Genomic DNA, 41,104 nt, shown 5'->3' with positions numbered 1-41,104 from the left:
GAGCCATACTCAACACAGGCATTGGAACCGTCTTTCATTTCTCTTTAACCACCCGAATAATGATTAGTTTTTCTAATTCAAATCATAGATTTTTATCTTGCTCAACTTCACATTTTTAGATTGATAAAAGCGCCTAGCCTCACTAATATCTCGCGCCGAAAGAGCGATACTTTTAACGCTGGCCATTAGTTTCATTATTCATATTAATTATATTTCGTAGTTGCACTATTGTGCAGGAGATAGACCATGTCCGCATCGTTTCCGTTAGTGAAACTCACATTTTTAATTGCGATTTTGACCGCTGTCGGCCAAATGACACAAACGATGTACGTCCCGTCCATTGGCCATATGGCGGGAGAATTTTTAGTTTCTCCTGCATCACTGCAGGCGGTCATGGCATGTTATTTAATCCCTTATGGACTATCACAATTTGTCTATGGTCCATTGTCAGACCGTCTAGGACGCAAACCGATTATTATCGCTGGGTTGCTGATTTATATTGCAGGATCACTACTCGCATTATTTGCTCACCAATACGATTGGTTTTTGGTCGGTAGTTTTATTCAAGGGCTTGGCATTGGGTGTGGTGGCGCAATGTCTCGAACCCTTACTCGAGACTGTTTCTCAGGAGCAGAATTGCATAAGGCCAATAGCCTTATCAGCATGTGCGTTATTTTTTCGCCACTCATTGCTCCTGTTCTTGGTGGCTACTTAACAGAAAGTTTTGGCTGGCGCTCTAGTTACTTATTTTTATCCCTATTCGCGATTGCCGTGGTGATCACTATGATGACGAGTATGGTAGAAACATTGCCTAAAGCGGCTCGCAGACACGAATCGGTTGCAAACAGCTATCGCTATGTGCTGAGTGACAAACGTTTCCAAGGGTATTTAATTTGTCTCGTGGCGACGTTCTCTGGCGTCGCGGTGTTTGAAGCCGCTGCAGGTGTATTACTTGGTGGCGTTTTGCAACTGCCTGCCACCACCGTCAGCTTATTGTTTGTCTTACCGATCCCTGGTTATTTAGTTGGTGCGGCGCTATCGAGTGTTATTGCGTTGAACTTCAACGAAAAAAGCGCCTTGTATGTGGGCTTGGTAGCGATAGCATTAGGTTCATTGGTGGTGTTTGTTCCTGGAGTGTTGGGGCAAACCAGCGCATTGACCCTAATTGGTGGTGCCACTGTCTATTTTCTCGGTGCAGGCATTCTCTTTCCCGCAGCGACCACTGGAGCGTTAACACCACTGCCTTACCATGCAGGAACAGGAGGTGCTGTGTTAGGCGGTATGCAAAACCTTGGGGCTGGTTTAGCCACCCTTTTAGCGTCGGCTATTCCAGCTCATGACCAGATGCCGCTTGGCGCATTGATGCTGTTGATGTCTGTGTTTGCTGTGGTTGGTTTGATTCGAGTTTACAGTAAACATGATCCATCAAATGAAATGCCATTGGCTGTTTAATAAACTGTAATGAAGAAAAAGCAGACAGGTACCCGCCTCTCTGCTTTTTTATTTGCTTTTTTTATTTTAGACGTAATGCTGAATTCGACAATTCAATACAGTCTCATCAAAGTCAGTCAATCTTCATCCATCCTTCCGGTACGCTTAACCCCCAGCGTGACATTTCGCCCTGATGATAAATAGCACGCCCTTTCTGGCCGATTTGGATAGGAATGCGGCTTGCGTCTTCATTATTATTTAAAATGCGTAACACTGTCTTGCCCGCCATTTCGCCTTGGTCACGACCGGCTAACACTACACCCCCAGCCGCTTTGCCCGCACCGATCGAAAAATCCCAAAAACCAAATAAAGGAACCTCTGTATGTTGGTTTGTCCACGTTAATACAGTATCCGCTGGCACATTATTTTCGCTCTCATCGACCAAGGTTTGGTAAAGCCCCACGACTATGGCGCCAAATCCTTGCTCTTTAGCTGTGCTTATTCTTGTCTGCCATTCTTTCTCTGTCGCCACTGAAGCTATCTCTGTCGCAATGCCTAAATTCTTTTCAATCATACTCGCTTGGGTTTGCATAAATTCCAACGCAATACTCGCCGTACTACCCGAATCAAATAACACCAATACTTTACGCTTATCTTTATCGAGCATCCGGCCAATTTCTCCCATGGTTTTCACATAGAGGGGGCGCTCTAAAATACCGGTCACTTTGGCTTGCCCTTGGTATTGAGCCATGAATTTTCGTGGGTTTGAATTAATCCCCAGAAACACGATTGAGATTGGCTCGTTGTAGAGTTTCGGCAGCATATAAACCAACGCATTGTCGTCACCTAAAACCACCACCTGTGGTTTCAGGTTCTGATATTGGCTAAAGGCTTGTGCGGCGATTTGTGAATAACGGCTCGCTGGTACACGTTTGGTGTCCATCTCAAAGGTATGCAGTTCATGCGCAGGCGTTAACGACTGCTTAAGGGCGGATACATAGCTAGCGTCCCATTCATAACCTTGCTCGTAGCTCTCTATTAAAAGTACTTTTCCCGCCATCACGGGCGCACTTATCACACACAATATCCATATCCAACGCATGAACTCCCTCCAATGTTTTGACTATTTTTTATAGTGTAGTCAATAAGATGTTATCCACACTTCTCATGTGACATCTATACTCAAATTATCACTCAAAAAAATGAGAAGCAGGATGAACAAAAGCCGAACATTTAATGAAAGCATTGATAACCCACTATCGAGTCGTATTGGTCGCAGGATCATTTTTTTCCTTGTCATTTTAAGTGGTGCTGTCACCCTGATGACAACGTTAGCACAAACATATTTCGACTATGACAGAGAGTTCGATGATGTGGCTCAGCGTCATCACGAAATAGAATTTGTTCATGCCGAACTGCTTGCCGCTTCTTTATGGAATTATGATCTCGTGACGCTTCAACAGCGCTTAGATGGCTTAGTGAACTTACCTAAAATTGATTATTTGGAAATCACGTCTGGCGGTTATCAATTCAGTGCCGGAGAAAAAGTGATGGAGCAATTAGTCGCACACCGTTATCCCATGCTTTATATCAACCCAAAAACGGAAGCCAAAGAGCAGATTGGTGAGATCTACGTTGAGTCTAATGCTCAAGAAATCTACAACTACTTAATCAAGCAGTTTCTACTGATATTGGTCGTGAACGCGATTAAGACTGCCTTTATTTGTTACGCTATTTTGATGATTTTTCATGAGAGCGTAAATCGACGTGTCTTCGCTATTGCTCAATACTTACGCAAATACAACCCTCGCCATCCCCCAAAACCACTAAAACTTCCTCATAAGAAATGGATTATGGGGCATAACGATGAACTCACTTGGCTGGCCGATGAGACCAATAAAATTACCGGAAATGTAACTACGTTGTACAGTAATATAAAACTTGAACAAGAACGATTAGCCGATTTTACGGACGTCTCATCCGACTGGTTATGGGAGACGGATAGTACTGACAGGTTGATTTACACTTCCGAACCCATGCGTCAAGCTTTAGAGATCAGTGAAAATAGCAAGCCACTACTTTCAGAGATTGACTCACTGCGAGATATGAAAAAATTACTCCAATCCATTACTAAACACTGCTCGTTTTCAATGTGTGAAGAGACAATTATCATCAATGATTGTAAGCACTATTTGATGTTTCAAGCAGTAGCACGATATGAGAAGGATATGTTTCTCGGGTTACGGGGCACAGCCATTAATATTACCGAGCTAAAACTGGCGCAGCTTGAACTACAAAAACTCAACCAAAACTTAGAGCGTCAAGTCGCCAAGCGAACCTGCGATCTGGAAAACAGTATTGAGCAACTAAAAGCCACGCAAACACAGTTGATTGAATCTGAGAAATTAGCGGCTTTAGGTGGTTTAGTTGCAGGGGTGGCGCATGAAGTCAACACGCCATTAGGTATCGCGGTGACCGCAAGTTCGGTAATCATTGAGGTAACACAAGAGCTAAATAGCGCCTTCGCCAACCAAACGCTCACAAGTCAGCAGTTTTCTGAATTGATGCAGAGAATGAATGAAACCAATACGATGCTTGAAAGCAACTTAAATCGTGCTGCCAAACTGATCCGAGACTTTAAACAAACAGCGGTCGATCAGGTATCTGAGAGTCGTAGTCAATTCTCAATCCACCAAGTATTAAGCGCGCTTATCGCCAGTCTTCATCCCGAGACTAGGAAAATCCCTGTTATACCCGTACTAGAGGGCGATGAAGGACTAACCATGAACAGCTTACCTGGAGTATTGACTCAAATAGTCTCTAATCTAGTGATGAATAGCGTCAACCACGCTTTTAGTGATGAGCAAAACCCCATCATAACCATTGCGTTCAAACAGGAAGGAGAAAATATCCTCTTAGAATATAAAGATAATGGCTGTGGCGTCGAACCAAAACTGCACCATAAAATCTTTGAACCCTTTTTTACCAGCAAAAGAGGCCGTGGCGGATCAGGGCTTGGCTTGAATCTTGTCTTTAATCTAGCGACTCAAAAATTACAAGGAAAACTAGATTTTAGTTCTAATGTTGGCCAAGGTGTTCATTACGTTTTTACTCTCCCTAAGGCCCTTGAACTTGTTAATGATGATGCTGCAATAAATGATGCAGTAATAATAAACAGAAAGTAATAATAGATAGAAAGTAAGAGGGTCAAGGTTGCCAATCATCGTAAGGACGGTGAATAGCATCATAGAGTATTTTCAACTCTCCACTTTCCTCTAGTTGAGAGAGTATTCGCGTTAAGTATTGATCAACCTCATCGCCTTTAGAGCCGTGAGCAATGACAAATACATCCTTGAAATCGGCAAAGTGTTGGCGTGAAACATTCTCTAAACCTAAACTTTTCAGCGCAATATCCGCTTCTTCTTGTGCCCAGACAAATCCATCAATACGTCCAGCGGCTACTTTAAGTAGTGAAGCATTGATGCTATTTGAGCGCGCAACTTCAAAAGGTATATAGCTAGGAACGGCCTCAACGTAGTATTTATCAGGCTGGCTCCAAAGCTGTTCTGACGTGATTCGATTGGCTTTATTTGTATAAAGAACATGTGCCACTAAACCGAACGACTTCGTACTAAAACGAAATGGTAACTTTCCTTCAGGATCATCAACATAAATCGCGGGTAAGGCAAAGTCAGCTTGCTTATTAACGACCCCATGTACAGCTCGATGCAAAGGGAAAACTTCAATATGGATCTCTGTATCAGGGTCGACCTTATCCATGTACCTCACTAATTCGACAAATGGCCCCGAACCATCCGCATTAATCAGTCCAGGGAGTTCACCAAGGTGTGCGACCATTTGTTTAGGTTCATTAAGTTTGGGATTTGAAGGATCAATTTGTGCTTGTACAAAAGGAATCTGAACGATGGCTAAGCTAGACGTACACAAGCCAACAATCGTCTTTAATTGGTTGCTTTTCACTCTATCCTACTCCCTGAAAACGGATTTATTTTTCGGTTCCAAAAAAGATTCTAGTCTGGAAACTGTTCACGAATAGTGATGAAATCATCCCAATGCGCCAGCATCAGATCGACCAACATCGGATCAAAATGTTTTCCTTTTTGCGCGACAATTTCTTGTTTGATTGTCTCTTCCGGCCAAGCATCTTTATAACTGCGTTTAGAACCAAGAGCATCAAACACATCAGCTAATGCTGTGATTCTGCCACTGATAGGAATGCCTTCACCGGCTAATTGGTTTGGGTAACCGCTTCCATCCCATTTTTCATGGTGAGAACCGGCAATCTCTTTCGCTTTGATAATTAAACTGCGTTTTGAACGACTTAAGATATCAACACCGTATTCCACGTGTTTTTGCATGATCGCCCATTCTTGAGCGTCCAATTTCCCTGGTTTATGAAGAATACTGTCAGGGATCGCCACTTTACCTACATCGTGCAGGGGTGACGCATTTTTAATCATATAAATATCCTGCTCAGGTAGGGTCATTAATGTGGCTAATTTTTCACAGATCAGAGAAACCCGCTGTACGTGAGCTCCTGTTTCTTTGCTTCTGGCTTCGACGGCATTGGCTAAGTTATAAACAAGCTCCCTCGATGTTTCGCGTAAATCAAGCTGTAAATTTAAGTTTTCAAAAGTTAACCCTATGTTATACATATAGATTTCAAGCAAACGTTCGTCATTTTCAGATAAGCGCTCAAGTAAATTGATATAGAGTAGATTCTCTACGCCACGGCTGTCTGTCATATAAAGTACAGAGGCATCATCGTAGCTATGAGACATTTTGCTTTGCAGTGCAAGCTGGCAGCGCTTAGCCACTTCCGAAGGTAAGCGCGAGAAATCACAGTCAGAATAAAAATCGACAAATCCTCCAATAGCCGCCAACGTTAAAGCACACGAACCTTCGCCTTCAGATTTAGGCTGAACGATACAATAAAATGCCGATGCATGGAGTTTAAGTAAAGAAGTGAGCTGGCTCAGTACCGATTCAGCATAGGTTTGTAAGGTTGTGGTATTTTGTACCTTCGCTGAGGCTTCAATCACGCGTTTAAGCCCCTCTTTTTGCTCTTCTATCAAACAAAGATCCCGATAAGATCGCAACATCGAATAGAGCAGGGTTCTGAGTTTTTGTGTGGTAAGTTCTGTTTTCTCTTTATAGTCATCAATTTCATACTCTTGGATGACCGTATCTTCGGGGGCTTGCCCTGCTTGCCCGGTACGTAATACCAAACGAATGATTCTATTCTTACACTCTTCACGGATATGCCTAACTAAATCTAACCCCGCGTGTTCCGTCTCCATAACTACATCAACGAGCGCTAAAGCTATATCGGGCTGAGTATTCAGCACTTCTCTGGCTTCAAGACCAGACATAGCAGACAGTAGCTCTAGTGGCCGTCCTTGAAATGAAAACCCTCTTAGCGCTAAACGAGTGATCTGGTGCATCTGCTCATCATCATCGACTAGCAGTACTCGCCATGGTTTATTTTCAACACTAAGTTCATGACTCTCCTGGCTCTTTAGTTGAGCCTCTTGTCGAAAATCCGCAAACAGATCCATCGCTTATCTCTCTATATTGACAATATTCCTACTCTTATAGGTTTAGCACATAACCGTTTTGTTGGTGGTTAGAATCTAATTAATGTGATGAATAAATTGATTTTTACAAGCCATATACTCAATGATATTGATATTTCAATCACCTTCATAAGCCGTGCTCGAGGTGCAATAATTTCATCGCGTTTAGTAGATAAAAAAGTTTATGAATGAAGAGTGCCATTTACCAATGCCGTGGAATTAATCATTTCGTTTTTTACGAAATTCTCGTGGTGTGCAATGGCTCCATACCTTAAAACGAGTACTAAAGTTTGCTGGGTTAGGATAGCCGACAATGTCACCGACATGTTGGATTGACCAGTCGGTAGAAACAAGCAAACGAGCGGCGTACTCCATACGCATTCGCGTTAAGTGGGCTTTAGGACTGTGGCCAAAGTGCTGCTGACATAAACGATGTAAATGAGCTTGCGAGCAAGGAAATAATGCGGCGAGATTTTCTATTGTCCAATCTTTATGCAGCTGGCTCTGGACACGCTGAAAGACGCGATTTAAACGCAACAAAGTACGCGAGAGCGGCAGTTCAATCGGTGCTCGGAGCATGATTTCTATCTGTTCAACAATGCGTTGCCCGACCTGCTCACCAAGCTCAGCAGGCAATGTTAAGGTTCGCAGTAGCGCTTGAATACTCGCATACATGACCGCAGCGATAGGCGTTAATGTGTAATGTATTTCTTCTTTTACTGTGTTTTTCCAATGACGCTGTGGTGCAAGAAAGATCCACACCACTTGCCACTCTTCTTCTTCAATTCCAAAACCATTTTCGACACCCGCAGGTACCACAATTAATGAGCTCGGTTCCAGTAAGTAACGGTCGCTCCCACTCGCAAGCCAACCTTTTCCCTTCACCGTGTATAACAGCATATGCATGCTCTGATTTTTCCGATAAACAGAAAACATTTCGCGGCAGGTTGCAATTCCGCATTGCACAATGCCGCTTTGCTCCAATGCTAAGACGCGACTTTGGTCAATAAATTCTTGATGTGTTTTATCTGAGATGGAATACCGTTCTTGCTTGTCTGACATATGAGAGTTTGGCAAAAGTTATAGAGGTATTGAGAGAATACAAAAATTACGATTCGATTTACACTTGCCGCATATCAAAATGAGGTAATGCAGCATGTTTATGACTCCCTTTCATCAGCTAGACCGTCAATTTTGGCGCAAATTGATCGATATTGGCGTACCGGTATCCCTCCAGTCAATGCTGTTTTCACTGTTAGGTGTAGTGGATATTTTTATGGTCAGCCAATTAGGTGAATCCGCTACGGCGGCCGTTGGTGTTGGCAACCGAATATTTTTCTTTAATCTCATCGTTATTGTTGGCGCTAGCGGTGCAGTAAGCGTGTTAGCTTCGCAATATTTTGGTGCAGGTAACATCGAGGGCATAAAACGGACATTGGCTCAATCTTGGATAGTGGCTCTGCTGTTTACACTCCCCTTTATGCTGCTCTATTTGTGGATACCTCAGTCTGTTGTTTCTTTAGTGGCCAATGATGCTCAATACGTCACACTAGCCACGGATTATTTATGGATCACAGCACTTAGCTTATTTTGTACCGCATTAGTAGTGCCACTAGAGAGCGCACTACGTTCTGTCGGCGTGGCAAAGTTGCCAACTCAAGTAAGTATTCTGGCCATCATTATTAACGCTGTCTTAAACGCTTTACTCATCTTTGGCCTGTTCGGCTTTCCAGAATTGGGGGTTGTGGGTGCAGCGATTGGCACAAGCATCTCACGCGGCTGTCAAACCATGCTTCTTTTTTGGCAAGTAAAGCGACATTACGCTCATCTATTGCCCAATCGCGAAAACTGGCAGCAAGCAAAAATGAAACACCATAGACAGCGCTATTTTAAAGTCGCAAGGCCAATGATTATTCACGATTCAGCATGGGCGGCTGGCATTTTGATTTACAACGTTATTGTCGGCCAGTTGGGCGTTTCTGAACTTGCGATTATCTCACTGCTTTCCCCCATTGAAAGTGTACTCATTTCCGCCTTTCTTGGATTTGCCGTGGCCGCCTCTATCTTGCTTGGACATGAAATTGGTGCACAGCGTTACGAACGTGCCGCGCAGACTTCTTGGTGGTATGTACTTACTAGCTGCGGGCTGGCGTTGCTGCTGGCATTGTTCTGCTTTTTGGCTGAACCTTGGATTTACGCTTTGATCGAAAAAAGTCCACTGCATGATACACAAATGGCCGTGAATGTTTGCTTAGTAATGGCGTTTGGGATGGTACTACGGGTATTTAATATGGTCGGTATCGGTGGCGTGTTAAAAAGTGGCGGCGATATTAACTACAGTATTTTCATTGACTTATTTGGCCAATGGGCGATTGGCATTCCGTTGGCTTATTACACAGGGTTGGTTCTTGGCTGGCCTTTGCATTGGGTTATGATGGCTATTATGCTTGAAGAGGCCGTCAAAATTATCCTTACAACACAACGGATCTATTCCAAACGTTGGATCAATAACTTGGTCAACGAGACAGAGCCTTCAACGCTCCAAGCATAGTTAAACCGAGTATAACTCTATGCTTGGAGCGAATGTAACCAACACAGTTGCTGATTAAGTAGGAAATGTCTTAGTGTTACGCCTTATATTTGAACTGAGCAATCTCACTATTTAGTGTCTCTGCTTGCCCAGAAAGGTCGGTAAGCACCCCATCAACATCATTCACCTGCCCAGAAACCGACAGTGAGGCATCAGCAATCGAAGTAATACTGCTGCTGATTTCATCCGTTACTGATTTTTGCTCTTCTGTCGCGGCAGCAATTTGCACATTCATGTCATTCAGTTCGGTTAACATCGACATGATTTGAGCAAGCATATCCGTATTCAAATGGCAGGTTTCAACCCCTTTCACCACGGTTTTATTGGCCTTTTCAATTCCCTGCGACACACTGTTTATTTCATGTTGTAGCGAATCGATTTTTTTACGGATCTCTTCAGTAGAAGTCTGCGTGCGCCCTGCTAATGATCGCACTTCATCGGCAACGACCGCAAAACCACGACCCTGCTCGCCAGCACGTGCTGCTTCAATCGCCGCATTAAGGGCCAGTAAGTTGGTCTGCTCGGCGATACCTTGGATAACATCAAGCACTTCAGCAATAGAATTACTTTCACTATGGAGCCGCTCAATAGCTTCCACCGCCATCCTCATCTCATCGCTCAACAAACTGATTTCATTTCCCAACGCTTCCCCGACGTCGACACTTTGTGACCCTGTATCATTAGCTGATTTCACATAATCGGCAGCTCGGCTAGCAAACTGCGCTACCTCGCCAATTGAAGCACTCATTTGATTTACCGCCGCCGCGACCGATTCTGTTCTCATACTCTGCTCGGCAACAGCGCCTCGCGTACTCTCCATATTGGAAGACATACGATGAGTGCTGCCGTTGAGTGACTCCGTCGCCCGCGCAAACTGCTCAATGGTTTTCTGTAAGCTGCTAAATAGCTGGTTAAAGGCAACCGCAACTTCCGCCATTTCATCTTTACCCTTTTCACTTAAACGCGCGGTTAAATCATTCTCCTGATTAATCCGATGCAGCTCTAACGACGCACTGCGGATAGGTTTGGATATACCACTTCCCACGATGTAAGAAATAAAGAGTGAGAGCACCACAAGAACAGCAATGCTAATCAACACAGTTTGCAGTACTGAACGCTCTAAAGTCGAGACATCTTGCAACGCCTCAGATTGATCGATTTCAGTTAATATAGCCCATTTTTGTCCTAAAACATCCAGAGGTGCGTAAGCCGAAAGTACTTCAACATTACGATAGTCTTTGATGGTTTCTAGGCCTTGTCCACCCGCCAATGCCTGTCGTACCGCGTCGGTCTTGATGCGTTGACGTCCAATGGCCGAACCCTTGGTTTTGATTTGCTCAATGGTGGCAGGCTCAACACCAATATCAGTTAAGGTTTGAAAGTATTGCTCAGGATCTTCTAATAAAAACCGTGATTGACTGCGCAATAAACCATCTTGCCCCACAAGGTAAGTTTCTCCACTTTTACCGAGCCCCGCATCAGCCCAGCTACCGCCAAATGTCATGATGTTGTTGATCACATCGATCGGCATCTGAAAGATCAGCGTACCTACCCGCTGCTGTTCTTTGAAAATTGGGGCCGAAATAAACGAAGCCGCTGCCTCATAGGAAGGATAATAAGGTGCAAAATCTTCGAGGTAGGATTGCCCCTCTTGCAAGTTTTTTGCCTTAGCAAATGCATGGCCTAGCCCCGAATTTTGATATGCGCCAGTTGATAAATTGGTCGCAAAATCCAGTTCTTTAAACACGGTATAAACCACGTTGCCTGACAAATCGACAAGGAAAATATCGTAATAGCCAAACGCTTCTAAAAATCGCCTAAATGAGGCGTGATAACGCCGGTGAGCTTCATCATAGCTGCTGCCCAATGAATCAAAATCCAAGTGATGTTTGGATCCAAGCTCGTTAGGGTTTACGCCGATGTAGCGAGCCTGCAGTGCTTTTCCCTGCTCTGAAAGCTGTGCAAATGCACCAAGTTCATTTGGCTGACTGCCATTGTTTTCCTGACGGTAAGTACGACCAAACTGATCACGATAATACCGTTCTAGCGCATCCGTATCTTGGGGCGTTATACGGTGGGCAGGATAACGAGAGAACGAACGAGTAAAAGAATCCATTGCTTCTTGAGTCGATACCTCGGAAGACAAGGTCTCAATTTGCAGACGGATCTGTTTGAAATAGTTAGTTATTTCACTCTTTTTGATTTCGCGTACGGAGGTAAGTTGATTTGCGGCTCGGTCATAAAGTGCTTGGCTTGAGAGCTCTGATGCTCGCCACCCAACAAAACCACCGCTGATTACCACGCTAACTGAACACAAGATAGTACATGCCGCAATGATTTTCGTTGATATTTTCATAGTCAAACCCTACGCATAGAAATGAACAACTTTTTGTAAAGCCATCGTCGCCCCCAGCCACTGGGTTTATATGAAATTTGTATTATGAGCTTTTCAAAGTGTAGGTCACGGTTTGGCTTTTGCGTAAAAAAACGACCGGATACATCCAAACAGCTTGAAGTTGCAGGTAGGCGGTAAGTGAGCTCATCCCCATGAGCACAAGTAAACTCTAGGCTTGGGGTGAGCAAACGTAGCCAGCACTGCTGCAGCTTCAAGTGCACAACGAAGGGAAAATAACCATCAGGTCGAGATCTAAACCTAACACATTGATAGTATTAATTTTAATCGATTAATCCATCACATTTTGCGGCGCAGATAAAATCGTTTTTGTGCAATCCTTTGATGGAATGGCTCCACCAAGTCACGGTCACTTTGCCCCACTCTAATAACAAACTGGGGTGGTGGAATTCCGCTTCAGCTAATTGAGCAACTTGGTTAGAAAATGCCCACGCCAACTTGAAGTTTTTGAGCACATACACTTTTTCCAACTGGGGGATGCCATCACGTACAACAATAGACCACCCCTCAAGTTCAGTGAGTAGTTGCTGCTGCTCGGGGATCGATAATGCTAGCGCATCAAGGCTACAAGCTTCACAACGTAATTCTTCAAGCATGGGTCTCTTCCTTGGGTTGAAATAAGGGGGCCAACAAGCCTGCCTGCATGGCACTTTCTACCTGCTGTACAAGATTTTCTTGGCTCAAACGGTACAGATCTCGTAGATCATCCAACACATAGTAAATGGGTTGCATTATATCAATACGATATGGCGTTCTCAGCACTTGTTGGATGTCAAATTTTTCACGTATGGCCGTTTGATTATCAAGGCTATACACGGTTTCAGCGGGGGAGGATAAAATACCTCCGCCATAGATTTTTACACCGTCACTTTCTTGCACTAAACCAAATTCGACCGTAAACCAATAGAGCCGCGCCAAATAAGCTCTCTGTTTTGGGCTCGCGTTAGCCCCAAGCTTGCCGTAAACCTGAGTAAATGATGCAAAATCAGGATGAGTAAGCATCGCGCAATGACCAAAAATCTCATGAAAAAAATCCGGTTCTTGCAAATAGTCAAACTCTTCACGGCTACGCAAAAACGTGGCAACTGGAAATTTTTTCTCTGCCAACAAGGCGAAAAATCGATCGAAATTAATTAAAGCGGGCACCGGCTCGACTTGCCATCCGGTTTCACGTTGCAAAATACGGTTGATATCGGGCAACTGAGGAACCTGATCTTTAGAGAGTTGCAGCATCGCTAACCCATCCAAATAGGCTTGGCATGCTCGCTGCTCAACGACGGTCTCTTGACGTGCGATCAGATCATACCAAATCCGATCCTCTTCGTTACTCCAGTCAATGAAACCTTTGCTATTTAATGGCTTAGAATGATACTGCATCATACCACAACCTTTTAACAAACCGATTACATTAAGCCTATCGCCTCGTGAAAAGTCTGCCAATCTTAGGCTCGACATCTGACGACGCTCGCGCGTAACAAATATTTTACATTTATGGTTTTTTTACTTAGATATCATGGATATGATTATGGCCAACCCGTTTGACTTTACGGCGTTCGCCGACAACACTAAACAGTGCCAACAGATCAGAAAATAAACGGATATATACCCACTTGTAGGGTTGTAGGGAACGCGATTATGTTTGAAGAAAATTTGACGCCGCACACACCGCTTTGGGTCCCTAGCCAAGACCGCATCAAAGCGTCCAATTTAAACCAGTTTATTGAGCACATTAATATGCAAGGTGAGGCGATAGAAAGCTACTCACAACTGCATCTCTGGTCCGTTGCCGAGAGAAAACAATTTTGGTTAGAAGTGTGGCAATTTTGCGATGTGATCGGCTTTCGTGGTAACTGCATTTACGGTGAGGGGATTGCGAGATGGGACGACTTCACCGCTGCCAGAGACACAATTTGGTTTCCCCAAGCACAATTGAACTACGCGGAAAATCTGCTCTCTTATGCGTTTCAACAACCGGAAGGCATTGCCGTTTGGTTTAAAAATGAAAATGGGCAAAGCAAGAAGCTAACATGGCAGCAACTCAGTGATCAGGTTTCTATTATCCAGCAGTGGTTAAAACAAAATGGAGTTGAAAAAGGTGATGTTGTCGCCGGTTACTTACCCTATATGACCGAAACTTTAGTGGCTATGTTAGCGACTACTAGCTTAGGAGCCGTTTGGACATCAACCTCTCCTGATTTCGGTGTCGACAGCGTAGTGGAGCGTTTCGGCCAAGTACAACCCAAAATTTTATTCTGCTGCAATGGGTATACGTTTAATGGCAAAACCCATCTCATGGAAGAAAAAAACGGTCAGATTGCCGATGCTATTTCGAGCCTACACAACATTTGTCAGATCGAATATTTACAGCAACGCTCACTCACGGCTGATTTTAACGACGCTTTTTCTGATTGGAATGCAATTCTCGCAAGTTACCTTCCACGTGGGCTACGCTATGAACGCGTTAGCTTCAATGACCCACTGTTTATCTTGTACTCATCAGGTACGACAGGTAAACCCAAATGCATCGCCCATTCGGTTGGCGGTACGATTTTAAATCATCTCAAAGAGCATCAATTACACTGTGATATTCAACCGGGCGATCGTGTGTTTTATTACACCACTTGTGGGTGGATGATGTGGAACTGGCATGTTTCGGCGCTCGCTAGCGGTGCTACGTTGGTTATTTATGATGGTAGCCCAATGTATCCGCAACCGGGTGTATTGTGGGATTTGGCAGAAGAAGCCAACATCACTTTGTTCGGTACATCGGCCAAATATTTAGAGGCACTGCAAAAAACCGCGTATTCACCGAGCGATTACTACCCTCTCTCCTCACTGAAAACATTATGTTCAACAGGTTCGGTTTTGTACCCAAAACAGTTTGATTATGTATACGCCAACATAAAAGCGGACTTACACCTCGCCTCTATCTCGGGTGGAACCGATATTTGTGGCTGCTTCGTGCTTGGCAACCCCATATGGCCGGTGTATCGAGGAGAATGCCAAGGCGCAGGCTTAGGACTTGATGTCGCCGTATTTAACGACCTTGGTCAACCCGTGATACAACAACGGGGAGAGTTAGTCTGCTGCAACAGTTTCCCTAATCAACCCATCGGGTTTTGGCATGATGATGGCCAACGTTATCACGATGCGTATTGGAGCAAGTTCTCTGGTGTATGGCACCACGGTGATGAAGTTGAGTGGACCGACAATGGTGGAATACGTTTTTATGGGCGCAGTGACACCACCTTAAACCCTGGAGGCGTGCGTATCGGCACGGCGGAAATTTATCAGCAAGTGAATAGCTTGCCTGAAATACAAGATTCGGTCGCAGTGGGTCAGAAAATCGATAATGATGAGCAGATCATCCTTTTTGTACAACTGGCTCCACAGTGCGAACTCAACACCCTACTGGTGAACACCATCAAACAGCGCCTAAGAGAAAACTGCTCCCCTCGTCATGTTCCTGCGCAAATCCATTCCATCAGTGATGTGCCTCGCACCAAATCAGGAAAACTAGTAGAACTCGCGGTGAAGCAACTACTTCATGGCGAGACAGTCAAAAACTTAGGTGCCATTGCCAATCCTCATGTATTAGAAGAAATCCACGCGCTGTTTACATAAACATTATTCTTGAAATAAAGGCGATGGAAGTTGATGTAGGCACAGCGGTAAATATTTCGGCAGCTTGTCAAATAACCCGCATCTTTTCGTGTAATTTATCAGTATGTCAGTGATATGCTTTTGAAAAAGTTTGGAGGAACCGCCTTTATTTATGGATTATATTCACCTTTCAAGAATCAGTTTAAAACACTTAACAGCGCTACACGTCATGCTCAGTACCCGCAGCGTCACGCAAACAGCGGCCCAGCTCTGCATTAGCCCTTCAAGCATCAGTAAAAACTTGTCGCAATTGCGCATTCTCTTGGAAGATGAACTATTTTATCGTGACGGCACACATTTGATACCTACCCCTTTCGCTCTGCAAATGGGCCCCACTGTTCATTCAATCCTCTCTAGCATGAATGGATTGCTGCATCACTCAAATTTCGAACCTCAACATTATCAGGGGAAATACCGCCTTGCGATGCGAGAAAGTGCCTTTGAGTTGTTTGCTCCTATTTTGACAAACGTAATAAAAAATCATGCACCGCAAGCTTCCTTTACTATCTACTCGAAAGATCACTATGGCTTCGACGCCCTGCAAAGCGGGCTGATTGATTTCGTCATTTTGCCACACGATATCAGCCAGCCCCCAACGCGAGATAAAGAACTCGTGTGGGAAGTGATTGCTCACGATGAAATGGTCTGCTTAATGCGTAGTGATCATGCTTTAGCCAATGAAGTACTCACTATCGATCACTACCTTGCTCAATCGCATATCGGCATCATGGACAAAGAGCTGGCTGAACCTTTTTTTGAACAGAATTTAGCTCAATCTCATCGAGCTCGTCATGTTCCGGTTGTTGTTGCTGACTTTGGTGCGGCCGCCATCTTATGCAAGCATACTGACTCACTCTTTACTTGCTCCAAACGCTGGGCGGAACAAGCGATGCAAGCTAAGGGATTGCTCGTCAAACCGTTACCTTTCAATTATGGGAAAGTGGCTTACAGCTTAGTGTGGAATAAGCCCAGTATGAACGACCAAGCTTTGAAATGGTTGTGTGATCAGCTCAAAAAACCACACTGATGTTTGTGAATCAACATTGAAAATTTAGCTCAATGCTCAAAATAAAGTAGCTCAATGCTTAAAATAAAGAAGGCCAGCACTATTTTGCGCTGGCCTTCTTTATTTATCTTCTGATGTGCTTTTATTTTTGCTTAACCCTAGCCATGAGTTATCAGTCAACAAACAGAATTATTCGTGATCAATGCCTTATAGTCTTCTAGGGAGTGACTATCATGACACTTATCAACAAGCTAGAGCTTACGCAAGTTGGTCATTATGGAACAGTGAAATAATGTAAATAAGCCATTCTCAATCTGGAAAACCATCGACTTTATGATGTTATTTCCTACCAATGCCCATCACTACTGGCGCTAGACCTTTTGAATTTTTAATCTCAAACGCAACTGCGGTTTCCACTTGGCTAAAACCTGCGCTTTTCAGTTGTGTCTCAATTTGGTTTTGGCTAAGACCATAGTCAGGATCATCTTCTTCAACCAACCAGTCCCAATGAATAAAAACGCCATGCTCATCTAATAGAGAATGAATGATGGTAAATACTTCATTAAGATTCGGCACAAACGCGCACACAGATGACGCCACAACAAGATCGAATTGTTTGCGAAAGGCCGGATGTTGCGCGACTAGACCACGGGTCAGAAAATCCACCACGGGTTCAACGTTGACCAACTCTTTTTTATCCAACTCTTCAATCATGGCCTCAGAGCCATCGAGCGCGACAATATCTCTGGCATGGCGAGACATCATTTGGCTCAGCAAACCCGTACCACACCCGAAATCAAGAACATGTTTACCTTCGAGAGTGACCCGTTTCTGCAATTGCTGAAACACATTTTGAGCAAAAAGCGTTGTGGATTCGTCCTGCTCCCACTGAGCCGCACACTCATCCCATTCGTTCGCCATCATGGCCTCCGTGTTACTTCTTGTATTGGGGAAATTTTCCCAAGAATAAACCAAAACTGTGTTACGTTCATAGAGTTACAGCTCAATCTTGACTAAGAAATGATGAACTGGCTTTGATTGGCGAGAAAACCGTCAGTTGGTAGAAGAACATCAGGTAGGCAGTGGTACTAAAATTGTTTATGATCAACCCATTATTGTGCCTTAGAGAACGTTATGAACCTTTCTCAAATTGAAGCATTTTTCTCTGTCGCGGACACTGGCTCAGTCTCCGAAGCGGCGCGACAATTAGAATGTAACCGAACCAAACTCAGTATGGCGATTAAAGCGTTGGAGAAAGAGCTCGATACCGCTCTTTTTGTGCGCACCGGCAACAACCTGACCTTATCTGAAGCGGGGAAAGCAATTTATAAAGATTGTGAAAGTGTTTTGGTGACCATTGCACGTATAAAACACACCTGTACGCAAATATCACGGGGCTTCAACGCCGAGATGTGGATTGCCCGTGATGATTCTCTTCCTGATGCCTTGTGGCAAGATTTTGCACACCAGCTGAATAATCGTTTTCCCGCGACCTCGTTTAACCTTGTATTGGCTTCAAGCGGCGACTTAGCCAACTTGATTGCCACTCATCAAGTCGATTTTGCTTTTGGCGTCGATTACGAAAGAATCAACGACCCGCGGATCACTTATCAACCTTTGGGTAAAATCCGGATGATGTCGGTGTGCAAAAGTGACCACCCGCTAACTAAAATTTCGCGAGTCACCGACGAAGAACTGCGCAGAGCAATGCAAGCCGTGATGGTCTATTTAAACGAAAAAGATAACCCCGAATTACAACCTTTCTCTCGTCGCTACATTGGCTTCTCCAGTTTCGATTACATGCTCAATACCATCTTGACTGAGAATGCATGGGGCGTATTGCCAGAACCTTTAATTCGCCACTTCCTACGTGAACAAAAACTAACGGTGATTAAGCACACCTACGGTCTCACTCAAGAAGATTACTGCATGTTTACGGCCACGGGCATGGCCGAACACCCTGGCATGAACTGGTTAGCCGATAAGTTGCGTGACTATTTGTTTGATTTTTAATTTTCGTTGTTTAGCTTTCAAGATGCCCACATTTCAAACAATCTAAAGCGAAGACAGTCAGCGTCAATTATCCTGACAGGCAAATAAACTCATAACTAATTGTTTTAATTAAAAATAAACTTACTTCCCAATATTCAAGCCAACGACCAATGCACTTAGAGATTGTCAAAACCGTGCTTTAAGCCAAAATAACAGCATGTTTTCAACAGGTAGTCTTTTATGTGTGCTCGAACAAGAAATAATGAAAATCGCATTTTGACGATTTCGGCCCTTTTAGCTTCTGGCTTTGCTGGTGGCGGACTTGTGGTTGGTATGCTTGTCGGTTCACTGGTTATCGTGTTTGACGGTGTGTATTCACTGGTTAGTTTGCTGTTAACATTATTGTCGCTGGTGGCGTCACGCTACATTCGTAAACCTTCTGACTCGACTTTTCCCTTTGGACGCGCGGTGCTAGAACCTGCGGTTATTGCTATCAAAGCCAGCGTTATTTTGTTAGTCGTGAGTTATTCGTTGTACTCGGCTGTCATAGCATTGTTTAGCGGTGGTCGAGAAGTGGATGCTTCTATCGCAACTGTTTTTGGCACAGTGAACGTGATTGGTTGTGCGATTGCGTGGTGGTTCATGGTCAACAAGAGTAAACGTTACTCTTCTGGTTTGATTGACGCTGAAGTAAAACAGTGGCAAATGGACACGCTATTAAGCGTCGCGGTAACGGTCGGCTTCATTGCCGCTTGGTTGATGACCTTGTCTCCTTGGGCAAAATATGCCGTCTATGCAGACCCAATCATGATGCTATTAATGTCGTTTTACTTTATCAAAGTGCCTTATGACATGCTTAAATCGGCAACACGTGAATTGTTGATGATGTCACCAAGCAAAGAGATTTGTAAAACCGTGGATCAAGGTGTCATTGCCGTAGGTGAAGAATCAGAGCAAGATATCGAGTTGACTGCGGTGACTAAAGTCGGTCATGAGCTGTGGGTCAATGTCGATATTCGCCCTGATGAGAATGAAATGATTGCACTCGAAGATATCGAAAGTACTCGTCGCTCGCTACATAAGCGTTTATCAAAGCTGCCATTCGTACTGCAATTAACCATGAACGTAGCTCGTTAATCAGTCTCAATTAAACGGAAAAAGCCCTCTCGTTCCCGAGAGGGCTTTTTTTATACATAGCAAAGCTGTTGCGATGTCAGGCTATTGGCATTTTCTCTTGCACCGTCGATTGACGTTCTCTGGTCGCCCACCAACAAATTAAAGAACCCATCGTCACCATAATCACACCTTGCCAAAAGCTTAGCCCAAGCGCTACACCTAAGATTAGCGATGAAAGCAAGGTTGAAATCACTGGCGTAAAATAAGAAAGAGTCGCCAATAGAACCATGTTGCCACGCAAGATTGCCACATTCCAAAGTGCATAACCGCTGCCCATCACCACACCCGTTAACGCTAAATTCAAGGTTGCTGGAACGGTAAACACTAAAGTGCTTTCGCCGCTAAGAAAATACTTAATCCAGAGGGCGATAGCAGTAGCCATAAAGAACAGGATAATGGCATTTTGTCCATTGGCTAATTGTTTGGTGATATTGCAATAAACAGCCCAAATAATCGCCCCGCCAAACGCCATGCTATAGGTTAAGGGATTAGTCGCAATATTGGCTGATATTTGCATCACCGAAAACCCACTATCACCAGTAATGGTCCAAGCAACCCCAACAAATGCGAGCGCAACGCTTGGATACACAAGAATATGGACGGGTTTACGGCTGAGAAATACCGCAAACAACACCGTCAAGGCTGGCCACAAATAGTTAATCACCGCCATCTCGAGCGCTTGATGGCGATCATTGGCCATACCTAACGCTAATGCTAAGCAGATTTCGTAGCTCACAAAAAGCGCGCCACCGATCAGAACATAACGCAGAGAAAAGTGTTTGAATTTAGGCACACCCATGACAAGCATCAGAAATACTGAGCTCACAGTGTAAATCAGCGCCGCCCCACCAATTGGGCTAAATTGCTCGGTGACTGTTCTGATTAGCCCCATTAGACAGCTCCACAGCAAGATAGCCGCAACACCAAATAGTGTATGTTTATGCTGCTTCAATGATGCCCTTCCTTAACTGAACTATGCAGGTCAGATGTTCCATTCATTTCTTTTAATGAACGGAGCACTCTCGCTGGTGTGCCTCCGACTAGGCTATCAGCTGGCACATCCTGATTGACCACTGAATTTGCCGCGACAACCGAACGCGCACCAATCGTGACTCCTTGATTAATCACAACGTTGCCACCAATCCATACGTCATCTTCAACCGTAATCGGCTTACAAAATGTTTCCCACAAGCGGCGGCTGCGATAATCCAAAGCATGCGCTGGTGTATAAAACTGGGTGTTAGGGCCAATCAAAACATGATTACCAATCGTGATTTTAGCGCCATCAAGCATAGTGACATTCATGTTGATAAAGGTTTCATCACCAATGGAAATTGTTTCACCGAATTCACAATAGAAAGGAGGCTGCACCACACTTTGTTGGCCAATTTGACGATATAGCTGAGTTTGCAATTGATGGCGGGCTGTAGCATCGGCGCATTGGTTGATCTGCAACAGTAAATGTCCTGCTTTGCTACGAATAGCTTCCATTTCTGGGTCTGCACCGTCAAACACCATACCATTCATCATTTTTTCCATTTCGGTCATGAGCCGTTCCTCCTTATGCATCTAGTGTATTTAGACTACTTGGATAAACAAAAGAAAAAAGAGAAAAGCTCACTGTTTCACTTTCCTCTTTAATTTCAACCAACCTGTAACGCACAGGAAAAGGCAAGATCAGAGCATATTGCTTTTTCCTAGTCTTATTGATTGAATGGCTTAAACAATCGACCAACTGTGAGTCATTGTGACACCTTTGCCTAACATTAAGCAGACAGAACAGTACTTTTCTAATGAATCGGCCGTCACTTTTTCAACGACATTAGGGTCAAGATCAACGCCTGATACGTCGAAATGGATATTGACTAGCGTAAAAATCCGAGGTGCGGTTTCACGGCGCTCAGCCGTCAATTTGGCGTTACATGCAGTGACCTGTTGATTGGCCGATTTTAAGCCATCAACCACATCCACAGAGCTACAACCTCCCGCGGCCATAAGAACCATCTCCATCGGGCTAGGCGCGGTTGCACCACCACTGCCATCCATCACCACCGAATGACCAGATTGGGATTGGCCCAAGAACTTGAAATTTTCGACCCACTTTACTTCAGCTTGCATTATTTTTGCTCTCTTCTCTGTGCGATGAAACTACAGGTTATCGGTTGGAAAAATCACGCCCGTTTGGCGGCGTATTTCTGTCAATAATTTGGAAACGGTGAGTGAGCGTAATTTGCATTGCTCATCTATTGTCTTGTTCTGTATCTGATCTGCAAATTTGTGTGCTTCGTAGAACATGCGGTTGGCGTGTTGCTCAATACTCAGATCTTGGGTTTGACCACCACGGTTAATTCTCGTGATGCGGTTGCAGGTAGAGATCATCTCAACGTGCAGTGCGGCCTCTTCACCTTGAATTTCGCTCGGCAAATAGGAGTCACTGGTTTTTGAATGCATTAATAGCACATCAAAACCGTCATATCCTAAGATCACACTGCCGTTACCATCAACCCCCGTCTCCAGTAAATGCGCTTGGGCTTGTACCGATTTAGGCTCACCAAACAGTTCAATGGCTGAGCCCAAACAGTAATAACCAATATCCATGATCGAACCATTGGAGAACTCGGGCAAAAAGGTATTGGGCATCTCACCCTTAAGATATTTAGGGTAACGAGAGGAATACTGGCAGTAGCTGAGCACCGCTTTACGGATAGCGCCAATCTGCGATAGCTCTTGTTTGAGAACGGAAAAATTGGGCAAATGTGGGGTTATAAAGGCCTCGAATAATACTACGCCATGCTGTTTGGCAACTTGATACATCTGCTGTGCTAATGAGAAATCAGAAGCCAGCGGCTTCTCACAGATAACATGTTTGCCCGCTTGCATCATTTGAATCGACTGTGGACCATGCAGTACATTCGGGCTGGCGATGTACACGGCATCCACATTGTCACTCTCACCTAGGCTCTTAAGGTCAGTAAACAAAGCAGGAGCATCGTATTTTTCGGCAAATTGTTTCGCCCTGTCCAGCGAACGGGAATAAACCGCTACTAGCTGAAATTCCCCCGTTTTTAATGCCCCTTCGATAAATTGGTCAGTAATCCAGTTGGTTCCAATAACAGCTAAGCGAATCATCATCATATCCTTTCATTATTTTCACCTATTATCTGGAGTTACTCCGCAGGAAGCAATGTTAACCTCACCACTTATTATTTTCAGGTGGCCATTATTTTCAGGTAACCAAAATAAAGAAAACCCCACTAAGCTCTCGCTTAGTGGGGTTCCAGTTCTTACTCGCAGCAATCCAGCTACTGATAAGTGCTCCCTGCATCAATTCCTTGATAGTCTGCTGATTCCCTCAGCACATTCCCTTTCATCGCCTTCCTAGCGGTGTCCTTAACTCCGTCGTCCCGACAGATTTGTGCACTTTTCCTTTGCACCGTCCATTAACTTTCCTTGATAACCATCCTAGTTATTCAGCATCCAGCTAATGTCCTTCGCTATCCTTGCCGATCATTCTTCCTGAATTATCGAATCTTCGTCCTGAAGATGACCTATCCCTGGGTCTTTCCTGTTCCGTGTCCGCTTCCTGCTGACAACTTCAGATTACGGATTTCACTTTTTTCAGCAATCCCCCACCTGTTGTTTTTTCTCTACCAGAAAGACACAAAATGAAAATTATCATTTAAATTCAAATTATTACAGAAATTCAATCTCTTTTTATTGCATAGCAAAACGTTAAAGTCTCACGATACGTGTAAGAGATCTCTCACAAACTTAATCCTATAATTGCCTATCGCCGTAGCTAAGATACCCGCACGAAATGAGATAGAGCTCTCACTCTAATACTGATTGGCACGGCTGAATTCTGTTTAGAAATGAGAATTGCTCTAGACTAAGTGTGAGAAAACTAGGATATTGATGTCGATCTTAATCACATATCTCCCTCGCTACTGAGGAAATGCAAGAAAATCGTCAGAGGAACAACACATGATTTCGAAATGGGCACATCGCTTTTACCAAATGGCAGAACTTGTTGGCTCTTGGAGTAAAGATCCCTCCACGCAAGTCGGCGCAGTGATCACGAAGCAAAATCGCATCGTTTCGGTTGGATTTAACGGTTACCCGCATGGTATTTCAGACAGTGCAGGCACCGATGATCGTGATATGAAATACCTCAAAACACTGCATGCTGAGGAAAATGCCATCCTATTCGCCAAGCGTGATTTGGATGGTTGCGAAATTTATGTGACACATTTTCCTTGCCCAAACTGTGCAGCAAAAATCATTCAAACTGGGATTTCCGCAGTACACTGCCCAGAGCAAACAGAAGACTTTTTATCCCGTTGGGGTGATAAGATCAAAGTCAGCCAAGATATGTTTTTACAAGCGGGTGTTAAAGTAAACTGGCTACCGCTCAGTGATTTGAAATAATTAATCAATGGTCAAAAAAACCGCCCTGCCAAATTGGAAGGGCGGTTTTTTCTTTTAACGAGTTAGCGTGACAACTTTTATTGAAGCTGAATTTTCTTAATCATCCCAGCTTCAGCATGGCCGGGTATATTGCAGGCGAACTCAACATTGTTATCCCCATGGAAGTGCCATAACAGTTGTTTCGCTTTACCCGGTGCCACGGTGACGGCACTGCCGCCATCGTGTTTATGATTGCCCATTTGGCGCATCATTTCTCGGTGTTTTAGCTGCTCGGCGGCTGAACCAATCGAAAATTCGTGGTCAATTTTGCCCGTGTTCATGACAACAAATTGCACCACGTCATTCGGTTCGATGTTGACCTCTTTTTTGAAGGTGATTTTCATGTCATCCGAGAGTAAAACATGCACCACTTTATCGGGTTTTGCTCCTTTAGCAGGCATGCCGACTTCTGATATGTCATCCATCGCCATGTTCATCGTGTCTGTTTGCTTCATCACCATGCTGCCATGATCCATTTTGCTATGGTCCATTTCAGCCATGACAGAAGAGGTGAATAACGCTAGTGAAAGTGTGATTAGTGTTTTTTTCATTTTGATTTTCCTTAAATTCATCCAGTGACTATTTATTTTCCGATTAGTGCTTAGCTTTTACTTTGCCAGCTGCACGCTATTTGAGTGTTGCGATTTCACGGTTTTTCCATAACTTGAATACCGCAGGTAGAACCAATAATGTGAGCAATAGTGCTGAAGCCATGCCTCCAATCATGGGGGCGGCAATGCGCTGCATTACCTCCGAACCAGTTCCCGTGCCATACATAATCGGGATCAGGCCAATAATAACTGTCAGTACCGTCATCATGACTGGGCGTACGCGCTGTCCTGCTCCTTCGCCAATAGCATTGATGAGATCTTGGCTGTCAATGACCGCACCATTTTCTTGCGCATCAATTTTTTTGTAGTGCCAAGCTTGGTTTAAATAAACCAGCATGATCACACCAATTTCTACCGCAACGCCTGAAAGTGCAATAAAGCCCACCCCCACGGCGATTGAAAAGTTGTAGCCAAGGTAGTGCATCAACCACACGCCACCCACCATCGCCAGCGGTAATGTCGCCATAATGATCAACACTTCTCCGATTCGCCGGAAACTGAAATAGAGTAGCAACATGATGATTGCGATCGTGATCGGTGCGACGACACTCAAGCGTGCTTTTGCTCGCTCCATGTATTCATATTGACCAGACCATACGAGAGAATATCCAGCTGGCAGCTGTAATTGCTCCGCTACCGCTTGTTGCGCCTCTGCCACATATGAACCGAGATCGCGTCCATCAATATCGACAAAGACCCAGCCGTTTGACCGTGCGTTTTCGGTTTTGATCATCGGCGGGCCGTCTTCGTAGCGAATATCAGCCACATCGGCCAAGGCCAAACGTGCACCGTTTTGAGTCACCAAAGGTAAATTTTGCAGCTTCACTACCGAATCACGGTAATCTTGCGGGTAACGTACATTGATCGGGTAACGCTCTAACCCCTCAATGGTTTCCCCTACATTCATGCCCCCCACTGCGGTTGAAACCACTTGTTGCACATCTTTAATGCTTAGCCCATAGCGCGCCGCTTGTAACCGATTGATGTCTATCGTTACATAACGTCCACCAGCCACACGTTCAGCATAAACCGATGCCGTGCCTTGAACGCGGTTAAGGATAGGTTCAAGTTGTGCACCGATGGTTTCAATCTGTTTGAGATCGGGACCCGCTATCTTGATACCAATCGGCGTTTTGATCCCTGTAGCTAACATATCGATGCGTGTTTTGATTGGCATCACCCACGCGTTGGTTAACCCCGGAAATTGCACTAAGCTGTCAAATTCCTTACGTAGCGATTCTGTGGTTACGCCTTCACGCCATTGATCGCGAGGTTTAAGTTGGATCACCGTTTCAATCATGGTTAAGGGCGCGGGATCGGTTGCGGTTTCTGCACGCCCCATTTTGCCCCACACGGTTTTGACCTCTGGTACGGTTTTGATGAGTTTATTGGTTTGCTGCAATAGCTCACGCGCCTTACCAATCGAGATCCCTGGATAGGTTGTCGGCATGTACATGAGATCGCCTTCATCTAATGGCGGAATAAACTCACTGCCTAATTTGCTCATTGGGTAATAAGCGGAAGCCATTAATGCCAAAGCCAATACAATCATGCTTTTGGGATAACGCAAACTCAGGTTGAGTAGTGGACGATAAAGTGCCACAAGCCCTTTATTGATAGGATTTTTGTGCTCGGAAATAATATTGCCACGCACAAAATAGCCCATAAGAACAGGGACGAGCGTGATCGCTAAACCTGCCGCAGCGGCCATGGCATAGGTTTTAGTGAACGCCAATGGCGAGAACATCTTGCCTTCTTGGCCTTCGAGTGCGAAGACGGGCACAAAACTTAACGTAATGATAAGTAGTGAGAAAAATAGTGGCGCACCGACTTCTTCAGCGGCTTTGCCAATCACCTGCCAGCGATTTTTGTCGGTCAGTGGGGTGCGTTCAATATGTTTATGCACATTTTCGATCATCACAATCGCCCCGTCGACCATAGCACCGATAGCAATGGCGATCCCCCCAAGTGACATGATGTTGGCATTGATACCTTGCCAGTGCATCACAATAAAAGCCGATAGAATGCCCACGGGCAAACTCAAAGCAATCACTAATGATGAGCGGATATGGAATAAAAACAGCGCACACACGACCGCAACGACAATGAACTCTTCTGCTAGCTTATGCCAAAGGTTTTCAACGGCTTGATTGATCAAGGTTGAACGATCATAAGTGGCAACAATTTCGACACCTTCCGGTAAGCTGCGTTGGAGATCAGTCAATTTCGCTTTGACGTCATCAATCACTTGGCTAGCATTTTCACCAAAACGCATCACGATCACACCTCCAACCGCTTCTCCTTCACCGTTAAACTCAGAAATACCACGACGCATTTGTGGGCCAAGGTTAATATCCGCCACATCACCTAACAATAATGGCGTTCCTTTGTCGGTCACTTTCAGTGGTAGCGCTTTAATGTCATCAATACTGGTCAGATAGCCACTGGTGCGTACCATGTGTTCGGCTTCCGCAACCTCAATCACTGACGCTCCCGACTCTTGGTTACCATTTTGGATCGCCGCATTGATTTGTTGCAAAGTCAGGTTATAAGCGCGTAGCTTTGCCGGATCAATTTGCACTTGATACTGCTTAACCATGCCGCCAACGGTAGCCACTTCGGAGACACCATTCACCGTTTGCAGCTCGTACTTCAAAAACCAATCTTGCAAACTGCGTAACTGCGCAAGATCGTGTTGGCCGGTTTTATCTTGCAGTACATAACTGTAGATCCAGCCAACCCCCGTCGCATCCGGCCCCAAGGTTGGTTTGGCATTGGGTGGCAGTTTTGGCGTCACTTGGCTTAGATATTCCAATACCCGCGAGCGAGCCCAATACATATCGGTTTTATCATCAAAGATGATGTAGACGTAGGAATCACCGAAGAATGAATAGCCACGGACCGTTTCTGCCCCCGGAACGGCAAGCATCGCCGTTGTGAGCGGATAAGTGACCTGATCTTCCACTACCTGCGGAGCTTGGCCGGGATAGCTGGTTTTGATGATCACTTGCACATCTGAGAGATCCGGTAAAGCATCAACAGGCGTGTTCTTTACACTGTAAAGTCCGCCCAAAGTGAGAAACAGAGCCGCCACCAACACCAAAAAACGGTTATTGATCGACCAACGAATAATCGCACCAATCATTGTTGACCTCCTAACGTTTCTGCGGCGGTAATGTTCGTCTCACTATTTGCCTGCTCACTCGCTTCCAGTGCTTTTAGTACATATTCGTCACCCTGCTTCGCCACTAGAAATCGAACCCTTTGCCCTTCAGCAAATAAGCTGAGATCAAACTCCACCTCAACCGTGAAGTTCATCTGCCCTGCTTGCCAGCCCCATTTGCTTACCGGTTTATAGTTAAGTGTGAGCATCCCAAAATCAGCCATAAGCGTACTGATGTCTCCCGTTAACCAAGCTTCATTGGCAGCTTCCACCCCATTAATACGTGATAAATCAGCACTTTGACTCGACTCTGAATCCAACAGAAAATGTGCCGACGTGACGACCGTGTCTTGCTCCGTTAACCCTTGTAAAACTTCAAGGCGTTCGCCTGCTTCGCGGCCAACTTCAACCCTTGCTGAACGGTATTTGCCATTTCCTTCAGCAAGTACGACGCGCGTCATGCCGCCCGAATGAATAACTGCTGATTTAGGAATGGTGAGCACCGCTTGTTGCGATACGGGCTGCAAAGCGATATTGGCGAACATGTTAGGCTTCAACTCGCCCTTCGGATTGAGAAATTTCAAACGCATACGCAGCGTTCGGGTTTTCGGATCCAAAATGGGATAGACGTAATCTATCTTCCCTTGCCACTCCTTGCCGGGAATAGCATCCAGTGTCATTAACGCTAAACTACCCGACGTAATCCAATGTGCTTGGCGCTCGAATACCTCAGCATCGACCCACACTTCGTTTAAAGGACCTGCGCTTATCACCGCTTGCGCTGGCGATAAGTAACCCCCTTCGCGAATATTCAAACTCGCAATCACCCCATCAGCAATGGCTTTGACCTCTATCGATTGAGTGGCTTTGCCTCGAGCGATAATCTGTTTGATCTGTGTACGATCAACACCCAGTGAAACCAAACGTTCGGTTGCACCTTTCAATAAACTTTCACGGCTGGCTCGATGGGCATTTAGCAGCTCCTCCTGCGCTTTAACCAATTCCGGAGAATAGAGCGTAAATAAGACATCGCCTTTACGAACCTGCTCTCCAACCGCATTAATGTTCAGTTTTTCAACCCAACCAGCAACGCGAACGTTCGTTTGCCACAATAAACTGTCATCAAACGCAATGTAACCCACTGTCTCAATGCGTGGAGATAACTGCGCAAACACCACGGGTTCCGTTTTCACACCCAAGTTATTTTCGACCGCAGCACTGATGGTCACCGTGCCACTCTTCTCTTGTGCTTGCGTCGGCGATTCGGTGTACACAGGGATGAGGTCCATCCCCATCGGTGACTTACCCGGTTTATCGCGTTTATAGTTTGGGTCCATCGGCGCAACCCAGTACAGCGGTTCAGACATCGCATTGGTTGAGTTCATTGCCTCCATATCATGACCAGACAGGTATTGATTGATACTAAACCCCAGTAATCCACCTATCGCTAAGGAAAGTACGGCTATGTTTAATGGTTTCATTGAGTTCTCCTACTTTTCTACAGGCGTAAGTGTTTCTAAAGAGGTAAGTGTTTCTACAGACGTAAGTGAAGGGGCAATAGCTTGAAAATCGAACCCATTTAATAGATAAGCGAGGTTACTTTTGGTTAGGTTTAAATCGGTCATTAGGCGTACTTGCTCTAATTGCAGCGCTAGTTCATCGCTGGCGGCACTGACGACATCATTAAACTGGGAGGTATTGTTTTCATAGCCTCTCTCAACCGCTTGAGTGCGGGCTTTCGCTTGCGTTAATAAGGTGGTTTGATAGCGCGATAAACGCTGTTCGAGGTTCATTTTATCAACCAATAAGGCATTCACTTTGGCGTTCATCTGCGCCAATAGAACATCGCGCTGTGATTTAGCCGCGCCCACTTGATATTGCGCCGCAGCGTGGTTTCTATCTTGGCGGCTCCCCGTAAACAGCGGGATATCCATGGTGAGATAAGCACTAACCATATCGGCTGCGGGTCCGCCTTGCATGCTGTTTGCTTGACGATAGGCGTACATCACTTCCACACCAAACTGAGGTTGATAGGCCGTTTGTGCTATTTCGACTTGCGTTTGGTTGGTGTGAATTGCCGCTTCTGCCATGCCGACCATCGGGTGAGTGACCAATAAAGCATAGTGAGTGGTGCTGCCATTAATGGCAGCCAATTGCACTTCCAAACGGGACCAGTTCACTGACTCTTCAGCGGCTAACATAGGCTGTTCAACCAACCAAGCGCTACCTAACCATTCGGATAATTGCGACACAATGCGTTGCTGCATTTGTTGATTGGCTTGTAATTTTTCGTCCAATTTGGAAACTTGTAACTGCGCTTGCAGCAGATCTTGCGCTTCGCTTTTACCTAATGAATAGTTCGTTTCAATAAAACCAGCCAGCTCACGCATTAAGGTTTGGTTTGCCCGCACGATACGTTCAGCGCGTTGTTGGTAGCCTAACTCTAACCATAATTGAGTCATGCTGTTTGCCACTTCCAACTCACGTAAATTAACCTGAAGCGCAACGCCAGTGGCTTGTTGCTTTGCTTTTTTCGCTTGTAATGCCAAGCTTAAACCCCGTTCAAACTGCTGCATTAAGCCCACAGAAATATTAGTCATAGGATCTTCATCAAACTTAAAACTATCAATGGGCAAACCACTAAAGCCAACTTTGATCTTAGGATCCATTAGGGTTGAACTGGCAATTCCAGTTTCTTGTATTGCTTGAGATTGAGCAAAATATTGCTTGCGGACGGCATCATTCGCTAATGCAGCGTCAATCAGCTGAGCTAATTGTTTTGCATGCGAATCCGGCTGAGCCATCGCGGCTTGTGGGGCTGCATTCACCATCAAGGGGAATGATAAAACGCCCACTATACTGATCGACCAAGCGATCACAGAGAGTTTAAGGTTCACAATAAAATTCCATCTTTCATGCATCGCAAAAGGTTGAGATGCAACAGAGAGTCACGAACCTAGTTAAAGGCCGCACAAACACGCCATAGACGTAATGAAAAGGAAATTAAACGATAGGGGGACGGTAAAGTGAGCGGGCGACCATCACAATGCCGCGCGTTGCTTCTGCATTGATCAACAATAAAACCGCGTGAGGTGTGAAGGGTTGGTGTTCAGTGATAAAGAAAGCTAACGTGGTCATGCACATGACGCTGCAACAGGAATCAACACCTTGGTCGCTGTGATCGATACAATCGTTACTCATCGCTGATGAAGTCATGTCACTTGCATCGGAATCATGGTGAGCGGCGCTCATATTTGAGCAGTGTTGCGGCGGGTTTGCATCGTCAGTCACTGAATGGGATACAGCCGAAGTCGGTGACATTGTGATCGCCATTAAAGGTGCGCTAGACACTAAGCTTGAAGCAAGCAGCGTCATCATCACCAACATGGAAACCCAAATTGTATGCAGCGAAAGTTGCATATCCAATATCACTATCTGACTGAAAACTCCAACAGACTAAAGCTTGCCCTAGGGGTAAGGTCAATTAATTTAAATTTCGAAAATCGATAAAAATAGCGATTAGGCTATCTTCTCAAGAGTTCGCCACTTGCAGATCGCTAAAAATATCAAAAAGTTGCTTGGATTTATAAGGTTTGGGCAAATACGCATCCATGCCCGCGTCAAAGCAGCTTTTAATATCCTCCTCCAAAACGCTGGCGGTTAAGGCGATAATGGGTAATTTTTCAACGCCTTGCTCTTTTTCCCATTCGCGGATTTTCTTAGTCGCGGTTAAGCCATCCATCACTGGCATCATGCAGTCCATTAACACCGCAGCAAAATGTCCCCCTTGGGTGATGGCATCTACCGCTTCTTGCCCGTTGTTGGCCACCACATAACCAATCCCTGCTTTTTCAAGGAAGAAGCTGGCGATTTTTTGGTTCATCAAATTGTCTTCAACGATCAAAATACGCTTATGATTGCACTCTAAGTAGTCTAACTGACTCTCCTCGACTGGCGTTAAATCCGTCTCTGTATCGGCCACTAATGCTTTGAGGGCACGTTCAAAACGCGCCCCTAAAAAAGGCAACGTGATACTTGCCTGCGCAAGATGAATTGCGTCTTTGTTGACGAACAAGTGATGCTGCAGAACCACTATTTTTGCACTTGAAAAATGCTCACGCAGCGCAATGAGATCCGATTGCACGCTGTGGCTTAAGCTTTGGCAATATAAAATACAGACGGCACTAAGCCCACTCTTGACTGCTTGTTCAACATCACGTGCTTCATTGAGTTGAATCCCCCATTGAACGCATTCACGCCGAATAGCGGATGAGTAGTTAGACATATTGGTAATTAACAACGCCTGCGTGGCAAGAGGCTCAACTTGCGGCTGATCTTCGGCAACCTCAATGGGAACGACAAATTCAAAGCAGCTACCTAAGCCTTTAGTGGACTGTACATGAATGTCACCCTGCATCAGATCAACTAATTGACGGCAGATAGCCAACCCTAACCCAGTCCCACCAAAACGACGGGTAATACTGCTATCTTCTTGAATAAATGGATCAAAAATCGTGTTCAACATCTCTTTATCGATGCCACTTCCCGTATCGGATACAGCAAAACGTATCGAGGTTATATCGCCCGTTTCTAAGGTTAAACCCGTGTTGACATAACCATCTTTGGTAAATTTCACCGCATTGGACAACAAGTTCATCAAGACCTGCTTCAGACGATATTCATCCGCGATGATAAAACGAGGTAATGCAGGGTCGAGATAAATATTAAGCTCGATATGCTGGCTCAACGCTTTCGCGTTCACCAAGTTCACCGTGTCGTATACCAATTCAGCGAGTTCAAAGCGATGCGGAGCAAGCTCCAAGTTGCCTGATTCAATTTTAGATAAATCGAGAATATCGTTAATCAAGATCAGCAACGCTTGCGAAGAGGTATCAATATCGGCCAGGATTTCACGCTCATTCCCCGCAAACTCGCTGCGTGACAATATTTCAGTCATACCGATAATGCCATTAAGAGGCGTTCGGATCTCATGCGACATATTGGCTAAGAACGCGCTTTTGGCTCGATTAGCGGCAATTGCCGCTTCCTTTGTTTCCACCAAAGCACTCTCGTACTGTTGCTGTTTCTCAATAATATGGTTGAGATTGATTGTAAAACGGGAAAACTCATCTTTGCCATCAATCGGGATCTGTTCAATGCCGTTCTGCTTTTCACGCAATCGACTCATGGTATTGATGATCCGCTTGAGCTTTGACGAGATGCGAGATGAGGTACTTGCTCCTAGCACAAACAGCAGCGCCAACACGGCTAACAGCGATGCCGATATACTTAACATACCCATTTTTTCTTGCTGGAGACGCACATTCAGTTGAGCCGATAAGTGTTGGTTGACACTTTGCACCAGTTTATCTATCGCCAAGTAACGCTCTTCCACATTTTTGACATAAGAAGCTAATGCTTGAGGATCAGCTTCATTACTAACGATTTTTTCGCGAATCAAGGCGGCTTGGCGAAATTCAGGTTGCGTAAACAACTGCACCAGTTGTTCGAGTTGAGCGCCGTTATCAATGATACGTTCGAAGTATTGTTGCTGGCGCTCAACAGCTTGAAAGTATTCTGTTTGTCGAGATTGAAACACCTCTTGATCCATGGTTAATTCTTTGATTAACCACGCCTCTTTTTGCACCCAAAATGCAAACCAATGCAGGTCGCTATACACCAGATCCAAGGTATGGATATCAACAGGCGCAAGAAAACTGTTGGTTTTTTGCAGATCGGCCATCACTTCATACAAAAGATTAAATACTTGGCGGCCTAATTCTAGGGTCTCGCTTTGTGAGGCCGACGGCAACTCATCCAACAAATGGTGAAGGTCAAGCACACGGTTTTCTATCAATGTACGGTTACTTTTACTCCCAAAATGACTATTTGTAGAACCTGTATCCAGCACAATTTTATCCAGCGATTCAGCTAGATCCTGCTTGAGCTGCGGCCGAGAGTCCTCGCTATTTTCGCTGCGCAGCTGCGCACTGAGCAAGGTATAAAAAAGGGCTGAACTGGTGGTGACCTGATTGATTGCTCCAATCTTTTGGTTCAACACATGGTATGTGTCTAAACGGCTTTCAAATGGGAGGAATAGACGCCATGCCACAGCCAGAATAACCAGTGTTGGTATGAGGCAGAGTAAGAACAAGCGTGCCTTAATTGAGAAGTGGGTAAGTATTACCATTGTTATCATCCTTGGAAGTAATACATCCTAGCCAATGGTTAAATAGTAGACGTTATTTTATGCGTCTGCGCTCTTATTAAGATAAAACCAGCGCAGTAACGAAAGCATTGCGCGTCACGATTCATCCAATAAGCGTGATGGTGAATTAACCGAAAACTCACCACATTTTAAGATAACAATTTGAATCTAATCCCATTTTTATGAAAAAGAAAAACCATTCCACATCAAATATTTGAAGCAGACCATTATCATCACAAAATAAGTCGCGACTTTAGAATTTGTCAATATCTCTAACCACCGCCAAAAACCACTCAATACGCTGATTTTTACCTAGTTTTCAGTAAAAAATGTCGTCATTATTTTTGCTAGCAGAATAACCATTCCACATTTACAATCCGGCCACATAAAAACAACAATAAACATCGACTTGTATCTCAGCACAGATCACCGTGCAAGATACGCGTTCACCAGCCCTACACTGTGAACATTACTGCTTAACATAACGTGAAAGGTCCCAAGTCAATATGAGCCCAGAGAAACATCTCTCAGACTGGCAAGCCAGCCAAACGATTGCTGAATCTATGTCTCCCCTCATCGGTCAGCTTTATCGCCAACAAGGTGTTGAAGTGGTTTTATTTGGAAAAACACTCATCAACGCCACCACCATTGATATCATCAAAGCACATCGCGTTGTCCGTCGCTACACGGGCGAGGCGCTTTCAACCCAGCAAACGATGCCGATTTTACAAAAGTTGACCACGCTTGCTCTGTCGCCATGTCGTATCGACATTGGCCAACTTGCTCATCAATTTTGGCAACAACATGATGATGAACATGGCCTTGAGGATTACCTGCTAACGGCGCTTAATGGTGCGTTGAATGGTGAAACACTCAGTAAGCCTAAGGATGTGGTGCTGTACGGTTTTGGTCGTATTGGTCGCTTGTTGACTCGTCTTTTGATAGAAAAAAGTGGCCCGGGCTATCCACTGCGCTTGCGAGCGATTGTCGTTCGTGGGGGTAAAGCAGGAGATTTAGAAAAACGGGCAAGCTTGCTACGCCGTGACTCAGTTCATGGCCAGTTTAACGGCAGCATCATCATCGATGAGGCTCGCAAGGCCATTATTGCCAACGGCAATTATATCCAAATCATCTACGCCAATAAGCCGCAAGAGGTTGATTATTCATACTATGGTATTCATGACGCGTTAGTGGTCGACAATACTGGTGTTTGGCGTGATAGCGAAGGGCTTAGTCAACACTTGAATTGTCAAGGGGCAAGCAAGGTGCTGCTGACAGCACCCGGCAAAGGTGAGATTAAAAATATCGTGTTCGGCGTAAACCACGCTGATATTCAGCCCGAAGACACCATTATCTCAGCCGCCAGTTGCACCACCAACGCTATCACACCTGTATTGAAAGCGATTCATGATCAATATGGCGTACTTTCTGGCCATATCGAAACGGTGCACTCTTTTACCAATGACCAAAACCTTATCGACAATTTCCATTCAGGTGAACGACGTGGCCGCAGCGCATCGCTCAACATGGTGTTAACCTCAACGGGTGCCGCCAAAGCGGTTGCAAAAGCGTTACCTGAACTCGCGGGTAAGTTAACCGGTAATGCAATTCGTGTCCCCACGCCAAATGTGTCGATGGCCGTGGCTAACCTCAACTTAGCCAATGCAGTGAATAAGCAAGATCTCAACGCATATCTACGTGACATGGCGCTTAGCTCGCCACTTTCAGCGCAGATTGATTACACCGACTCAACAGAGATTGTCTCCAGTGATTTGGTTGGCTCTCGCCATGCTGGCGTAGTTGATGGCGCAGCGACGATCGCTCAAGACAACCGCTGCGTGCTCTACATTTGGTATGACAATGAATTTGGCTACAGCGGCCAAGTTGTACATTGTATGGAGCAGATGATGGGCGTTCGTTACCGAACTTTCCCAGCTACCGCCCAATAAACGGCTTATTGTTTTTATCTCCACAACATAATAATAGTGAGTGTTTATCTCACCTCCCCCTGCTTGCCGCCTTTTGATATAAGGCGGCTTTTTTATGAAGTAATCAGTTCAATGAGACTTCAACGTCCGAAACTAATCTGCTCGAACACACTAAGGCATAGCCTTGTTCACGCAGCGCCTTCTAGTCATTCAAAGCCTAAGGTTGCAAAATATTTATCAAGTTTCGATGAGTAATGCTGGTGGCAGTTGGTCCGATATAAATTTCTTTCACACCCAATGCGAGTAGCGTCAGATCGATAACGATCGCCTTTTGTTCAAACCAAGAAAGAACTAATGTCAGTGGGAGTTCATTCACACCACAAACAAAGACACCAAAATGACTCAAAATTTGAACTGTCTGTCAGAGTCCCAATATTATTGGGGGAATGAACGTCGTCCATACAACTCCAAAAATTAGAGACACAACATTCATGTTGGATTCATCTTGGCTGCGTTAACCTAGCTTCAATTCAGAAAGAGGTACAGGTTATGAATAGATTTATTGTGACTACATTTGCGCTGGTTGTAGGGTTTTTCGCGTTGATGCTGAGTTTGCTGCTCGCCATTCCTCTCGCTATTGCGGCGATCATCACTGGCAAACGTATAGAAAAGCAGCTCAAGCGCCACACCTTTACGTCAAAAAGCGGCTACATTATTGAAGGTGAATATGAAGAAAAAACTCAAGCACACTATCGATGAAAACCCTATTCGCACTCTTTCATTGGCACGGCGAAACTCATTAGAAGCGGGAGGCATTTCCTCCCGTTTTTTGGGTATTAGCTAAAGAGTCATGACGACACGGATGGCAAGCGCAATCAGTACTACGCCCGACAAACGGTCAATCAATACGGCACGCGCGCGCAGTTTATCGAGTAATATTGGGCTAGAAAGAATTAAGGTGATGAACGTATACCAAAGCCCATCCACTAAAAATGGTGTTAACACAATAATAGCTTTGCTACTCAGTTCGTTGCCGATGGCGACAAATTGACTGAATAACGCGATGAAAAATAGCGCGATTTTAGGACTAAGCAGAGAAATCAATAATCCCTCTTTAGCCGACTGCCACACACTGACCGTCTCACCCGATTCTAATTTAGCCGCCACGCCCCCTTTGGAACGTAATGCATTGATACCCAAATAGGCCAAATACAACGCGCCTGCATAGCCTACTGTCTTAAACAGTAAGGGGGATTGATGCAGTACAACCGCTAAGCCAATTAAGGTAATGAAGGCATAGACACCAATACCAAATGCGTGCGCCCACGCCGTTGCAAACCCATTTTTACGCCCACCAGCGAGGCTGTGTTTGGCCACCATAGCTAGGCTTGGCCCTGGCGACATCGCGCCTAAAATACAAATGGTAAATAGTGATAACCAAACGGTGAATGTCATGGATTTCTCGCTGTTGTTTCGGTGATTTAAGGTAATGACGATAACGAAATGACTCGCATAACGCTACCTGAATGTGGCGCTGCCCAAACGGCCTGATCTTGCAGGTTAGCCGTTGCACCCAATGGGCATAGGCAAACTGAGATAGATGCATATTATTTCGCTTCAGCGTATGCTAACCGCCAGAACGATATTTGGGAACGGAAGCCGTGAATAAGTTAAAACAAGAGATCACCTTGCTGTCTGGTATTGGACAACTTTCCACCACTTTAATGGGAACAGGGTTATTTATGATCCCAGCGATTGCCGCTGGTATTGCAGGTGAGCTCTCACTGTGGGCATGGCTACTGCTGTTTGTGGCGATTTGCCCGATTGCACTGACGTTTGCCGCTCTGGGTAAGCGTTACCCTAACGCCGGTGGAACCGCCTACTTTGTCCGCCAAGCTTTTAACGCTAAGTTGGAACGCTCGGTTGCTTGGCTTTTTGTCAGCGTGATCCCTGTCGGCGTTCCGGCCGCTGTCGCATTGGCGGCAGGCTTTGCTCAACAACTCCTCCCTGCGCCACTGAACTCGGCGATGATGGCGCAAGTATTAACCGTACTGTTGCTGATTGCGGTCAATTTGGCGGGCACCAAATCTTCCGGGCAGTTACAAACCGTTATTGCGCTGAGCATTTTCGTATTAGTTGGTGCTTTTTTCTGGATAGGCGATGTTGGTGCTGCAGATTTAACCATGCCCGCACTCAGCACGGACAGTATTTGGCCGATTGGCGCCGCACTCGGAGTGATGTTCTGGTGTTTCGTCGGGATTGAAGCGTTCGCTCATATGGGAGAAGAGTTTAAAAACCCACAGCGCGATTTTCCAATCGCGATCATTGTCGGCTGCTTTGTGGCTGGAATCACCTATTGGGCATGCTCGGTGGTCATCCTTAAATTTGGTGCGTATGGCAGCGCAGAATTTGATAGCACCTCCATTCCTTGGCTGAGCGAACAAATTTTTGGTAGCAGTTTGGCAACGGTGATAAGCCTTATCGGCTTTTTTGCATGCTTTGCGAGCATCAATTTATACACACAAAGCTTATCTCGCATGGTGTGGGCACAAGCAAGGCAATATCGACCAGAAAGCGCAATCGCCAGAATTTCAATCCGCGGCGTCCCAGCCAATGCAACCATTGCTGTTGGAGTTGTATTAATGGCTTCTTGCCTGCTTGGTGAATGGTCTGGTCTTAATCTGGAATTTTTCCTAAAACTTGCGAATGGAATCTTTGTCTTAGTTTATTTGTTAGCGATGTTCGCCGCTTATAAATTGCTCAGTGGCATCAACAAACTGTTGGCGGCAATTTCGTTGATCCTCTGCACTGCGGTATTTATCTGCTTAGGCTGGTCAATGCTGTATGCTCTGACTATCTTCATTTTGCTCTCTTTACCTTGGCAACGTTTGGCAAGAAAAAGTCAGCCGAAGCAAGAGTTTTAACGTATCGCTTACCTTGCGGTATTACCGTGGCCACTTAAGTGGGCATCATTCTGCAAATAAAAATTTTTGCCGAAATAAAAGGCTCTCAGTATAGAGAGCCTAAAAAATAGCAAGGAGAGGATATTAAATTTAAGTGCGGATGTGCTTAATCGCGCTATTTAACTCATCGACATTACGTTGCAAATCAACAACGACAGGCCCGAGTTGATTGATGGCAACGTTCATATCACCCGAAAGGGCTTTAATGTTACTGAGATTGCTGGAAATTTCGTCGCTCACAGCCAATTGCTCTTCTGTCGCAGCCGATATCGACGTATTCAATTTATGGATCTCAATCGCTGATCCTTGGATGGTACCAAGCGCTTCGTTCGCCACCGACATATTAGAGCGCGTTGACTGCATTTTATCAGCACTCACCCGGATCGTTTTGGTCGATTGTTCTGCTTTCTCTTGCAGCATCGAAATCATGCTCTCGATCTCACCCGTCGATTGTTGAGTTCGTTGGGCAAGTGAGCGTACTTCATCCGCTACCACCGCAAAACCGCGACCTTGCTCACCCGCACGAGCAGCCTCTATCGCCGCGTTCAACGCCAGTAGGTTGGTTTGTTCAGCAATCGCTTTAATCACATCAAGCACATTACCAACGTTATTAGACTCATTCGCAAGTTGCTGGATGATCTCGGATGTTTTGGTAAATTCACCCTCTAATTCACCGAATTCATGGGTCGTTTTATCAAAGACCTGTTTACTGGTACTGGCTTCTTTTTCCGCGCTGCCCGCATACTCTTCTGCCATGGTGGTGCTTTCCGCCACGCTAGAGAGCGCCGATGTCATCTCTTCCATCGCCGTCGCCGCCATTTCAAGTTCTTGATTTTGCTGATTCGCCACTTTGACGTTTTGTTTGGTGACATCGCTTATCGTTTCAGAGATGGCCGAAATGGTGTGGTTTACCTGGTTTATTTTGCTAATAGTGGTGGCATAACTACCAAGCACCTTATTAATGGTGCCGCCGATTATACCCAGTTCGTTGTGACTGTTATCGTCAACTCGCAAAGTCAAATCAGAATTTTTGTCTACTTGTTGTAGCAATTTAGCCATGGTATCAATCGGCTTCACTACTTTTCGGTTAACAATGGCATACCCAATAATGGCAATAATAAAAACACTAATTAAGGAGATATTTCCAACCAATACCGTACTTTTTACTTTCTGCGCCGCATCCATGAATTGTTTATTGGTTCGATTTTCTAATTCAATAAAGAACTTATCGATCGGAGCCATGATTTTGGCTTTCTCTTGATGGTATTCATTACTGTGTAAGAGAGAAATCGCCATATTACGGTCTGGCTCTTTTCTAACGGTGTAGTTGCCATTGCTATCAGGATAAAGCCCCTTAACAGCATTCATCGCTTTGACTTCCATGTTCACTAAGCCATCTGAATTAGCTTGAGCTTCTTTGAGCAAACTAAACTCTTGCTGAGTAAAACCAAGATCCGTCATCATTTGGTTGAGAGAGATATTCTTACCGTCTGCTTTAGGTTTTTGTCCATATTGCAGCACAAGGTCCCAATATATCGTGTGGTAGTTCTGCGGGCGAGGTTTCTTACCATTACGAATATCAAGAATATCCATGTACATTTTTTCGTATTTTTCATCGCCACTGACCACATAAGTCCGGCCTAACCGAGTTAAGTCATCAGAGCTTTGACGAAGCTCATCGGCCGCTTGATAAGATTGATAACGAACTTGAGCCATATGATCAACTTGTTGCATTAGCCCATTAAGCTGTAATACCGTCACAACACTGATGACAATACCAATGCCGATCACAGCAAACACGAGCTTCATGGTGTTGTTGATATTCATAAAAGTATCCTTCTTCATTTATCAACGAAATTATTTCTGTTTATTCATTATTATTATTATTGCTTTTAG

At 44.9% G+C, this 41,104-nt stretch carries 31 protein-coding genes and 1 pseudogene; 11 read left to right on the top strand and 21 right to left on the bottom strand.

Features of this window, described 5'->3' with window-relative positions; translation table 11 throughout:
- Window positions 1-246 precede the first annotated feature (246 nt).
- On the top strand, window positions 247-1,452 hold the full coding sequence (gene emrD, locus AACQ17_RS02205) for a multidrug efflux MFS transporter EmrD (RefSeq protein WP_013868437.1): 1,206 nt from the start codon (window positions 247-249) through the stop codon (window positions 1,450-1,452).
- Window positions 1,453-1,564: 112 nt separating this feature from the next.
- Here emrD and AACQ17_RS02200 read toward each other — a convergent pair whose 3' ends face one another.
- Entirely contained in the window at window positions 1,565-2,533 is a 969-nt protein-coding gene (locus tag AACQ17_RS02200; protein WP_094146898.1) for an ABC transporter substrate-binding protein, read from the bottom strand.
- Window positions 2,534-2,645: 112 nt separating this feature from the next.
- Between AACQ17_RS02200 and AACQ17_RS02195 the strand changes: the two genes are divergently transcribed.
- Window positions 2,646-4,616: a sensor histidine kinase gene (locus AACQ17_RS02195; protein ID WP_206211603.1), complete on the top strand. Its 1,971-nt coding sequence runs from the start codon at window positions 2,646-2,648 to the stop codon at window positions 4,614-4,616.
- A gap of 22 nt (window positions 4,617-4,638) precedes the next feature.
- On the opposite strand, the gene AACQ17_RS02190 is transcribed toward AACQ17_RS02195, so the two are convergent.
- The 3 genes from AACQ17_RS02190 to AACQ17_RS02180 form a co-directional block, all read right to left on the bottom strand.
- Window positions 4,639-5,412 (bottom strand): transporter substrate-binding domain-containing protein, encoded by a 774-nt coding sequence (locus AACQ17_RS02190; protein WP_017045093.1) that lies wholly within the window; start codon window positions 5,410-5,412, stop codon window positions 4,639-4,641.
- A gap of 50 nt (window positions 5,413-5,462) precedes the next feature.
- A complete protein-coding gene (locus AACQ17_RS02185; protein ID WP_088733172.1) occupies window positions 5,463-7,010 on the bottom strand; it encodes a DUF3369 domain-containing protein in 1,548 nt (515 codons plus the stop codon).
- A 237-nt stretch (window positions 7,011-7,247) separates the two neighbouring features.
- Window positions 7,248-8,090 (bottom strand): AraC family transcriptional regulator, encoded by an 843-nt coding sequence (locus AACQ17_RS02180; protein ID WP_026028179.1) that lies wholly within the window; start codon window positions 8,088-8,090, stop codon window positions 7,248-7,250.
- 94 nt (window positions 8,091-8,184) lie between these two features.
- Between AACQ17_RS02180 and AACQ17_RS02175 the strand changes: the two genes are divergently transcribed.
- Entirely contained in the window at window positions 8,185-9,579 is a 1,395-nt protein-coding gene (locus AACQ17_RS02175; RefSeq protein WP_094147055.1) for an MATE family efflux transporter, read from the top strand.
- A gap of 76 nt (window positions 9,580-9,655) precedes the next feature.
- Here the strand turns inward: AACQ17_RS02175 and AACQ17_RS02170 are convergent, their stop codons facing one another.
- The 3 genes from AACQ17_RS02170 to phhA all read right to left on the bottom strand — a co-directional run bounded on the left by AACQ17_RS02170 (window position 9,656) and on the right by phhA (window position 13,411).
- Complete coding sequence (locus AACQ17_RS02170) at window positions 9,656-11,980, bottom strand: methyl-accepting chemotaxis protein (protein ID WP_094147054.1); 2,325 nt, start codon at window positions 11,978-11,980, stop codon at window positions 9,656-9,658.
- A 314-nt stretch (window positions 11,981-12,294) separates the two neighbouring features.
- Window positions 12,295-12,627, bottom strand: coding sequence for a 4a-hydroxytetrahydrobiopterin dehydratase (locus AACQ17_RS02165; protein ID WP_017048189.1), 333 nt, complete (start codon window positions 12,625-12,627; stop codon window positions 12,295-12,297).
- On the bottom strand, window positions 12,620-13,411 hold the full coding sequence (gene phhA / locus AACQ17_RS02160) for a phenylalanine 4-monooxygenase (protein ID WP_017048188.1): 792 nt from the start codon (window positions 13,409-13,411) through the stop codon (window positions 12,620-12,622). Before phhA ends, AACQ17_RS02165 begins: the two co-directional genes overlap by 8 nt.
- Before the next feature lie 270 nt (window positions 13,412-13,681).
- On the opposite strand from phhA, the gene AACQ17_RS02155 reads away from it, so the two are divergent.
- Together AACQ17_RS02155 and AACQ17_RS02150 are read left to right on the top strand one after the other, a co-directional pair.
- Window positions 13,682-15,655 (top strand): acetoacetate--CoA ligase, encoded by a 1,974-nt coding sequence (locus AACQ17_RS02155; RefSeq protein ID WP_170935182.1) that lies wholly within the window; start codon window positions 13,682-13,684, stop codon window positions 15,653-15,655.
- 151 nt (window positions 15,656-15,806) lie between these two features.
- Window positions 15,807-16,721, top strand: coding sequence for a LysR family transcriptional regulator (locus AACQ17_RS02150; RefSeq protein WP_040122741.1), 915 nt, complete (start codon window positions 15,807-15,809; stop codon window positions 16,719-16,721).
- 318 nt (window positions 16,722-17,039) lie between these two features.
- Here AACQ17_RS02150 and AACQ17_RS02145 read toward each other — a convergent pair whose 3' ends face one another.
- Window positions 17,040-17,621, bottom strand: a complete 582-nt coding sequence (locus AACQ17_RS02145) for a class I SAM-dependent DNA methyltransferase (protein WP_049785471.1) — start codon at window positions 17,619-17,621, stop codon at window positions 17,040-17,042.
- A 213-nt stretch (window positions 17,622-17,834) separates the two neighbouring features.
- On the opposite strand from AACQ17_RS02145, the gene AACQ17_RS02140 reads away from it, so the two are divergent.
- Together AACQ17_RS02140 and AACQ17_RS02135 are read left to right on the top strand one after the other, a co-directional pair.
- The gene (locus AACQ17_RS02140; protein ID WP_010319645.1) at window positions 17,835-18,713 is read left to right on the top strand and encodes a LysR family transcriptional regulator; all 879 of its coding nucleotides are present in this window, start codon (window positions 17,835-17,837) and stop codon (window positions 18,711-18,713) included.
- Window positions 18,714-18,932: 219 nt separating this feature from the next.
- On the top strand, window positions 18,933-19,829 hold the full coding sequence (locus AACQ17_RS02135) for a cation diffusion facilitator family transporter (RefSeq protein WP_094147052.1): 897 nt from the start codon (window positions 18,933-18,935) through the stop codon (window positions 19,827-19,829).
- Between the two features lie 76 nt (window positions 19,830-19,905).
- Here the strand turns inward: AACQ17_RS02135 and yddG are convergent, their stop codons facing one another.
- The 4 genes from yddG to AACQ17_RS02115 form a co-directional block, all read right to left on the bottom strand.
- Window positions 19,906-20,820: an aromatic amino acid DMT transporter YddG gene (gene yddG, locus AACQ17_RS02130; protein WP_094147051.1), complete on the bottom strand. Its 915-nt coding sequence runs from the start codon at window positions 20,818-20,820 to the stop codon at window positions 19,906-19,908.
- Entirely contained in the window at window positions 20,817-21,416 is a 600-nt protein-coding gene (locus tag AACQ17_RS02125) for a sugar O-acetyltransferase (RefSeq protein ID WP_026028176.1), read from the bottom strand. The genes yddG and AACQ17_RS02125 overlap by 4 nt, the downstream gene beginning before the upstream one ends.
- Window positions 21,417-21,587: 171 nt before the next feature.
- Window positions 21,588-21,986: an OsmC family protein gene (locus AACQ17_RS02120; protein ID WP_026028175.1), complete on the bottom strand. Its 399-nt coding sequence runs from the start codon at window positions 21,984-21,986 to the stop codon at window positions 21,588-21,590.
- A gap of 30 nt (window positions 21,987-22,016) precedes the next feature.
- Window positions 22,017-23,003: a Gfo/Idh/MocA family protein gene (locus tag AACQ17_RS02115; protein WP_088733164.1), complete on the bottom strand. Its 987-nt coding sequence runs from the start codon at window positions 23,001-23,003 to the stop codon at window positions 22,017-22,019.
- 849 nt (window positions 23,004-23,852) lie between these two features.
- Between AACQ17_RS02115 and AACQ17_RS02110 the strand changes: the two genes are divergently transcribed.
- Window positions 23,853-24,296, top strand: coding sequence for a dCMP deaminase family protein (locus AACQ17_RS02110; RefSeq protein WP_094147050.1), 444 nt, complete (start codon window positions 23,853-23,855; stop codon window positions 24,294-24,296).
- A gap of 77 nt (window positions 24,297-24,373) precedes the next feature.
- On the opposite strand, the gene copI is transcribed toward AACQ17_RS02110, so the two are convergent.
- From copI to AACQ17_RS02080, 6 genes are all read right to left on the bottom strand, one after another.
- Entirely contained in the window at window positions 24,374-24,886 is a 513-nt protein-coding gene (gene copI / locus AACQ17_RS02105; RefSeq protein WP_176430560.1) for a copper-resistant cuproprotein CopI, read from the bottom strand.
- 76 nt (window positions 24,887-24,962) lie between these two features.
- On the bottom strand, window positions 24,963-28,091 hold the full coding sequence (locus AACQ17_RS02100) for an efflux RND transporter permease subunit (protein ID WP_094147048.1): 3,129 nt from the start codon (window positions 28,089-28,091) through the stop codon (window positions 24,963-24,965).
- Window positions 28,088-29,590 carry an efflux RND transporter periplasmic adaptor subunit gene (locus AACQ17_RS02095; protein WP_094147047.1) on the bottom strand — a complete coding sequence of 501 codons (1,503 nt, stop codon included), beginning with the start codon at window positions 29,588-29,590 and terminating at the stop codon, window positions 28,088-28,090. The genes AACQ17_RS02100 and AACQ17_RS02095 overlap by 4 nt, the downstream gene beginning before the upstream one ends.
- Before the next feature lie 9 nt (window positions 29,591-29,599).
- Window positions 29,600-31,030, bottom strand: coding sequence for a TolC family protein (locus tag AACQ17_RS02090; RefSeq protein WP_094147046.1), 1,431 nt, complete (start codon window positions 31,028-31,030; stop codon window positions 29,600-29,602).
- A gap of 82 nt (window positions 31,031-31,112) precedes the next feature.
- The gene (locus AACQ17_RS02085) at window positions 31,113-31,529 is read right to left on the bottom strand and encodes a hypothetical protein (protein WP_094147045.1); all 417 of its coding nucleotides are present in this window, start codon (window positions 31,527-31,529) and stop codon (window positions 31,113-31,115) included.
- A 112-nt stretch (window positions 31,530-31,641) separates the two neighbouring features.
- The gene (locus AACQ17_RS02080; protein WP_094147044.1) at window positions 31,642-34,308 is read right to left on the bottom strand and encodes an ATP-binding protein; all 2,667 of its coding nucleotides are present in this window, start codon (window positions 34,306-34,308) and stop codon (window positions 31,642-31,644) included.
- 515 nt (window positions 34,309-34,823) lie between these two features.
- Between AACQ17_RS02080 and AACQ17_RS02075 the strand changes: the two genes are divergently transcribed.
- Window positions 34,824-36,266 (top strand): glyceraldehyde-3-phosphate dehydrogenase, encoded by a 1,443-nt coding sequence (locus AACQ17_RS02075; protein ID WP_094147116.1) that lies wholly within the window; start codon window positions 34,824-34,826, stop codon window positions 36,264-36,266.
- 196 nt (window positions 36,267-36,462) lie between these two features.
- On the opposite strand, the pseudogene AACQ17_RS02070 reads toward AACQ17_RS02075, so the two are convergent.
- A pseudogene (locus AACQ17_RS02070) lies at window positions 36,463-36,633 on the bottom strand (hypothetical protein); the annotation flags it as partial.
- A 161-nt stretch (window positions 36,634-36,794) separates the two neighbouring features.
- Here AACQ17_RS02070 and AACQ17_RS02065 point away from each other — a divergent pair.
- Window positions 36,795-37,004, top strand: coding sequence for a hypothetical protein (locus AACQ17_RS02065; protein WP_017048173.1), 210 nt, complete (start codon window positions 36,795-36,797; stop codon window positions 37,002-37,004).
- Between the two features lie 81 nt (window positions 37,005-37,085).
- Here AACQ17_RS02065 and AACQ17_RS02060 read toward each other — a convergent pair whose 3' ends face one another.
- Entirely contained in the window at window positions 37,086-37,700 is a 615-nt protein-coding gene (locus AACQ17_RS02060; RefSeq protein ID WP_013868407.1) for a LysE family translocator, read from the bottom strand.
- Window positions 37,701-37,891: 191 nt separating this feature from the next.
- Between AACQ17_RS02060 and yjeH the strand changes: the two genes are divergently transcribed.
- Window positions 37,892-39,169 carry an L-methionine/branched-chain amino acid transporter gene (gene yjeH / locus AACQ17_RS02055; protein WP_094147117.1) on the top strand — a complete coding sequence of 426 codons (1,278 nt, stop codon included), beginning with the start codon at window positions 37,892-37,894 and terminating at the stop codon, window positions 39,167-39,169.
- 129 nt (window positions 39,170-39,298) lie between these two features.
- Here yjeH and AACQ17_RS02050 read toward each other — a convergent pair whose 3' ends face one another.
- Window positions 39,299-41,035 (bottom strand): methyl-accepting chemotaxis protein, encoded by a 1,737-nt coding sequence (locus AACQ17_RS02050; RefSeq protein WP_094147118.1) that lies wholly within the window; start codon window positions 41,033-41,035, stop codon window positions 39,299-39,301.
- Window positions 41,036-41,104: the final 69 nt, after the last annotated feature.

The organism is Vibrio sp. V10_P2A27P122 (genome assembly GCF_963874335.1).
GTDB classification, from domain to species: Bacteria; Pseudomonadota; Gammaproteobacteria; order Enterobacterales; family Vibrionaceae; genus Vibrio; species Vibrio anguillarum.
Note: the sequence above shows the minus strand (reverse complement) of the source record. Positions and strands in the feature narration are given on the sequence as shown.

What these genes read in the sequence shown, in the direction of transcription:
- copI (WP_176430560.1), bottom strand. Translation starts at nt 24,886, where the DNA reads ATGAAAAAAACACTAATCACACTTTCACTAGCGTTATTCACCTCTTCT.
- emrD (WP_013868437.1), top strand. Translation starts at nt 247, where the DNA reads ATGTCCGCATCGTTTCCGTTAGTGAAACTCACATTTTTAATTGCGATT.
- AACQ17_RS02120 (WP_026028175.1), bottom strand. Translation starts at nt 21,986, where the DNA reads ATGCAAGCTGAAGTAAAGTGGGTCGAAAATTTCAAGTTCTTGGGCCAA.
- AACQ17_RS02140 (WP_010319645.1), top strand. Translation starts at nt 17,835, where the DNA reads ATGAACCTTTCTCAAATTGAAGCATTTTTCTCTGTCGCGGACACTGGC.
- AACQ17_RS02110 (WP_094147050.1), top strand. Translation starts at nt 23,853, where the DNA reads ATGATTTCGAAATGGGCACATCGCTTTTACCAAATGGCAGAACTTGTT.
- AACQ17_RS02115 (WP_088733164.1), bottom strand. Translation starts at nt 23,003, where the DNA reads ATGATGATGATTCGCTTAGCTGTTATTGGAACCAACTGGATTACTGAC.
- AACQ17_RS02125 (WP_026028176.1), bottom strand. Translation starts at nt 21,416, where the DNA reads ATGACCGAAATGGAAAAAATGATGAATGGTATGGTGTTTGACGGTGCA.
- AACQ17_RS02095 (WP_094147047.1), bottom strand. Translation starts at nt 29,590, where the DNA reads ATGAAACCATTAAACATAGCCGTACTTTCCTTAGCGATAGGTGGATTA.
- AACQ17_RS02150 (WP_040122741.1), top strand. Translation starts at nt 15,807, where the DNA reads ATGGATTATATTCACCTTTCAAGAATCAGTTTAAAACACTTAACAGCG.
- AACQ17_RS02090 (WP_094147046.1), bottom strand. Translation starts at nt 31,030, where the DNA reads ATGCATGAAAGATGGAATTTTATTGTGAACCTTAAACTCTCTGTGATC.
- AACQ17_RS02100 (WP_094147048.1), bottom strand. Translation starts at nt 28,091, where the DNA reads ATGATTGGTGCGATTATTCGTTGGTCGATCAATAACCGTTTTTTGGTG.
- AACQ17_RS02060 (WP_013868407.1), bottom strand. Translation starts at nt 37,700, where the DNA reads ATGACATTCACCGTTTGGTTATCACTATTTACCATTTGTATTTTAGGC.
- phhA (WP_017048188.1), bottom strand. Translation starts at nt 13,411, where the DNA reads ATGATGCAGTATCATTCTAAGCCATTAAATAGCAAAGGTTTCATTGAC.
- AACQ17_RS02145 (WP_049785471.1), bottom strand. Translation starts at nt 17,621, where the DNA reads ATGGCGAACGAATGGGATGAGTGTGCGGCTCAGTGGGAGCAGGACGAA.
- AACQ17_RS02050 (WP_094147118.1), bottom strand. Translation starts at nt 41,035, where the DNA reads ATGAATATCAACAACACCATGAAGCTCGTGTTTGCTGTGATCGGCATT.
- AACQ17_RS02175 (WP_094147055.1), top strand. Translation starts at nt 8,185, where the DNA reads ATGTTTATGACTCCCTTTCATCAGCTAGACCGTCAATTTTGGCGCAAA.
- AACQ17_RS02185 (WP_088733172.1), bottom strand. Translation starts at nt 7,010, where the DNA reads ATGGATCTGTTTGCGGATTTTCGACAAGAGGCTCAACTAAAGAGCCAG.
- AACQ17_RS02200 (WP_094146898.1), bottom strand. Translation starts at nt 2,533, where the DNA reads ATGCGTTGGATATGGATATTGTGTGTGATAAGTGCGCCCGTGATGGCG.
- AACQ17_RS02165 (WP_017048189.1), bottom strand. Translation starts at nt 12,627, where the DNA reads ATGCTTGAAGAATTACGTTGTGAAGCTTGTAGCCTTGATGCGCTAGCA.
- AACQ17_RS02080 (WP_094147044.1), bottom strand. Translation starts at nt 34,308, where the DNA reads ATGATAACAATGGTAATACTTACCCACTTCTCAATTAAGGCACGCTTG.
- AACQ17_RS02195 (WP_206211603.1), top strand. Translation starts at nt 2,646, where the DNA reads ATGAACAAAAGCCGAACATTTAATGAAAGCATTGATAACCCACTATCG.
- AACQ17_RS02180 (WP_026028179.1), bottom strand. Translation starts at nt 8,090, where the DNA reads ATGTCAGACAAGCAAGAACGGTATTCCATCTCAGATAAAACACATCAA.
- AACQ17_RS02065 (WP_017048173.1), top strand. Translation starts at nt 36,795, where the DNA reads ATGAATAGATTTATTGTGACTACATTTGCGCTGGTTGTAGGGTTTTTC.
- AACQ17_RS02075 (WP_094147116.1), top strand. Translation starts at nt 34,824, where the DNA reads ATGAGCCCAGAGAAACATCTCTCAGACTGGCAAGCCAGCCAAACGATT.
- AACQ17_RS02135 (WP_094147052.1), top strand. Translation starts at nt 18,933, where the DNA reads ATGTGTGCTCGAACAAGAAATAATGAAAATCGCATTTTGACGATTTCG.
- AACQ17_RS02085 (WP_094147045.1), bottom strand. Translation starts at nt 31,529, where the DNA reads ATGCAACTTTCGCTGCATACAATTTGGGTTTCCATGTTGGTGATGATG.